This window comes from Streptomyces sp. NPDC004031 (genome assembly GCF_053604375.1).
This window is the reverse complement of record NZ_JBSGHL010000039.1, coordinates 1-56,877: the sequence shown is the minus strand read 5'-3', so window position 1 is coordinate 56,877 and position 56,877 is coordinate 1. Positions and strand designations below refer to the sequence as shown.

At 74.1% G+C, this 56,877-nt stretch carries 48 protein-coding genes, 3 tRNA genes and 1 riboswitch (1 of these 52 only partly in view); of the genes, 21 read left to right on the top strand and 30 right to left on the bottom strand.

What is annotated here, in order from left to right:
• From ACWERV_RS23895 to ACWERV_RS23865, 7 genes are all read left to right on the top strand, one after another.
• A protein-coding gene (locus tag ACWERV_RS23895) for an STM4015 family protein (protein ID WP_452936377.1) crosses the window boundary here: on the top strand, window positions 1-66 show its 3' portion. 903 nt of this gene lie to the left of the window's left edge; only the last 66 of its 969 coding nucleotides appear in the window; its start codon lies off the left edge, out of view; the stop codon is at window positions 64-66.
• A gap of 37 nt (window positions 67-103) precedes the next feature.
• Entirely contained in the window at window positions 104-1,324 is a 1,221-nt protein-coding gene (locus ACWERV_RS23890) for an STM4014 family protein (RefSeq protein ID WP_452936375.1), read from the top strand.
• A 94-nt stretch (window positions 1,325-1,418) separates the two neighbouring features.
• Window positions 1,419-2,234, top strand: coding sequence for an STM4013/SEN3800 family hydrolase (locus ACWERV_RS23885; protein WP_452936420.1), 816 nt, complete (start codon window positions 1,419-1,421; stop codon window positions 2,232-2,234).
• Window positions 2,231-3,625: an STM4012 family radical SAM protein gene (locus ACWERV_RS23880; RefSeq protein WP_452936372.1), complete on the top strand. Its 1,395-nt coding sequence runs from the start codon at window positions 2,231-2,233 to the stop codon at window positions 3,623-3,625. The genes ACWERV_RS23885 and ACWERV_RS23880 overlap by 4 nt, the downstream gene beginning before the upstream one ends.
• Window positions 3,626-3,631: 6 nt before the next feature.
• Complete coding sequence (locus tag ACWERV_RS23875; protein WP_452936370.1) at window positions 3,632-4,474, top strand: STM4011 family radical SAM protein; 843 nt, start codon at window positions 3,632-3,634, stop codon at window positions 4,472-4,474.
• A gap of 72 nt (window positions 4,475-4,546) precedes the next feature.
• Window positions 4,547-5,851: an MFS transporter gene (locus ACWERV_RS23870; RefSeq protein ID WP_452936367.1), complete on the top strand. Its 1,305-nt coding sequence runs from the start codon at window positions 4,547-4,549 to the stop codon at window positions 5,849-5,851.
• A gap of 143 nt (window positions 5,852-5,994) precedes the next feature.
• Window positions 5,995-6,585, top strand: a complete 591-nt coding sequence (locus ACWERV_RS23865; RefSeq protein WP_452936364.1) for a dihydrofolate reductase family protein — start codon at window positions 5,995-5,997, stop codon at window positions 6,583-6,585.
• A 46-nt stretch (window positions 6,586-6,631) separates the two neighbouring features.
• Here ACWERV_RS23865 and ACWERV_RS23860 read toward each other — a convergent pair whose 3' ends face one another.
• From ACWERV_RS23860 to ACWERV_RS23850, 3 genes are all read right to left on the bottom strand, one after another.
• Window positions 6,632-7,258 carry an NADPH-dependent F420 reductase gene (locus ACWERV_RS23860; RefSeq protein WP_452936361.1) on the bottom strand — a complete coding sequence of 209 codons (627 nt, stop codon included), beginning with the start codon at window positions 7,256-7,258 and terminating at the stop codon, window positions 6,632-6,634.
• 36 nt (window positions 7,259-7,294) lie between these two features.
• A complete protein-coding gene (locus tag ACWERV_RS23855; protein ID WP_398189901.1) occupies window positions 7,295-8,464 on the bottom strand; it encodes a Rieske 2Fe-2S domain-containing protein in 1,170 nt (389 codons plus the stop codon).
• A 154-nt stretch (window positions 8,465-8,618) separates the two neighbouring features.
• The gene (locus ACWERV_RS23850) at window positions 8,619-9,185 is read right to left on the bottom strand and encodes a CGNR zinc finger domain-containing protein (protein WP_452936359.1); all 567 of its coding nucleotides are present in this window, start codon (window positions 9,183-9,185) and stop codon (window positions 8,619-8,621) included.
• 73 nt (window positions 9,186-9,258) lie between these two features.
• Between ACWERV_RS23850 and ACWERV_RS23845 the strand changes: the two genes are divergently transcribed.
• Entirely contained in the window at window positions 9,259-10,473 is a 1,215-nt protein-coding gene (locus tag ACWERV_RS23845; protein WP_452936356.1) for an MFS transporter, read from the top strand.
• A 254-nt stretch (window positions 10,474-10,727) separates the two neighbouring features.
• Here ACWERV_RS23845 and ACWERV_RS23840 read toward each other — a convergent pair whose 3' ends face one another.
• Together ACWERV_RS23840 and ACWERV_RS23835 are read right to left on the bottom strand one after the other, a co-directional pair.
• Window positions 10,728-11,216: a YbaK/EbsC family protein gene (locus ACWERV_RS23840; RefSeq protein WP_452936353.1), complete on the bottom strand. Its 489-nt coding sequence runs from the start codon at window positions 11,214-11,216 to the stop codon at window positions 10,728-10,730.
• Between the two features lie 128 nt (window positions 11,217-11,344).
• Window positions 11,345-11,896: a helix-turn-helix domain-containing protein gene (locus ACWERV_RS23835; RefSeq protein WP_452936351.1), complete on the bottom strand. Its 552-nt coding sequence runs from the start codon at window positions 11,894-11,896 to the stop codon at window positions 11,345-11,347.
• 236 nt (window positions 11,897-12,132) lie between these two features.
• Here ACWERV_RS23835 and ACWERV_RS23830 point away from each other — a divergent pair, with 236 nt between their 5' ends.
• Entirely contained in the window at window positions 12,133-13,695 is a 1,563-nt protein-coding gene (locus ACWERV_RS23830) for a pectate lyase family protein (RefSeq protein ID WP_452936348.1), read from the top strand.
• An 81-nt stretch (window positions 13,696-13,776) separates the two neighbouring features.
• Here the strand turns inward: ACWERV_RS23830 and ACWERV_RS23825 are convergent, their stop codons facing one another.
• The 6 genes from ACWERV_RS23825 to ACWERV_RS23800 all read right to left on the bottom strand — a co-directional run bounded on the left by ACWERV_RS23825 (window position 13,777) and on the right by ACWERV_RS23800 (window position 20,946).
• Window positions 13,777-14,877 carry an aldose epimerase family protein gene (locus ACWERV_RS23825; protein ID WP_452936345.1) on the bottom strand — a complete coding sequence of 367 codons (1,101 nt, stop codon included), beginning with the start codon at window positions 14,875-14,877 and terminating at the stop codon, window positions 13,777-13,779.
• Window positions 14,878-14,990: 113 nt separating this feature from the next.
• Entirely contained in the window at window positions 14,991-16,016 is a 1,026-nt protein-coding gene (locus ACWERV_RS23820; protein WP_398189880.1) for a LacI family DNA-binding transcriptional regulator, read from the bottom strand.
• A 94-nt stretch (window positions 16,017-16,110) separates the two neighbouring features.
• The gene (locus ACWERV_RS23815; RefSeq protein ID WP_452936342.1) at window positions 16,111-17,115 is read right to left on the bottom strand and encodes an ABC transporter permease; all 1,005 of its coding nucleotides are present in this window, start codon (window positions 17,113-17,115) and stop codon (window positions 16,111-16,113) included.
• The gene (locus ACWERV_RS23810; protein ID WP_452936339.1) at window positions 17,112-18,080 is read right to left on the bottom strand and encodes an ABC transporter permease; all 969 of its coding nucleotides are present in this window, start codon (window positions 18,078-18,080) and stop codon (window positions 17,112-17,114) included. Before ACWERV_RS23810 ends, ACWERV_RS23815 begins: the two co-directional genes overlap by 4 nt.
• A complete protein-coding gene (locus tag ACWERV_RS23805; protein ID WP_452936336.1) occupies window positions 18,077-19,783 on the bottom strand; it encodes a sugar ABC transporter ATP-binding protein in 1,707 nt (568 codons plus the stop codon). Before ACWERV_RS23805 ends, ACWERV_RS23810 begins: the two co-directional genes overlap by 4 nt.
• A 44-nt stretch (window positions 19,784-19,827) precedes the next feature.
• Entirely contained in the window at window positions 19,828-20,946 is a 1,119-nt protein-coding gene (locus tag ACWERV_RS23800) for an ABC transporter substrate-binding protein (RefSeq protein ID WP_398189868.1), read from the bottom strand.
• A gap of 669 nt (window positions 20,947-21,615) precedes the next feature.
• On the opposite strand from ACWERV_RS23800, the gene ACWERV_RS23795 reads away from it, so the two are divergent.
• From ACWERV_RS23795 to ACWERV_RS23785, 3 genes are all read left to right on the top strand, one after another.
• Window positions 21,616-23,514, top strand: a complete 1,899-nt coding sequence (locus tag ACWERV_RS23795; protein ID WP_452936417.1) for an arabinofuranosidase catalytic domain-containing protein — start codon at window positions 21,616-21,618, stop codon at window positions 23,512-23,514.
• Between the two features lie 126 nt (window positions 23,515-23,640).
• Window positions 23,641-24,198 (top strand): mycothiol transferase, encoded by a 558-nt coding sequence (locus tag ACWERV_RS23790; RefSeq protein ID WP_452936332.1) that lies wholly within the window; start codon window positions 23,641-23,643, stop codon window positions 24,196-24,198.
• Between the two features lie 88 nt (window positions 24,199-24,286).
• Entirely contained in the window at window positions 24,287-25,120 is an 834-nt protein-coding gene (locus tag ACWERV_RS23785) for a hypothetical protein (protein ID WP_452936329.1), read from the top strand.
• A gap of 60 nt (window positions 25,121-25,180) precedes the next feature.
• On the opposite strand, the gene ACWERV_RS23780 is transcribed toward ACWERV_RS23785, so the two are convergent.
• Window positions 25,181-25,255 (bottom strand) — tRNA-Trp (locus tag ACWERV_RS23780).
• A gap of 113 nt (window positions 25,256-25,368) precedes the next feature.
• Between ACWERV_RS23780 and ACWERV_RS23775 the strand changes: the two genes are divergently transcribed.
• Both ACWERV_RS23775 and ACWERV_RS23770 read left to right on the top strand, forming a co-directional pair.
• Complete coding sequence (locus tag ACWERV_RS23775) at window positions 25,369-26,769, top strand: vWA domain-containing protein (RefSeq protein ID WP_452936327.1); 1,401 nt, start codon at window positions 25,369-25,371, stop codon at window positions 26,767-26,769.
• The gene (locus ACWERV_RS23770) at window positions 26,766-28,640 is read left to right on the top strand and encodes an AAA family ATPase (RefSeq protein ID WP_452936325.1); all 1,875 of its coding nucleotides are present in this window, start codon (window positions 26,766-26,768) and stop codon (window positions 28,638-28,640) included. The genes ACWERV_RS23775 and ACWERV_RS23770 overlap by 4 nt, the downstream gene beginning before the upstream one ends.
• 42 nt (window positions 28,641-28,682) lie before the next feature.
• Here ACWERV_RS23770 and ACWERV_RS23765 read toward each other — a convergent pair whose 3' ends face one another.
• From ACWERV_RS23765 to ACWERV_RS23735, 7 genes are all read right to left on the bottom strand, one after another.
• On the bottom strand, window positions 28,683-29,945 hold the full coding sequence (locus tag ACWERV_RS23765; RefSeq protein WP_452936323.1) for a ribonuclease inhibitor: 1,263 nt from the start codon (window positions 29,943-29,945) through the stop codon (window positions 28,683-28,685).
• Window positions 29,939-31,324, bottom strand: a complete 1,386-nt coding sequence (locus tag ACWERV_RS23760) for an SDR family NAD(P)-dependent oxidoreductase (RefSeq protein WP_452936321.1) — start codon at window positions 31,322-31,324, stop codon at window positions 29,939-29,941. Before ACWERV_RS23760 ends, ACWERV_RS23765 begins: the two co-directional genes overlap by 7 nt.
• A gap of 33 nt (window positions 31,325-31,357) precedes the next feature.
• Window positions 31,358-31,429 (bottom strand) — tRNA-Ala (locus ACWERV_RS23755).
• A 13-nt stretch (window positions 31,430-31,442) separates the two neighbouring features.
• Window positions 31,443-31,517, bottom strand: a tRNA-Ser gene (locus tag ACWERV_RS23750).
• Window positions 31,518-31,598: 81 nt separating this feature from the next.
• Window positions 31,599-32,597 (bottom strand): type I glyceraldehyde-3-phosphate dehydrogenase, encoded by a 999-nt coding sequence (gene gap, locus ACWERV_RS23745; RefSeq protein ID WP_452936318.1) that lies wholly within the window; start codon window positions 32,595-32,597, stop codon window positions 31,599-31,601.
• Between the two features lie 129 nt (window positions 32,598-32,726).
• Entirely contained in the window at window positions 32,727-33,683 is a 957-nt protein-coding gene (locus tag ACWERV_RS23740) for a GlxA family transcriptional regulator (RefSeq protein ID WP_398189844.1), read from the bottom strand.
• Window position 33,684: 1 nt separating this feature from the next.
• Window positions 33,685-34,269, bottom strand: coding sequence for a hypothetical protein (locus tag ACWERV_RS23735; protein ID WP_452936315.1), 585 nt, complete (start codon window positions 34,267-34,269; stop codon window positions 33,685-33,687).
• Window positions 34,270-34,436: 167 nt separating this feature from the next.
• Between ACWERV_RS23735 and ACWERV_RS23730 the strand changes: the two genes are divergently transcribed.
• The 4 genes from ACWERV_RS23730 to ACWERV_RS23715 all read left to right on the top strand — a co-directional run bounded on the left by ACWERV_RS23730 (window position 34,437) and on the right by ACWERV_RS23715 (window position 38,270).
• Window positions 34,437-35,423 carry an NAD-dependent epimerase/dehydratase family protein gene (locus ACWERV_RS23730; RefSeq protein WP_452936313.1) on the top strand — a complete coding sequence of 329 codons (987 nt, stop codon included), beginning with the start codon at window positions 34,437-34,439 and terminating at the stop codon, window positions 35,421-35,423.
• A gap of 142 nt (window positions 35,424-35,565) precedes the next feature.
• Window positions 35,566-35,946: an MmcQ/YjbR family DNA-binding protein gene (locus ACWERV_RS23725; RefSeq protein ID WP_452936310.1), complete on the top strand. Its 381-nt coding sequence runs from the start codon at window positions 35,566-35,568 to the stop codon at window positions 35,944-35,946.
• A gap of 174 nt (window positions 35,947-36,120) precedes the next feature.
• Complete coding sequence (locus ACWERV_RS23720) at window positions 36,121-36,948, top strand: alpha/beta fold hydrolase (RefSeq protein WP_452936308.1); 828 nt, start codon at window positions 36,121-36,123, stop codon at window positions 36,946-36,948.
• Window positions 36,949-37,022: 74 nt separating this feature from the next.
• Complete coding sequence (locus tag ACWERV_RS23715) at window positions 37,023-38,270, top strand: NAD(P)/FAD-dependent oxidoreductase (RefSeq protein ID WP_452936305.1); 1,248 nt, start codon at window positions 37,023-37,025, stop codon at window positions 38,268-38,270.
• A gap of 10 nt (window positions 38,271-38,280) precedes the next feature.
• Here the strand turns inward: ACWERV_RS23715 and ACWERV_RS23710 are convergent, their stop codons facing one another.
• Entirely contained in the window at window positions 38,281-39,012 is a 732-nt protein-coding gene (locus tag ACWERV_RS23710; protein WP_452936302.1) for a DUF2470 domain-containing protein, read from the bottom strand.
• A gap of 90 nt (window positions 39,013-39,102) precedes the next feature.
• Window positions 39,103-39,323, top strand: a riboswitch (cobalamin riboswitch).
• Window positions 39,324-39,492: 169 nt separating this feature from the next.
• On the opposite strand from ACWERV_RS23710, the gene metE reads away from it, so the two are divergent.
• Entirely contained in the window at window positions 39,493-41,808 is a 2,316-nt protein-coding gene (gene metE, locus ACWERV_RS23705; protein ID WP_452936300.1) for a 5-methyltetrahydropteroyltriglutamate--homocysteine S-methyltransferase, read from the top strand.
• A gap of 90 nt (window positions 41,809-41,898) precedes the next feature.
• Here metE and yicI read toward each other — a convergent pair whose 3' ends face one another.
• Together yicI and ACWERV_RS23695 are read right to left on the bottom strand one after the other, a co-directional pair.
• Complete coding sequence (gene yicI / locus ACWERV_RS23700) at window positions 41,899-44,202, bottom strand: alpha-xylosidase (protein ID WP_452936297.1); 2,304 nt, start codon at window positions 44,200-44,202, stop codon at window positions 41,899-41,901.
• 217 nt (window positions 44,203-44,419) lie between these two features.
• Window positions 44,420-45,496: a LacI family DNA-binding transcriptional regulator gene (locus tag ACWERV_RS23695; RefSeq protein ID WP_452936294.1), complete on the bottom strand. Its 1,077-nt coding sequence runs from the start codon at window positions 45,494-45,496 to the stop codon at window positions 44,420-44,422.
• A 372-nt stretch (window positions 45,497-45,868) separates the two neighbouring features.
• Between ACWERV_RS23695 and ACWERV_RS23690 the strand changes: the two genes are divergently transcribed.
• Window positions 45,869-46,582: a glycoside hydrolase family 12 protein gene (locus ACWERV_RS23690; protein ID WP_452936292.1), complete on the top strand. Its 714-nt coding sequence runs from the start codon at window positions 45,869-45,871 to the stop codon at window positions 46,580-46,582.
• Window positions 46,583-46,671: 89 nt separating this feature from the next.
• On the opposite strand, the gene ACWERV_RS23685 is transcribed toward ACWERV_RS23690, so the two are convergent.
• The 8 genes from ACWERV_RS23685 to ACWERV_RS23650 all read right to left on the bottom strand — a co-directional run bounded on the left by ACWERV_RS23685 (window position 46,672) and on the right by ACWERV_RS23650 (window position 54,633).
• Window positions 46,672-47,979, bottom strand: a complete 1,308-nt coding sequence (locus ACWERV_RS23685; protein WP_452936289.1) for an aminotransferase family protein — start codon at window positions 47,977-47,979, stop codon at window positions 46,672-46,674.
• 33 nt (window positions 47,980-48,012) lie between these two features.
• The gene (locus tag ACWERV_RS23680; protein ID WP_398189812.1) at window positions 48,013-49,026 is read right to left on the bottom strand and encodes a ketoacyl-ACP synthase III family protein; all 1,014 of its coding nucleotides are present in this window, start codon (window positions 49,024-49,026) and stop codon (window positions 48,013-48,015) included.
• Between the two features lie 82 nt (window positions 49,027-49,108).
• Window positions 49,109-50,677, bottom strand: coding sequence for an amino acid adenylation domain-containing protein (locus ACWERV_RS23675; RefSeq protein ID WP_452936286.1), 1,569 nt, complete (start codon window positions 50,675-50,677; stop codon window positions 49,109-49,111).
• Window positions 50,670-51,428 carry a thioesterase II family protein gene (locus tag ACWERV_RS23670; protein ID WP_452936283.1) on the bottom strand — a complete coding sequence of 253 codons (759 nt, stop codon included), beginning with the start codon at window positions 51,426-51,428 and terminating at the stop codon, window positions 50,670-50,672. Before ACWERV_RS23670 ends, ACWERV_RS23675 begins: the two co-directional genes overlap by 8 nt.
• Before the next feature lie 10 nt (window positions 51,429-51,438).
• Complete coding sequence (locus ACWERV_RS23665) at window positions 51,439-51,714, bottom strand: phosphopantetheine-binding protein (RefSeq protein WP_398189803.1); 276 nt, start codon at window positions 51,712-51,714, stop codon at window positions 51,439-51,441.
• Window positions 51,715-51,725: 11 nt separating this feature from the next.
• On the bottom strand, window positions 51,726-52,670 hold the full coding sequence (locus tag ACWERV_RS23660; protein ID WP_452936280.1) for a chlorinating enzyme: 945 nt from the start codon (window positions 52,668-52,670) through the stop codon (window positions 51,726-51,728).
• 266 nt (window positions 52,671-52,936) lie between these two features.
• A complete protein-coding gene (locus ACWERV_RS23655; RefSeq protein ID WP_452936277.1) occupies window positions 52,937-53,599 on the bottom strand; it encodes an adenosylcobinamide amidohydrolase in 663 nt (220 codons plus the stop codon).
• Window positions 53,596-54,633, bottom strand: coding sequence for a LacI family DNA-binding transcriptional regulator (locus ACWERV_RS23650; protein ID WP_398189794.1), 1,038 nt, complete (start codon window positions 54,631-54,633; stop codon window positions 53,596-53,598). Before ACWERV_RS23650 ends, ACWERV_RS23655 begins: the two co-directional genes overlap by 4 nt.
• A gap of 397 nt (window positions 54,634-55,030) precedes the next feature.
• Here ACWERV_RS23650 and ACWERV_RS23645 point away from each other — a divergent pair, with 397 nt between their 5' ends.
• Window positions 55,031-56,572: a glycoside hydrolase family 30 protein gene (locus ACWERV_RS23645; protein ID WP_452936273.1), complete on the top strand. Its 1,542-nt coding sequence runs from the start codon at window positions 55,031-55,033 to the stop codon at window positions 56,570-56,572.
• Window positions 56,573-56,877 lie beyond the last annotated feature (305 nt).

Genomic DNA, 56,877 nt, shown 5'->3' with positions numbered 1-56,877 from the left:
AACGCCGAGTCGTACACCGAGGGCGACACGGGCACCGTCTGGCGCTACGTCGCCGTCGGCGAGTAGCGGCGCGCGGGCCGGCGGAAGGGACAGGGGGCAGGAGGTGACCGGGGAGGAAGCGGTGCCGGGCGGCGGGCGGGGCCCGCGGCTGGCGGTGGTCGGCAATCCGGACAACCGCCGGGTGCGGCTGTTCGCCGGGGCGGCGGTGGACGCCGGGTTCGCCGCGCCCCGGGTCGTGCCGTGGCTGGACGTGCTGCGCGACGGCAGGGCCGGCTTCGCGCCCGACGAGGTCGTACGGCTGGACTCGCCGGGCGAGCACCCGGAGGTCGACCGGTTGCTGCGCGGGGTGGACGACCCGACCCGGGTGGAGGGCGGCGCGCGCTGGTACGCCGCCTTCACCGCGGCGGTGCGGACACTGCGCGGCGGCGTACGGCTCGACGACCCGGACGAGCTGGCCGTCCTCTTCGACAAGCGGGCCTGCCACCGCCTGCTGGCGCGGGCCGGGGTCCCCGTGCCGGAATCGCCGACGAGCGGCGGCGACACCCCCGTACGCGGCTGGGACGACCTGCGGACGCTCCTGCGCGAGCACCGCATGCCGCGGGTCTTCGTCAAACCGGCGCACGGCTCGTCGGCCTCGGGCGTGCTCGCGCTGGAGACCGCCTCCGGAGGCCGGGTGCGGGCGACGACGTCCGTGGAGGCGGTGGACGGGCGGCTGTTCAACTCGCTGCGGGTGCGCCGTGTCACCGCCGAGCGCGAGGCCGCCGCACTGGTCGACGCGCTCGCGCCGGACGGGCTGCACGTCGAACGCTGGCTGCCGAAGGCGACGGTGGACGGCCGCGCCGCCGACGTACGGGTGCTGGTCGTGGCGGGCAGGGCCACCCACGCCGTGCTGCGCACCAGCCGCTGGCCGATGACCAATCTGCACCTCGGCGGTGCCCGCGGCGACCTCGCGGCCGCCGTGGCAGCGGCCGGTCCGGCCTGGGAGGAGGGCCTGCGCGTCTGCGAACGCGCGGCGGCCTGCTTCCCCGGCACGCTCGCGGTCGGCGTCGATCTGCTGCCCGCGGCGGGCTGGCGGCGCTTCGCCGTCGCCGAGGTCAACGCCTTCGGCGACCTGCTGCCACGGCTGACGGGTCTGCGGGGCACCTTCGCGGAGGGCCTGGACACCTACCGGGCCCAACTCGCCGCGCTGCCCGCCTACGTGGCGGCCCGGACGGGCGGCCCCGCGGGTCCGGCGGCGGCGGAGGGACCGGCCGCTCCCGCGACACCCGCGAGACCCGCACCACCCGCAACACCTGCGAGGGAGCAGCACCGTGCATCGACCTGACCCGGACGCCGTGGGCGGGCCGCCGCACCCCGCCCCCGACGCGCACCAGGCCCCGGCCGCGACGCCCGCGCCGGGCCCGTACGCGAATCCCGACATGAACGAGGTCGTCGGCCGTGACGACCTGCTGCTGGTCACCCTCGACACGCTGCGCCACGACGTCGCCGCCGAACTCGCCGCGGAGGGGCGGCTGCCGAACCTCGCGCCGCACCTGCCCGGCGGCGCCTGGGAGCGGCGGCACGCACCCGGCAGCTTCACCTACGCCTCCCACCAGGCGATGTTCGCCGGTTTCCTGCCCACCCCGGCGGCGCCGGGACCGCATCCGCGGCTGTTCGCCGCCCGTTTCGAGGGCAGCGAGTCCACCGCGGACGGCACCTGGGTCTTCGACGCGCCCGACCTGGTCGGCGGGCTGGCCGCGGCGGGTTACCACACCGTGTGCATCGGCGGTGTCGGCTTCTTCAACCGGCGCGGCGCGCTCGGCGGCGTCCTGCCCGGTCTCTTCGCGGAGAGCCACTGGGAGCCGGAGTTCGGCGTCGCCTCGCCCACCTCGTTCGAGGCGCAGGTGCGGCGGGCCGAGGAGGTGGTGGCCGCGCTGCCCGCCGGGCGCCGGCTCTTCCTCTTCGTCAACGTCTCGGCACTGCACCAGCCCAACTGGTTCCACCTGCCCGGCGCGACGAAGGACGCCGGTGACACACGCGCGACGCACCGGGCCGCCCTCATGTACGTCGACCGGCACATCGGACGGCTCTTCGCCGCCGCCCGCTCCCGCCGGCGCTGCTTCGCCATCGTCTGCTCCGACCACGGCACCGCGTACGGCGACGACGGCTGGAGCGGCCACCGCATCGGCCACCCGTCGGTGTGGACCGTGCCCTACGCCCACTTCTTCCTGGAGCACCGGGAGCCCGCAGCATGACCACCGCCCCGCCCCGTGTCCCGGCTCCCGTGCCGTCCGCCGCGACAGCCGCCGCCGTGCGCCCGTACCAGGACTACGTCTACGCCTACCCGCACAAGACCGCCTACCGGGCGCTCCCCGACCGCCCGGCGCTGCGCGACCTGTGGCGGGACGAGCCCAAGGACGCCCTCGCGCTCTACCTGCACATCCCCTTCTGCGAGGTGCGGTGCGGATTCTGCAACCTGTTCACCCGCGTCGGCGCCCCCGGCGACCTCACCACCCGCTATCTCGGCGCGCTGGAGCGGCAGGCCGACGCGGTCCGCGCCGCGCTCGACGACGGCGGGGCCGCCGGTGCGGTGCGCTTCGCCGCGGCGGCCTTCGGCGGCGGCACCCCGACCTTCCTGGAGGCCGCCGAACTGGAGCGGCTGTGCGACATCGCCGAGCACCGCATGGGCGCCCCGCTCGGCGAAGTGCCGCTCTCCGTCGAGGCGTCGCCCTCGACCGCGACCGCCGACCGGCTCGCCGTGCTGGCCGCGCGCGGCGCCACCCGGATCAGCCTCGGGGTGCAGAGCTTCGCCGACGACGAGGCGCGCGCGGCCGTCCGCCCGCAGCGCCGGGCCGACGTCGAGGCGGCTCTGGGCCGGATACGCGACACCGGCGTGCCGGTGCTCAACATCGACCTCATCTACGGCATCGGCGGCCAGACCCCGGCGAGCTGGCGCTCCTCCCTGGACGCCGCGCTCGCCTGGCGCCCGGAGGAGCTGTACCTCTACCCGCTGTACGTACGCCCCGCCACCGGCCTGCACGGACGCACCGACACCGGCGACCCGGCGTGGGACGCGCAGCGGCTGGACCTCTACCGGCGCGGCCGCGACCACCTGCTGGAGCGCGGCTACCGGCAGGAGTCGATGCGGATGTTCCGGCGCGCCGACGCGCCCGCGCCGCAGGGTCCCGTCGATCACGCGTGCCAGACCGACGGCATGGTCGGCCTGGGCTGCGGCGCCCGCTCGTACACCGCGGGCCTGCACTACTCCTTCGACTACGCGGTGGGCATGCCGCAGATACGCGGCATCGTCGACGACTACACGGCGACCACGACCGCGGACTTCGGGCACGCCGAGCACGGGCGCGCGATCGACGCGGACGAGGCACGCCGCCGCCATCTGCTCCAGTCGCTGCTCCAGGCCGAGGGGCTGGAGGTGGCCGGCTACCGCGCCCGCTTCGGCAGCACCCCGCAGCAGGACTTCCCCGCCGAACTCGCCGCCTTCGCCGCCCGCGGCTGGCTCGACGCGGGCGCGCCGCCCGCCCTGCTGCGGCTGAGCCCCGAGGGCCTCGCGCACTCCGACGCGGCCGGTCCTGCCCTCTTCTCGCCCCGGGTGCGCGCCGCCATGGCCGCCCACCAGGTCCGGTGAGCGCGGATGGACCTCACGCTCCTCTACCGCGGCCCGCTCGCCTCCTGCGACTACGACTGCCCCTACTGCCCGTTCGCCAAGCGCCGCGACACGCCCGCCCAGCTGCGCGCCGACCGGGCGGCGCTGGAGCGCTTCACGGAGTGGGCCGCCGCGCAGGACGACACCCTCGCGGTGCTCCTCACCCCGTGGGGCGAGGGGCTGACCCGGTCCTGGTACCGGGAGGCGATCGTGCGGCTGTCGCACATGCCGCACGTGCGCCGGGTCGCGATCCAGACCAACCTCAGCGGCCGCACCGGGTGGCTCGCCGACGCCGACCGCGCCAAGGCGGCGCTGTGGTGCACGTACCACCCGGGCCAGACCCCGTACGACCGCTTCCTGGCCCGCACCCGGGAACTGGCCGCGCTGGACGTGCGGTTCAGCGTCGGGGTCGTCGGGCTGCCCGAGCACCTCGGCGCGGCCCGGCGGCTGCGGGCCGACCTGCCGGAGCGGCACTACCTGTGGGTCAACGCGGCCGAGGGGCACACCTACACCGACGCCGAGGCCGCGCGGTGGACGGCCCTCGACCCGCTCTTCCCCTACAGCCGGCACCCGCACCGCTCGGCCGGACTCCCCTGCCGCACGGGCGAGTCGGTGATCTCGGTCGACGGCGACGGGACCGTACGCCGCTGCCACTTCGTCCGCGACACCCTCGGCAGTCTCTACGACGGCTCCTTCCGCGCCGCCCTCGCCCCGCGCCCCTGCCCGCTGGCCGTGTGCGACTGCCACATCGGCTACGTCCACCTGGAGTCGCTGCCGCTCTACGACGTCTTCGCGGGCGGCGTCCTGGAGCGCGTCCCCGCCGGGCGCTGACACCCGCGGACGGGCCGCGGCGCCGGAAAAGCCTTTGCGTCCGGCCGCCGTGACCAGGGACGATGCACGGCTGTGGAAAAAGACGACGCCCCTCCCCGCACCGGCCGCCTGCGGGCGCTGCTGCCGGACGTGACGCCCTGGCGCACCTCGCGTGACTTCCGGCTGATGTGGCTGGCGGGGGTGATCACCACCTTCGGCAGCTTCCTGACGCTGGTGGCGCTCCCGGTGCAGGTCAAGGACCTGACCGGATCGGCGGCGGCGGTCGGCGCGATCGGCGCGGTGGAGCTGGTGCCGCTGGTCGTCTTCGGGCTGTACGGCGGGGCGCTCGCCGACGCCATGGACCGCAAGCTGCTGATCAACGCGAGCGAGGCGGCGCAGGGCCTGCTGTCGGCGGCGCTGCTGGTCAACACGCTGCTGCCGCACCCGGGGGTGTGGCCGCTGTACGTGGTGGCGGCGCTGTCCAGCGCGCTGACGGGTCTGCAGCGCCCGGCGCTGGACGCGATCGTGCAGCGGATCGTGCCGCGCGACCAGCTCGCGGCGGCGGCCGCGCTGAACGCCCTGCGCTACCAGGTCGGGGCCATCGCCGGGCCGTCGCTGGCCGGGCTGGTGATCGCCTGGGCCGGGCTGGAGTGGGCCTACGCCGCCGACACCGCGACCTTCGCGGTGTCGGTGTGCCTCGGTCTGGGGTTGCGCCGCTCCCCCGCCGCGCACGACGCCGCCCGGCCCTCGCTGCGCGGGATCGCGGAGGGCGCGCGCTACGCGTGGAGCCGCAAGGAACTGCTGGGCACGTACGCGATCGACCTGGCGGCGATGTTCTTCGCCTATCCGGCCGCGATCTACCCCTTCCTCGCCGACGACCTGCACGCCCGCTGGTCGCTGGGCCTGATGTACGCGGCCGGGTCGGTGGGCTCGCTGCTGGTCAGCCTGACGAGCGGCTGGGCCACCCGGGTGCACCGGCACGGCCGGATGGTGGTCCTCGCGGCCGCGGGGTGGGGCGCGGCGATGGCCGGTGCGGGCTGGGTGCGGCAGATCTGGCTCGTGCTGCTCTTCCTCGCGCTGGCCGGAGGAATGGACATGATCAGCGGTATCGGCCGCAGCACGATGTGGAACCAGACGATCCCGGACGCGCTGCGCGGCCGCCTCGCCGGGATCGAGCTGCTGTCGTACTCGGTCGGCCCGCAGCTCGGCCAGGTCCGCTCGGGTGCGGTCGCCGCGATGACCTCGGCCCGTACGTCGGTGTGGTCCGGCGGTCTCGCCGGGGTCGCCGCGGTCGGCCTGCTGGCGGCGTCACTGCCCGCGCTGATGGCCTACGACGCGCGGACCGGCCCGGCGCCGCAGCAGGCGCCGCGCGCGCCGGAGGGCGCGGAGGCCGCCTGAGCGGGCGCGCCGGGGCGCGGCGGCGGCCCGGGTGCGCGCGGCGACGAGGTCCCGGGCGTCCGGCGGTCCACCATGGAGGCGGGCGTCCGGCCCGCAGCCGCGGGAGACCGCCTCCCCCGCAGCGGCCGGGGAGCGGGAGTGCCATGAGGATCGTCGTCATCGACCACATCACCCTGGACGGCGTCGTCCAGGCGCCGGGCCGACCCGACGAGGACACCCGCGGCGGCTTCACCGCCGGGGGCTGGGCCGCCGAGCGCGCGGGCGACGGGACGGTCGCCCGGGTCTGGGCCGAGCGGCTGTCCGCCGGCAGCGGCTTCCTCCTCGGGCGCCGCACCTACCAGGACGTGCTGGGCCACTGGAACGCCGAGGGCGGCCCGTTCCGCGACGCGCTCAACGCCGCCCCGAAGTACGTCGCCTCGCGCACCCTGGCCGAGCCGCTGCCGTGGCCGAACTCCACGCTGCTCGGCGGTGACGTGCCGGCGGCGGTGGCCGCCCTTCGGCGCGCGCCGGGCAGGGATCTGCACGTCATGGGCAGCGGGGCGCTGGTCGCCTCGCTCGCGGCGCACGGCCTCGTCGACGAGTACGTGCTGTGCGTGCACCCGATCGTGCTGGGCTCCGGCCACCGGCTCTTCGCCGACGGCTTCGCACCGGCGGCGTTCGAGACCGTGGAGGTGCGCCCCGCGCCGAGCGGGGTGGTCGTCACCGTCTACGCGCCCGGCGACACGGCGCCGTAGCCCGCTCGGGCGCGGCGGCGTCCTCCGGTGCTCGGGCGCGGCGGCGTCAGGCGGCGTGCAGCGCCGCGGCCAGGTCGGCGGCGGGCAGTTCGGCGGTGTAGACGTCGGTGCCGGGCTGGTGCTTGCGGCCGCCCGCCGCGAGCGGACCCGCGTCCACCGGGTCGAAGCCGATCTCGCGGATGAGGCCGGCCACCACCTTCTTGGCCTTGGCGTCGTCCCCGGAGACCGGGATGGCCAGCCGCTCGGGGTCGCCCTCGGGGCGGCCGCGGTCGCGCAGGTTCTCCCAGAAGATGGCGTTGAAGGCCTTCACCACGTCGCCGCCGGTGGCCGCGCGGACCTTCTCGCTGGAGGTGGTGGCGCCGTCGTCGAGGTCGGCCTCGTGGCCGTCGCGCTGCGGGTAGTAGTTGCAGGTGTCGATGACGATCTTTCCGCTCAGCTCGGCGCGCGGCAGCTCGTCGATCCGCCCGTAGGGGATGCTCACGACGGCCACCTCCCCGAAGCCCGCGGCCTCCGCGGCGGTGACGGCCCGTACCCCGCCGCCGATGTCGGCGGTCAGGCCCGCGAGCGTCTCGGGACCGCGGGAGTTGGCGAGCGCGACCTGGTGACCGGCCGCGGCGAAGTGGCGGGCGAGCGTGGAGCCGATGTGGCCTGCTCCGATGATTCCGATACGCATGCGTCGTGCTCCTTGCGGTGAGGGGGTACGGGCCGTTCAGGACGTGCAGGGCGCGCAGGCCGGGGCGCCCGCGGGGCGCGGTTCCAGCGGGACGCCGTTGCGGCGCAGCACCTCGCGGACGTCCAGGATCAGCGGGAAGACCTCGTGGTTGCGGTCCTCGCCCTGCTCGTCCCAGGCGCGCTGCTCGGCCTCGACGGCCATCCGGTCCTCGGCGAAGACGCGTTCGGTGAAGCGCCGGATGAGCGGCCAGGCCAGCTGGAGCACGCCCGGGACGCGCGGCTTCTCGATCATGAGCAGCCCGTAGACGTGGCAGGTGCGCTGCTCGGCGTCCTCCGGGACGTAGGCCGCCCACAGCCGGAAGGCCGGGCGCTCGGCGCCCTCGGGGACCAGGTCGAGGGTCTGGTAGGGGTATTCGGTGCGGATGGTCATGACGTCGCTGGAGTCGGATCCGCCGAGGCCCTCCCGGGCGAGCAGCCCGGCGCCGCGGTTGCGTTTGCCGCCCTCGTGCCGGAAGAGGTAGCGGGCCTCGACCGACCGCGGGCCGGTGCGCGTGTCCAGCAGCCGCGGGCGCAGCCTGCCGACGACACCGCGGTGCAGGAACTGGTGGTTCATGTCGAGCAGGTTCTCGTGCATGAAGGAGTAGTGGCAGCGCACGGTGCGCGAGTACGTCATGGTCCGGTAGCCCGCCGGGCCGTACGCGGGCAGCTGCGGCAGCGTCGCGGTCTGCGCCAGGGCCGGGTCGCCGGGAAAGACGAAGACCATGCCGTAAGCCTCGCGGACGGGGTAGCCGCGCACCCCGCGCGGCGGCCGGGCGTCGCCCTTGGACAGGTACGGGATCTGCGAGATCCGCCCGTCCCCGCGGTAGGCCCAGGCGTGGTAGCAGCAGCGCAGCGTGTCGCCGTCCACCACACCCATGCTCAGCGGCACCTGGCGGTGGGCGCAGCGGTCCTCCAGCGCGTGCACGGAGCCGCTGCGGCCGCGGTAGAGGGCGATGCGCTCCCCGGCGAAGGCGGTCGCGACGGCCTTGCCGATGCGCACCTCGCGGGAGAGCGCGACGGGATACCAGTGGTCGGGGTGCAGGCCGACGCGCCGCAGGTCGGCCGGTGCGGGACGGCCCGGCTCGCGCTCCCCGGCCCGCCGGGCGGGCGCGGCGCCGTCGTCGTGCGGCTCGATCGTCGCGGTGGCCTCGGTGTCGTTGTCGGTCATGCCTCTCCCTCGCACGCGGGACGGCGGGGCGCACGGGCGCGCCGCCGCGGGCGCGCCGGGAAGCCCCCGGGCACTCCTCATCCTGGGCCGCCCCGGGCGGACCCGCCGGGTCTGCGCGCCCGGACAGGCGACACGGGCCCCGCGCGGGGCGCGGTCAGCCGGTCTGCCGGGCGCGGAAGGCGGCCGCCTTCGTGCGGTTCTGGCAGGCGGTGGAGCAGAACTGGCGGGCCGAGTTGCGGGAGGTGTCGACGTAGACGCGGTCGCAGGCGGTGGCCGCGCACACCCCGAGGCGTCCGGCGAGGCCGCCGCCGAGGAGGACGGCGAGGCCGGTGGCGCAGCCCGCGCCCCAGCCGACCGCGAGCGAGTCGTCGCGGCCGTGGAAGTGCAGCTGCCAGCCGCGGTCGGGGTCACGGTCGAGCTGCGGCCGGGCGCCGCGGGCCAGCAGCAGCGCGTTGAGGGTCTCGGCCGCGTCGTCCAGCCGCCCGCCGCCCGCGGCCTCGAAGACCTCCCGCAGCCGCTGCGCGGTACCGGCCAGTTCGTCGGCCTCGGCCTGCGTGACGGTGTGCCGCGCCGGTACGGACAGCGCCGTTCGAACGGCCCGGCAGCGTTCCGGACCGCGTGGCGCGGTGTAGTCGCGGCCGCGCGCGCGGCCGTCCGTGAGGTCGTTGACCAGCGCCACGGACGCTTCCAGCAGCCTCTGCATGTGACTGTCGAACAGCACTTGACCAGTTACTCCCCTCGCACGTAACGTCGTCACTGACAATACCCGTTTCGCCAGTCACGGAGGTACTCCGGTGGGTCTGCCGCGCGCGGTCCGCGTCCTGCTCCTGGCCCGCGTCGTGAACCGGCTCGGCGCCTTCTCCGTCCCCTTCCTCGCCGCCCTGCTCACCACCGACTTCCACACCGGACTCGCCTCCGCCGGAGCGGTCACGGCGGCCTTCGGGCTGGCCTCCATCCCCTCCCGGCTGATCGGTGGGCGGCTCGCCGACTCGCTGGGCGCCCGCCGCACCGTCGTCCTCGGCCTCACCGGCTGCGCCCTCGCCCAACTGGGCCTGGCCGCCGCCCGGTCCCTCGGCACGGCCGCGCTCGCCGCCGTCGCCCTGGGGCTGGCATTCGAACTGTACGAACCGCCCAGCCAGGCACTGCTGGCCGACCTCGCGGGAGCGGCCGGGAGGGTGCGGGCGTTCAGCCTCTTCAACGCCGCGCTCGCGCTCGGCGGCATCGGCGCCGGGCTGCTCGCCGCACTCCTGGGCCGCTGGGACCTGCGCTGGCTGTTCGTCGCCGACGCCGTGAGCTGCCTGCTGTGCGCGGCCCTGGTGCGCTTCGCCGTCCCGCCCGGCCGGAGGACGGGCCGCACCGGCGGCCCGGCGGCGGCCGCCGTGACGCCGTGGCGGGACCGCCGACTGCTGGTCATGCTGGCCCTCGGCACCGGCTACGCCCTGCTCTACCTCCAGATCCTCACCGTGCTGCCGCTGTCCCTCGCCGCCCGCGGACTGCGCACCGCCGACGCCGGAGTGCTCTTCACCGTCTCCGCCGTCACGGTGGTCTGCGGGCAGCCGCTGCTGCGCCTGCGCCGGGTGGCCGCGCTCCCCGCGCACACCGCGCTCGTCGCGGGCCACCTGCTGCTCGCGGCCGGGCTGCTCGGTTACGCGGCCGCCCACGGCCTGCCCGGCGCGGCCGCCGCCACGGTGCCCTGCGGGCTGGGCGAACTGCTCGTCATGGGCCGGGCGTACGCGCTCGTGGCCGACCTCGCCCCGGCCGCCGCGACCGGCCGCTACCTCGCCGTCTTCGGCACCTGCTGGGGCTTCGCCGGAGTGGCCGCCCCGCTGCTGGGCACGCAACTGCTCGCCCGTACGGGGCCGGGCCCGCTGTGGTCCGCGATGGCGGCCCTGGCCCTCGCCCTCGCCGCCGCCCAGTTCCTCACCCCGCGCCCGCACCCGGCCAAGGACCCGGCACCCGGCGCGACATCCCCGGCCGGCGGACGGATCGCGGGCGAACCGGCGGGGTGAGCGGAGGCCGCGACGTACGCGGGTCCGGTCCCGGCGGCGACCGCGCCCTCGGCCCTCGGGGTGAGCGGGGGGCGGGGCGGCGCGAGACTCTTGGCCCGGCCCGCGACCGGATCCCGGGGCCGAGGGCAACCGCGCCCCGCCTGGTGCCAGGGCGGCAGGCGGACGTAACCGCCCCGTCCGCGCGGTCGCGGCACGAAAGCCGGTGCCGACCGGCCCGGGAGCGCGCGTCCGCCCCTCGGGCGAGGGCGGCGTGCTCAGTCCGCGGCGACCTTGACGGGCTGACCGCCGGTCAGGCTCACCAGCTGGTCGAAGGTCAGCGGCATCACGGTGTGCGGGGTGCCCGCGGCGGTCCAGACCACCGCGTGCTCGCGCAGCGCCTCGTCGATCACCGTGCGCACGGGTGCGGGGTGGCCGATCGGGGCCACTCCGCCGATCGCCTGGCCGGTGATCCGGCGGACCTCGTTCGCCGAGGCCATCGCGGCCTCCAGCACCCCGGCGCTCGCCGCGAGCAGCGCGGTGTCGACGCGGTGCCGCCCGCTCGTCATGACGAGCAGCGGTTCGCCGTCGGCGAGGAAGAGCAGGCTGCTGGCGATGGCCCCGACCGGGCAGCCGAGCGCCGCCGCGGCCTGCGCGGCGGTACGGGCGGAGTCCGGCAGCTCGTGCACGCGGACGTTCAGCCCCGCGTCCTCGAGCTGCTGCTGAACGATGCGGCTGCGGGCGGGCAGTTGCCGGTCGTCGGTCATGGTGGAGCGTCCCTTCCGCGCGGGCCGGTCGGTCGGCCCGCGCCGTGTCGGTGTGCGGTGGTTCGGTGCTCGGGTACGCGAGTACGCGGGTCTGCAGGTACGTGCGGGACCCGCGCGGGGTCCGGCGTTCATCCGGCGGCGTCCTCCGGGCCGCCGTCCGGGTAGTGCATGAGGAGGACGATCTCGGCGGGGCCGCCGAGCGCGCGGAAGCGGTGCGCCCGGTCGCCCGGGTAGCGCAGGCTCTCCCCGGGACCGAGGTCGCGCCCGGCGCCCGCGGGTCCGACGCGGACCCGGCCGCGTACCACGGTCACGGTCTCCTCGACGCCCGTCGCGTGCGGCGCCGAGTCCTGCCGGGTCTCGGCCAGTTCGGCCCGGTAGACCTCGACGAGCTGCGGTCCGGCCGGCCAGCGGCCGAGCAGCACCGCCGCGACGGAGTCGCCCCGGACGGCACCCGTACCCGGGGGGCCCGCGGCGGACGGTCCGTCCGGCAGCAGCGCTCCGAGCGGGGCGTCCAGCGCGGTGGTGAGCGCGAAGAGGGTGTCGAGCCGGGCGCCGCGCCGGTCGTTCTCCAGCTCCGAGATCGTGCCCTTGCCGATCCCGCTGCGCCGCGCCAGCTCGGAGAGCGTGCATCCGCGCTCGTCCCGCAGCCGCCGCAGCCGCGCGCCCAGCGTCTCGTCCATCGCACCCCCACCACCGTTCTGTTAACAGAACGCTAGCACGCCGTGCGGGAGTTCTCGTACCGCCCGGCACGGCGGAACCGCCCGGACGCGGCCGCCGTCCGGTAATTCCCCTTCCCCGTTTCCCTTTTCGGTTTCCGGCAGAACCCTTGCCAGTCCATCAGAGGCCGCCCTATCCTCACCGCAAACAGAAAGCGCTTTCTAAATCGGGGGCTTATTCCGGAAGGAGAAACACCACGATGAGACGAGCAGCAGCCCTCCGGCTCGGCGCGGTCAGCGCGACACTGGCCCTCGCGGTCGCGAGCGGCTCGGTCCTGTTAGGCCGCCAGGCGGCGACCGCGGCGACGGCGACCGGCGCCACCGGCTACGCGAGCCAGAACGGCGGCACGACGGGCGGCGCGGGCGGGCAGACCGTGCGGGCCACCACCGGCGCGGAGATCAACGCGGCCCTGTGCAACCGGGCGAGCACCAGCACCCCGATCGTCATCCAGGTCGAGGGCACCATCAACCACGGCAACACCGCCAAGGCGTCCGGCAGTTGCAGCACCGCCGACGACGTCATCGAGCTCAAGCAGATCAGCAACGTCACGATCGAGGGCGTCGGCGCCGGCGCGGTCTTCGACCAGCTGGGCATCCACGTACGGCAGGCCAGCAACATCGTCATCCAGAACGTGACCGTCCAGAACGTCAAGAAGTCCGGCTCGCCCACCTCCAACGGCGGTGACGCCATCGGCATGGAGAGCGACGTCCACAACGTCTGGGTCGACCACGTGAGCCTGCTGGCCTCCGGCGGCGAGGACCAGGGCTACGACAGCCTCTTCGACCTCAAGGACAACACCCGGTACGTGACGCTGTCCTACAGCACGCTGCGCGACTCCGGCCGCGGCGGCCTGGTCGGGCACAGCGACTCCGACCTGTCGAGCAGCTTCATCACCTACCACCACGACCTGTACGAGAACATCGACTCGCGCGCCCCGCTGCTGCGCGGCGGCACCGCCCACATGTACGACAACTACTACGTGAGCCTCAACAAGTCGGGCATCAACCCTCGGGCCGGCGGCCACGCGAAGATCGACAACAACTACTTCAAGGACTCCAAGGACGTCATCGGGACCTTCTACACCGACCTGATGGGCTACTGGCAGGTCAGCGGCAACATCTACGACAACGTGACGTGGACCGCCGACGGCACCGAGAACCACCCCGCCGGGCCGGACCCGCAGTCGAACACGACGGTGAGCATCCCGTACTCCTACCCCATGGACCCGGCCAGCTGCGTGCCGTCGGTCGTCACCCAGACGGCGGGCGCGGGCAAGGGCCTGCGGGTGTCGGACGGCAACTGCGCGACGCAGTCGCCGACCGCGCCGCCCACCACCCCCACCCCGAGCACGTCCACCACGTCCTCCCCCACCACGCCGCCGACCCCGCCCGGCGGCGCCAACCTCAGCCTCGCCGCCGGGGCCGGCGCCGACGGCTCCAGCAAGGCCTCGGGCACCAGCTACGGCAACGTCCGCGACGGCGACCCGGCCACCTACTGGTCGCCGGACGGCACGACCGGTTCGGTCTCGGTCAAGTGGGGCTCCGCGACCGCGGTGTCCTCGGCCGTGATCCGCGAGTCCGCCGGGGCGACCGGCCGCATCGGCTCCTGGAACCTGGTGGACGCCGACACCGGCGCGGTCCTGAGGTCCGGCAGCGGCGCTGGCACCGTCACCTTCCCGCAGACCTCGCTGAAGAAGATCACCTTCCAGATCACCGCGTCGTCCGGCACTCCCCAGGTGGCCGAGTTCGAGACGTACGCCTGATCCGCATCCGCGTTTTCCGAGCAAGCGCTTTCCCTCACATGCCCGGCGGGAATCCCTTTTCCCGCCGGGCATGTGCCTCGGCTAACTCCCCGCCGCCGCGGCGGCCAGGTGCGGGAAGCGGAATTCGGTGCGGGTGTGGTGGGCGGTCGCGGGGCGCAGGACGGTGGAGGGGTAGCCGGGGCGGTTCGGGGAGTCGGGGAAGTGCTGGGTCTCGAAGCAGACACCGGTGTGGCGGGTGTACGGGGTGCCCTGCGGGCCGTGGTGGGTGCCGTCGAGGTTGTTGCCGGTGTAGAGCTGGAGGCCGGGTTCGGTGGTCCAGACCGTCATGCGGCGGCCGCTCGCCGGGTCGTCGACGCGGGCGGCGCGGCGCAGGGCGCCGGGGGCGGGCGCGGGGTCGAGGACGTAGCAGTGGTCGTAGCCGCCCGCGGCGGTGAGCTGCGGGTGGTCCTCGGCGATGCGCGCGCCGATCGGGCGCGGGTCGGTGAAGTCGAAGGGGGTGCCGGCCGCGGGCTCCTCGGGGCCGAGCGGGATGGCCTCCGGGTCGACGGGCAGGTAGGAGGCCGCGTCGAGCGCGAGGACGTGGCCGAGGACGTCCCCGGCGCCGGCTCCGGCGAGGTTGAAGTAGGCGTGGTGGGTGAGGTTGACGACCGTGGGGCGGTCGGTGCCGGCCCGGTAGTCCAGGGCGAGGGTGCCGTCGGCGTCCAGAGTGTAGGTGACGCTGACGTCGAGGGCGCCGGGGAAGCCCATGTCGCCGTCCGGGCTGTGCAGGTCGAGGACGAGGGAGACCGTGCCGTCGTCGGCGCGCGGGCCCGGCCGGGCCTGCCACAGCCGGCGGTGGAAGCCGTCCGGGCCGCCGTGCAGGGCGTGTCCGCGGTCGTTGGCGGGGACGCGGTGCACCGCGCCGTCCAGGGTGAAGCGGCCGCGCGCGATGCGGTTGGCGTAGCGGCCGACGACCGCGCCCAGGAAGGGCTGTTCGGCGGCGTACTCCGTCATCCCCGGCAGACCGAGGACGATGTCGGCGGACCGCCCCTCGGCGTCGGGCACCCGCAGGCTGTGCAGGGTGGCGCCGTAGGTGAGCACCTCCGCGCTGACCCCGCTCGGGGAGCGGAGCGTCCAGCGGTGCACGGTCTCGCCACCGGGGGCGGTGCCGAAGGGCGCGCTGACGAGGGAGGCACGGGGCATGGTCGTCCTCGGGTACGGGCGGCCGGTACCGGCCGCGGTCGACTGGGGAGGGGGCCAGCATGTCAGGGCCTGGCAGGCGCCTGATCAGCGGGTTCCCGGTTGCCGGGGCGGGTTCAGCTTCTGCGCACGGCGGTGGACTCGCGGGCGATGAGCCGGTAGCCGGGCTCGATACGACGCGGGGCGGGGGGTTCCGCGCCGTCCCGCCGGTCGATGCGCTCGACGAGGCAGTCCACGGCGAGCCGGGCGAGGGCCGCCTTGTCCGGGGAGACGGTGCTGAGCGACACGTTCCCGTAGCGGCCCTCCTCGATGTCGTCGAAGCCGACGACGGCGACGTCGTCGGGCACCCGCAGGCCGCGTTCGACCAGGGTGCGCATCGCGCCGATGGCCATCAGGTCGTTGTACGCGAAGACCGCGTCGGGGCGCTCCTCGCGGTCGAGCAGCGCGGCCATCGCGGCGGCGCCGTCCCGCCGGTCGAAGCCCTCGGTGGCCACGACCATCGACTCGTCGGGTTCCAGCCCGGCGGCCAGGATGGCCTGGCGCCAGCCGCGCAGCCGCAGATGGGCGGGCTGCCGGGTGCTCTCCCGGCGGGCGCCGAGGTAGGCGATCCGGGTGCGGCCGATGTCGAGCAGGTGGCGTACGGCGGCGCGGGCCGCCCCGACGTTGTCGACCATGATGTGGTCGTACGGGGCGTCGTACTCGCGCTCGCCCAACAGCACCATCGGCGGGCCGTCGCCGCGCTCGGCGAGGTCCTCGTTCTCCAGCCGGATCGGGCTGAGGATCAGCCCGTCGATGACATGGGCGCCGAAGCCCCGGGTGACGAGCACCTCCTTCTCCCGCGATCCCGCGGTGTGGTCGAGCAGCACGGTCAGGCTGTGCCGGGCGGCGGCGTCGATGACGGCGCCCGCGACCTCCGCGAAGTACGGGTTGCCCAGTTCCGGGATGGCCAGCGCGATGATGCCGGTGCGGCCCTTGCGCAGATGGCGGGCGGTCAGGTTGGGGCGGTAGCCGAGGTCGTCGATCGCGCGCTGGACCCGCGCCCGGGTGGTGGGTGTGACGTGCGGGTAGTCGTTGACGACGTTGGAGACGGTCTTCACCGACACGCCGGCGCGCAGTGCGACATCTTTGAGGCTGACGCCCACGGCTTTCCTTTCTTGCGGGCTCTGGGTGGCGGGACGGGCCCGGCCGTGCGGTCACGGCCGGGCCCGGCACGCCGGGCACGGGCGTCCGGAGCGGTCACTCCAGTTGCTGGGTGCGGCTGAGCAGGGTCTGGAGCAGCACTACCACAGCGAGGAATCCGCCGTTGACGGCGTCGGTGAACGCCGATCCGTACTGCGAGAAGTAGTGGTCGATCAGATTGTGGATGACGGCGAGCAGCAGCACGCCGCAGGCCGTGCCGCCGACCGATCCGCTGCCGCCGGTGAGCAGGGTGCCGCCGATGACGACGGCGGCGATGGCGGTCAGTTCGTAGCCGACGCCGATCGTGGTGACGCCGGAGCCGAGCCGGGCGCCGCCGAGCGCCCCGGCCGCGGCGGCGAGGGTGCCGGACAGCGCGTAGACCAGCGTCTTGGCGCGGGCGACGGGCAGGCCGAGCAGCCCGGCGGCGTTCTCGTTGCCGCCGATCGCGGTGAGGGTGGCGCCGAAGCGGGTACGGGTGAGCAGCAGCGCCCCGAGCAGGAACAGGCCCGCGACGATGAGCACCGGCGTCCACACGCCCTCGCCCAGCGAGCGGAAGGCGGAGTGCTGCGGGACCAGGTAGGTGGTGGAGCCCTCGTCGGTGACGGCCTGCATCAGCCCGCGCAGGCCGAGCAGCCCGGCGAGGGTGACGATGAAGGGCGCCATCCGGCCGCGGGCGATGAGCAGTCCCTGGAGCGAGCCCCAGGCCGCGCCGACGGCGAGCGGCAGCACGATCGCCAGGGCGGTGCCGTGCCGGGAGCCGTAGGCGCCGAGCACACCGCCGAGGGCGTACATCGAGCCGACCGACAGGTCGATGCCGCCGGTCATGATGACGAAGGTCATGCCGAGGGCGAGCAGCCACACGAAGGCGTTGTTGCCGAGGATGCCGCTGATGTTGGACCAGGTCGGGAAGGTGGACGAGGTCGCCGAGGCGATGGCCACGACCAGCGCGAGGACGGCGAGCGCGCCGAGTCTCTGCACCCGGGCGGCGATCCGCTCGCCGGAGGTGGCGCGGGGTGCGGTGGCGGCGGCCGTGGTGGTGGGCGGCGCTGCGGTGGAGGTCATCGGGCACCCCGTTCCTGCGAGGCGTAGACGGCGAGGGCGATGATCGCGGCCTCGACCATCTGGGTGTAGGACGTGTGCACGTTGTGCTGGGTCAGCACGGCGGTGATGAGCTGCATGAACAGCGCGCCCGCGACGGTGCCGAGGACGCGCACCCGGCCGCCGCTGAGCGGTGTGCCGCCCACGACGACGGCGGTGATGGCGCTCAGCTCCATGTTGAGGCCCTGGTTGGCGGGGTCGGCCTCGGCGCCGTGCCCGACGATGAGCACCCCGGCGAGCGCGGCGAGCACCCCGGAGATCACGTAGACGGTGACGAGCACGCGCCGCACCGGGAGGCCCGCGAGCCGGGCGGCGGGGCGGTTGTCGCCGATGGCGACGAGTTGCCGGCCGAAGGTGGTGCGCCGCACCAGCAGGCCGGTGAGCAGCGCGCAGACCGCGGCGATCCAGGCCATCTCGGGGATACCGGCGACGTTGCTCGTGCCCAGGTCCAGCAGGGCGCCGTCGGTGACGGGCTTGGCGGAGGCGCCGTTGACGATCTCGGCCAGGCCCCGTACGCCGATCATCAGCGACAGCGTCGCCACGATCGGCTGGACGCGGGCGAAGGCGACCATGGCGCCGCCGACCGCGCCGGAGGCGGCACCCATCAGCAGCGAGACGGCCAGCACGCCCGGCAGGCCGTAACCGGCGTAGAGCGGGACGGCGGAGGCGGCCAGCGCGATGACGGCGCCGACCGACAGGTCGATGCCCTCGGTGCCGATCACCAGTGCCATGCCGAGCGCGACCAGCAGGGTGGGGGCGACCTGGAAGAGCTGGACGCGGATGTTGCTCATCTCGACGAACGAGCTGTCGAGCCCCACGGCCACCAGGAAGAGCACGACGAGGGCCGCGTAGACGCCGTAGTCCTGCATCATGCGCAGCAGCCGGGCGCGGTCCGGGACCGCCCGGCCGCTCCAGGTGAGGGAGGTCATCGCCGGTTCTCCTTGGCGGGTGCGGGCCCGGCGGCCGGGGCGGCGGCCCCTGCTCCGGGGTCCGGGTGTTCGGGGTCCGGGTCGTCAGGGCCGTCGGGGCCGTCGGGGCCGTCAAGGCCGGAGTCGTCGGGGCCGGTGTCGGGGTCCGGGTCGTCGGGGGACAGTGCGGGGGCGGCGGCGAGGGCGTCGAGCAGCCGCTCCTCGGTGACGTCCTCGCCCGCCAGGTGGCCGACGACATGGCCGTCCTTGAGGACGACGACGCGGTCCGAGCCTTCGATCAGCTCCTCCAGGTCGGAGGAGATGAGCAGCACGCCCAGGCCGTCGGCGGCCAGTTCGTCGATCAGGGCCTGGACCTCGGCCTTGGCGCCGACGTCGATGCCGCGGGTCGGCTCGTCGAGCAGCAGGGCCTTGGGGTTCAGGCACAGCCAGCGGGCCAGCAGCACCTTCTGCTGGTTGCCGCCGGACAGGTCGCCGACCCTCTGGTCCGGCCCCGACGCCTTGATGCGCAGCCGCTTCATGAAGAAGTCGACGACCTCGTCCTGCCGTTCCCGGGAGACCAGGCCCGCCCGGGACAGCCGCGGCAGCGCGGCGAGCGAGATGTTCTCCCGCACCGACAGGCTGGGGATGACGCCCTCGGCCTTGCGGTCCTCGGGCAGCATCACGACCCCGGCCCGGATCGAGGCGGCGGGGCTGCGGCGGCGCAGTTCCTTCCCCTCGATCTCGACGGTGCCGCTCTCGGTGCCCAGGGCCCCGACGATCGCCTTGGCCGTCTCGCTGCGGCCCGCGCCCAGCAGGCCGCCGAGCCCGACGACCTCGCCGGGCCGGACGTCCACCGAGACGCCGTGCACCCGGTGGCGCACGGTCAGGTCGCGGGCCCGCAGCACCGGTTCGGCCTCGGCGCCGTCGCGGCGGGCGGCGTCGAAGGCGGTGGTGCCCTTCTCCCGGACGGCGCCCATCTCCCGGCCGAGCATGAGGGAGATGAGCCGGAGCCGGTCCAGGCCCGCCATGTCGCCGGTGTGGACGACGGCGCCGTCCCGCATCACCGTCACCCGGTCGCACACCGCGTACAGCTCGTCGAGCCGGTGGCTGACGTAGACCACCGCGATGCCCTGCCGCTTGAGGCCGCGGATGACGGAGAAGAGGGTGTCCACCTCGCGGGGTTCGAGCGAGGAGGTCGGCTCGTCCATGATGACGACCCGGGCGTCGATCTGGACCGCGCGGGCCAGCGCGACCATCTGCTGCGCCCCCAGGCCCAGGGAGCGCAGCGGGCGGGTGACGTCGACGTCCACGCCGTAGCGGCCGAGGATCTCGGCGGCCCGCCGGTTCATCCCCGCGACGTCCACCAGGCCGAAGCGGCGCGGCTCGCGGCCGAGGAAGAGGTTGCGGGCCACCGACATCAGCGGGATGAGGTTGACCTCCTGGTAGATCGTGGAGATGCCCGCGGCCTGCGCCTCCAGGGGGTTGCGGAAGTCGCGGTCCCGCCCGTCCAGCCGTACCGTGCCGCGGTCCGGGCGGTGGACGCCGGTCATCACCTTGATGAGGGTGGACTTGCCCGCGCCGTTCTCGCCGATGAGGGCGTGCACCTCGGCGGGCCGCAGCGTGAAGCCCACGTCCCGCAGCGCGTGCACCCCGGCGAAGGCCTTGTCCACCCCCGCGACCTCCAGTACGGGGCCCGCGCCGGCCGCCTTCTGCTGCTGGACCAACTCTTCCTCCTGGTAGGGGTACGGACCGACGGGCGGGCCCGGCGTCAGTACACGAGGCCCTGGTCGAGAGCCTGCTGGGCGTTGGCGGTGGTGAAGTGGCCGTCCTTGATGATCACCTTGTCCGGCACGCCCTTGGTCCCGTAGAAGTCCTGGAGGGACTGGAAGGCGAGCGGCCCGAAGCGCGGGTTGGTCTCGATGTCGGCGGCCAGCTGGCCCGCGGCGACGTCCTGGACGGCCTGCTGGATGCCGTCGATGGAGACGATCTTGACGTCCTTGCCGGGCGTCTTGCCGGCGGCGCGGATGGCCTGGACGGCGCCGAGCGCCATCTCGTCGTTCTCGGCGTAGACGGCGTTGATGTCGGAGTGCGCCTGGAGCAGCTGCTCCATCACCTTCTGGCCGTCGGTCTGGGCGAAGTTGCCGGTCTGCGAGGCGACGACCTTGATGTTCGGGTACTTCGCCTTGACCTGGTCCTGGAAGCCCTTGGTGCGGTCGGTGGTGACGTTGTTGCCGGGGGTGCCGGTCAGGATCGCCACATGGGCGTTGCCGCCGGTGGCCTGGGCGAGGTCGTCGGCGGCGATCTGCGCCTGGCCGTAGAAGTTCGAGCCGATGAAGGCGACGAAGTCGGTGCAGGCCGTGCCGGTGACGGTCCGGTCGATGGTGAGGACCGGGATCTTCTTGGCCTTGGCCTGGGCGAGGGCCGGGCCGAGGCCGTCGGAGTTCTCCGGCGCCACGATCAGGACCTTGGCGCCCTGCGCGATCATGTCCTCGATCTGCGAGTTCTGCGTGTTGACGTCGGCGTTGGCGTTGCGCTCGATGAGCTTGACGCCGAGCTTCTTGGCCTCGTTCTCGATGCTCTTGGTCTCGGTCGCGCGGAACGGGTTGCTCGTGGACTCCGACTGGGAGAAGCCGACCACCGTGCTGCCGTCGGTGATGTCCAGCTTGGGGACGCCGCCGCCGTACTGCTGGAAGCCGCAGCCCGCGCCCGACGCGGAGTCGGTGGGGGTGACGACCTGCTGGGCGGCCGCCGTGTTGTCGGCCGCGGAGGACGAGGGGTCCGACGCCTTGGAGTCGTTGCCCGAGTTGGTGCAGGCGGAGGCGGCCAGGCACAGGCCGGCGGCGAGCACGGCGGCGGCGACGGACCGGGCCGGCGGACGGGTGGTCATACGACGGATCACATCCTCATCGAGGTGGTCGTGACGAGCGGTCGGGAACGGGCGGAGCCGGCGACCGGGGGAACGGGCGGAACCGGGTTCCGACCGGTCGTGCGGGGAGGGCGGACCGGGCGGGAGCGGAGCCGTACAACGATGTAGAGGGACGATCGAGTATCGGACAGGGAGGTGTCAAGACGCGGTACGAAAAGCGTCCCCGGAAGGGCCCCGGAAGAGGGCTCGCGAGGGCCGTCCGCAGGCCCTGCCGCACCCCCGCAGACCCGCTCCGAGCAGCCACAGTTCACCAACGGAGCGTTAAATGGCCTGTTCAAGCGGTTGGGTTGAGAGAGCGTCACCCAGCCTGCGGCCCCTCGTGGCGGCGAACACGATTGCCGCTGCGAAAGGTCTGGACAGGCCGCGCGAGGCATGCTGTCATCGTGCTGCCCAACGCTTTACATCGTTGAACGGCATGATCGAACGAGCGCAGTGCACGACCCTCTGACGGGTGGCGGCGGTGGTGGTGCCTCCGCCGCCGCCACCTGCACGGCGCCCAGCGGGTCGGCAACCGCCGCCCGCCGCTCGGTGGCCGGGCGGCAGCTCCCTTCCCCCACTCCACAGGAGCGCGTCATGCGACAGACACCACGTGCCACGTCCGCACCACCCGGCACGGCAACCCCCCGCACCATGTCCCCGCACACCCCGCAGGGCCGCACGGCGTCGTCCCGTGCGGCGGCCCTCCTCACGGCGGTGCTGCGCCGCCCGGCCCACGCCCTCGGGTCGGCCGTGGCCGTCCTGGCACTGGTGCTGGGCACCCTCCTCGCGCTGCCGGCCACCTCCCAGGCGGCCGGCTCGCTGCCGTGCGACATCTACGCGTCCGCGGGCACCCCCTGCGTGGCCGCGCACAGCACGGTGCGGGCCCTCTTCTCCGGCTACAACGGCCCGCTCTACCAGGTCACCCGCGCCTCGGACGGCGCGACCGCCGACATCGGGCTGCTGGCCCAGGGCGGTTACGCCGACGCCGAGCACCAGGACACCTTCTGCGGCGGCACCACCTGCCGCATCAGCAAGGTCTACGACCAGACGAGCCGGCACAACGACCTGCTGCCCGGCCCGGCCGGAGGCGCGGGCGGCGTGGACCGCGGCGCGGACGCGAGCGAGATCGCCGTCCACGCGGGCGGCCACAAGGTCTACGGCATCTGGGTCTCGCCGGGGGTCGGCTACCGCTACACCGGAGTCGCCTCGGGTGTCGCCGTCAACGGCCAGCCCGAGGGCGTCTACATGGTCGCCAGCGGCACGCACGTGGGATCGGACTGCTGCTTCGACTACGGCAACGCCGAGAGCACCCCGTACGACACCGGCAACGGCCACATGGACGCCGTCAGCATCGCCACCACCTGCTACTTCTCCCCCTGTACCGGCTCGGGCCCCTGGGTCGAGGCGGACATGGAGAACGGCATGTTCCAGGGCGACAACGGCTCCAACACCGCCAACCTCGGCAACAGCAGCCCGTACGTCACCGCCGTGCTGAAGAACAACGGCCAGACCACGTACGCGATCAAGGGCGGCAACGCGCAGAGCGGCGGGCTCTCCACCTGGTGGAGCGGCGGGCTGCCGACCCGCAGCGGATACCGGCCCATGCAGCAGGAGGGCGGCATCATCCTGGGCACCGGCGGTGACAACAGCAACCGCAACATGGGCACCTTCTTCGAGGGCGCGATGGTCGCCGGTTACCCGACCGACGCGGCGGAGAGCGCCGTGCAGGCGAACGTCGTGGCGGCGGGCTACAGCGGGCAGACCAACGTGCCCAACGGCCCGCAGGGGACGATCACCGGTCCCGGCGGCAAGTGCGTGGACGTCGCCGCGGACGACACCGGTACCAACGGCACCGGGGTCCAGCTGTGGGACTGCCAGACCTACGCCGAGGACCAGCACTGGGCGCACAACGCCAACGGCTCGCTGAGCACGATCGGCCGCTGCCTGGACATCAACGGCAACGGCACGGCCAACGGCACCGAGGTCGAGCTGTGGGACTGCAACGGGGTGGGCGGCCAGAAGTTCGTGCAGCGCGCGGACGGCTCGCTGTTCAACCCGCAGTCCGGCCGCTGCCTCGACTCGCCGAACGGCGCCACTGCCAACGGCACCCGGCTGCGCATCTGGGACTGCAACGGCTCCGCCGCCCAGCGCTTCACCGTCAACGGCGGCGCCCCGGTGGCCGCCCCCGGCGGCAAGTGCGTGGACGTCGCGTCCGACGACACCGGCACCAACGGCACCGCGGTACAGCTGTGGGACTGCCAGTCCTGGGCGGTCGACCAGCACTGGTTCCACAACGCCAACGGCTCGCTCGGCACGCTCGGCCGCTGCCTGGACATCAACGGCAACGGCACCGCGAACGGCACCCAGGTCGAGCTGTGGGACTGCAACGGCGCCGGCGGGCAGGTCTGGAACCAGCGCTCGGACGGGACGCTCTTCAACCCGCAGTCCGGCCGCTGCCTGGACTCCCCGAGCGGGGCCACCGCCAACGGCACCCGGCTCCAGATCTGGGACTGCAACGCCTCCGCGGCCCAGCAGTTCGCCCTGAGCTGACCCCTCGGGGCCCGATCGGGACGGCCCGGGGCACGGGGGTGCGGCTCCCCCTGTGTCCCGGGCCGTCCGCGCGTCCCGGCGAAACCCACTGGCGCGGGGACGCGGTGACGGTCGAGCATGCGGGTCATGAGCGATCGACCCGAGCGATGGACGCAGGCCACCGTCTACCCCGACATGTGGACCGACCCCGACGACGACCCGCGCGAGAGCGGCAGCAGCCCGGAGGGCGAGGTGGCCACGCTGCACGACTACCTGACGCACTACCGGATGACCGTGCGGATGAAGTGCGAGGGCCTGGACGCGGAGCAGCTGGCCCGGCGTTCCGTACCGCCCTCGACCATGTCGCTGCTCGGCCTGCTCCGGCACCTCGCCGAGGCGGAGCGGGACTGGCGCAACTGGCTCGGCGAGGGCGAACCGGAGCCGAAGCTCTACGGCCCGAAGGACACCGACTTCCTCGGCGCCGTCGCCGACCCGGCCGTGGTCGAGGCCGCCTACGCCCACCTGGAGCGCGAGCAGGCCGCGACCGACGCGGCGCTGGCCGCCCACCCGGACCCCGGCGAGCGGGTCGGCGCGGAGGGGATCGCGATCCGGGAGATACTGGTGCACCGGGTCGAGGAGTACGCCCGGCACAGCGGCCACGCCGACCTGCTACGCGAGTGCGTCGACGGCCGGGTCGGGCAGTGACCCCGGGCCGCAAGCCGCGAACTCCCCGCCGCCGGGCGGCGGGAGACCGGGACGCCGCACTGTCGGTGGCGGGCCGTACCCTGTGCGGGTGACGGACGCACGACTGGACGCGCTGCTGTCGGCGGCCGAGCCCGGCGACGAGCAGCGGATACGGGAACGGCTCGGCCTGCCCGGCGCCGAGGGCGATCCCCAGGACGTCCGGCCGCCCGCGCTGTGGAGCGCCGTGCGGTGGGTCGCGTCGGCCAGGGTGCCCGCCGCTGTGGCGCTGTGGATGCTGGAGTGCGACCGGCCGGAGATCAACGAGATCGTCTACATGGGCGCACGGGTGAGCCCGGCCGTCCGCCGGGACATCCGGCTGGGCCTGCCGTTCGGCGACCCGGGCGGCGAACTGCTCCAGGTCCCCCGGCAGGTCCGCACCGCGCGTTCCGAACTCGCCGACGTCGGCGCCGACGAGGCCGTCGCCGCGCTGCGCGCGGTGACGACGATGAAGGCCGGACGGGCGGCCGCAGCGCTCGTCCGGCGCGAGCACTGGGACACGGTGGACACCGCGGACCGCTCCCGCCCGCTGCCGGGCTACGCGCGCTGGGCGCTGGCGATCCGGATCGACTGCCCGCACGCGCTGCGGGAGCGGCTCGGCGCCGGGCACCCGTCGTTCGCGCACCGGATGCGGCAGGCCGGGATCATCTCCCGGCCGGGCACGTACGTCCGCGAATGGGGCCCCGCGCGCGATGTGCTGGAGGTGCTCGCCGCCGGGCGGTGGGCCTTCCCGGCCCGGCTGCGGGAGGCGCGGGACGAGCTGCGCCCGCTGGTCCGCGACCGGCTCGGCGGGAACACCGAGGCGTGGGCGGTGGCGGCCCAGTTGCTGCCGACGTTCGCCGGGACGGTGCCGGAACTGGTCGTGACGGCCGGCGCCGTCGCCTGAACCGCCGTACCGGCGCGGCGCGTCGCGTCGGTCCGCCGGTGCGGACCGGACGGCGGAGGGTGCGGGGCGGCTGGATTCGAACCAGCGTGATCCGGTTTTGGAGACCGAGCGTCTGCCTCTGCGCTACGACCCCGCGTGGCGATCCTAGGACGCGGCAGCCCTGTGGAAAACCCGGCGGCGCTGTCGCGGCCGGCTGGTACCAATGGATGCGTCGGATCGGAGCAGGGCAAGCACGGGGGGCGGGGCACATGGGGTACGGGGAGCGGGTGCGGCACCGCCGTGTCGTCGACCTGGCGGACCGCCGGGCACTGGAGCGGTGGCGGCCGGCCGACGCCGAGGTCACGGCCGAGGCGCGGCGGCTGAAGGAGGCGGCGCTGCTGGACTTCGGGCTGCGCGAGTCGGCGGTGGCGTCCTGGCTGTACGCGAAGTGCCGGCACCAGATCGCGACCACAGCGGTCGGCACCGCCGCGGTGGTGGCGAGCGGCGACGGCAGCTGCCTGCTGCTGTACAACCCGGAGTTCTTCGTGGCCCTGGGCCTGGACGGGGTGAAGTTCGTGCTCTTCCACGAGGCGCGGCATCTGGTGCACCGCCACCTGTTCGCCGAACCGGAGCTGCGGGCCGACCCGGTCTTCACCCTCGCGGCGGAGGTGTCCATCAACCATGTCGCCATGGTGCGGCTCGGCCGCGACACCCTGCCCCTGGTCGACGGCGAGCCCACGGGGATCGACCCGGCGGGCGTCCACCGCGCCTACACCGAGGATCTGCTGGCCCACGGCCGGGATCCGGTGGACTACGCGGCGTTCACCGCCACCGACATGTCCGTCTTCCGCGAGCTGAAGCGGATGCGGCATCCGCCGGTGCCCGAGCCGCTCTGTCTGCACCTGACCGACGCGTCGGTGCCCGCCGACGAGGAGACCGTGGCCGGGACGGCCGATTCGGTACTGCTCAACGCGCTGCTGGCGGCGCGCCGCGGGCACGCCGGGGCCGAGCGCGAACTGCTGGACCTGATGAACCGCACGGAGGGGGCCGGCGAGCGGGTCTCCCGGCTGTGGGGGCGGCTCGGGGCGGGCGTGCTGCGCGGCACGGCCGCCGCCACCGGCCGGGTGGACTGGTGGCAGCGCTGGCTGGTGGACGTCCTCGCGTCCAGGCTGCGGGAGGGCGAGCGGCTGGTCTACCCCAAGAAGCGCGGGGCGCTGCTGGCCGCGCTCGGCGCCGACCCGATGCTGTCGCGCCGCGGCCCGGTCCGGGACAAGGTGCTGGTCGTCGCGTACGACACCTCCGGCTCGATGCCCGGCCACGTGGTGCACTGGCTGACGCAGCTGGTCGGCGGGATCGACGGGGTGCAGGCGCACTGGCTGTCCTTCGACGGCATGGTGATGCCCTTCCGCCCCGGCGAGCGGGTCCACGGCGGGGGCGGCACGAGCTTCGCCGCGGTCGCCGACTACGTGGAGGGCCGCACACCCGTGGACGGGCGGCTCTTCGAAGAACGGCCGGACGCGGTGGTGGTCCTCACCGACGGCTACGCACCGCACATCACCCCCGCCGAACCGGACAAGTGGATCTGGCTCATCACCGAGGGCGGCGACGACTGGCCCGACGCCCACCACCCGCCGATGGCCTGCCATCGCGTCACGACAGGATCGACATGACCACCACCGTCACCCCGCCCCCGCCGCCGGGCCCGCCCCCGGTGCCGCGCGCGTGGCGGCCGAACGCCACCTACCCCCGGCCGCCGGAGGGCGCGGCGGCCGTCTCCCGGCTGGAGTCGTTCATCGACGCGATGATCGACATGGGCCAGACCGGACAGGTCTTCGGCGAGCACGGCATCGGCAAGACCGCGACCTTCTTCTCGCACATCGCCGAGGCCTACCCGCAGGCCGCGCTGGTCTTCGTCCCGGCGGCGAACCTGACCCCCGACGACCTGCTGGTCAACGCGCCCGTGCGGGACCCGGAGACCGGCGAACTGGTGCTGCGCCAGCTGGTGATGAGCCAGCTGAAGCCGGGCAGGCCCTTCGTGCTGCTCATCGACGACTCGCTGCAGGCGGGCGAGACGATCCAGAGCCAGCTGATGCAGGTCGCGTGCAACTGGACGCTGGGCGAGTACGACCTGCGCGCGCTGGGCTGCGTGGGCGTCTTCCTGACCGACAACGAGTCGCTCGCCGAGACCGCGGCCCGGCGCAGCGACCTCGCGATCCTGGACCGTATGGTGACCGTCCGGATCACCGCCAACGACACGGCGTGGCGCGTCAAACTCGCCCAGAAGTACCGGGACTGGGATCTGACCGGGGTGTTCGCGGTGTGGGCGTCCCTGTCCCCGGCGCTGCGCGAGGCGCTGTCGCCGCGGACGGTGGACCATGTGCTGGCCAACGCCCGCGAGGGCTTCCCGCTGCGCTGGGGGCTGCCGCTGGTCAACGGCGAGCGGCTGCGGCTCACCGAGCCGCAGCCCGACGGCAGACCGGGCCCGGACCGCACGGCCGAGGTGCTCGACCGGCTCGCGGCCGCGCTCGGCGTGCCGAACCCGGCGACCGTCTCCGACCCGGTGCGCAAGGTGCTGCGGGCCGCGCTGCGCAACCGCTGGTCGGTCCTGCTCCAGGGCCCGCCCGGCTGCGGGAAGACGGAGCTGGTGCGGCAGACGGTGCGCGACGAGCTGGGCGGCCGGGAGGCGCTGTACTTCTCGCTGCCGGTCACCAACGTCGAGGATCTGTGCGCCCCGGTGCCGACCGCCGACGGGTCGCTGGACAACCTGCTGGCCCGGGGCTTCACCGGGCCGGAGCCGAAGGTGATCGTCTGGGACGAGTACAACCGCCCCAAGGACAAGGCGGCGTTCGCCAAGCTCATGGAGATCACCCAGGAGTGGTCCCTCGCGGGCCGCCCGATACCGGGGCTGCGGGCGCAGATAGCCCTGCAGAACCCGCCGTACCACCTGGGCCGCAAGCTCCAGGTGGCGCGCAACAACATCGCCCAGGCCACCCGCTTCACCGCCTCGCTCACGGTGGAGCCGCAGGACATCCCGGCGAACGAGTGGCTGATCGCGAAGTACGGCGCCGTGGCCGAGACGGTGCTGGAGTGGTGGAAGCACGACATCGACGAGGAGGGGCGCGCCTGGATCACCAAGCGCACGATGGAGCGGCTGGTCAAACTGCACCAGCGGGGGCTGCCGCTGGAGATGGGCACGGTCTACCTCGGTGACGGCGAGTACGCGCCCGTCCCGCTGACCGCGCTGGCCGAGCGGCTCAGCAACCGGCCGGTGACCGGCCTGCGGGAGCTTGCCGCCGACGTCGGCCGCTGGGAGGAGCGGCTGCGGCGGGCGGCCGAGGGCTCCAGCGAGGGCGGCGCGGACAGCGACGTGGTGCACCAGGTCATCGCCAACGCCGAGCTGTCGCAACTGCGGCGGCACCGCAAGGCGGTCACGCGGCTGGTGGCGCTGCTGCCGCCCAAGCTCCGGGCGACGTACCTGGTGGGCGCGTCGGACGCGCACCAGCGCTTCTGGATCGAGGTGTTCGCCGCGCTGCCGCGCTGAGCCCCCGCGTCCCGCGCCGGTCCGCGGCCGGTCAGCCGCCGGTCAGCCCGGCGTGGGCGGCGCGGTGCGGTGGACGCTGCGGACGGCCGCGACGTCGGGCGGTGTGGCGGGCATCGGCACATGGGCACTGAGCGCGTCGAGGCGGCGGCGCACGCTGGTGGCGATGCCCTTGCCGAGGACGAAGCGGGTCGCGCTCGCCGCCGCCGGGGCCGCGTCGAGCAGCCGGTGCGCCTCCCGGCTGCGCATGCCGGTGTGGGAGAGCACGAGGTAGGTCAGCCGGTGCGGGGCGGCGGCCAGGGCCCGCCCGATGGCGGTGGCGGCCTCGGTGTCGACGCGGTTGTCGGGGGCGCCGAGGGTGCCCGCGGCCCTGACCCGGCCGAAGTCGAGCAGTTCCACACCGGCCGCGGCGGCGGCCATGGCCAGCCGGGCGGTGGCGCGCGGCCCGATGCCGTTGCTGGCGACCGACAGCCGGGTCAGCCGCCCGTGGGGAGCGCGTTCGAGCGTCTCGGCCAGCAGCAGGGCGCCCTTGTCGCCGAGCCCGCACGCGGAGGCGTACAGCTCGCCGAGCGCCCCGGCCGCGACCAGGGCGGCCAGCGGCGCGGCCCCGGGGGCGCCCAGCGGATTGCCGCCGACGTAGAGCCGCTCGATGCGGCGGCCGCCCGCGGCCGCGGTGAGCAGCGCCTCGGCCAGCACCACCGCGCCCAGCGCGTCCAGGCCGGTCTGGACGAGGTCGAGGGTGCGCAGCGCGGCCGCCGCGGCGACGAGTTCGGCGGCCGCCCGCCCGCCGCCGGTGCCCAGCGGGTTGCGCTTGAGCCACACGCCGGTCACGACGTGCTGCGAGGCCCGGACGCTGTCGGCGATCCGGCAGGCCCCGGCGGCGGTGATGCCGTTGCAGCCGAGGTAGAGCGTCTCCACGGAACTGCCCGCGGTGCGCTCGGCGATGTCCGCCGCCCCCTCGTCGCCGAGCCCGTCGGTGCCGAGCAGCAGGTGCCGCACGCCGCCCGCCGCCGTCCCCGCCGCTGTTCCCGCCGCCGTCCCGGCCGCGTCCGCCGTGGGCCGCAGCGCCTCCGCGACGAGCCGGGCGCCTTCGGGCCCGAGGGCCTGTTTGCACAGGTCGAGCCGCCCGTCGGGCAGCGCGGTCCCGGCGGGGAAGTCGAGCCGTCCGTCGGCCGGGCCGCCGGTGCGCAGCCAGGCCAGCAGCGGCGCGAGGTCCCGTACGGAACGCGGGACCACGGGCGGCACCCCGGCGTACTCCCCCGCGCCCGGGAACCCCCCGCCCGCGTCCTCCTGGCCCGGCGTCACCATTCCGCCTCCCGGTAGTCCTTGAGGAACACCCCCGACACCGGGTCCCCGGCCTCCCCGCGCACGATCGGGTCGTAGACGCGGGCGGCGCCGTCCACGACGTCCAGCGGGGTGCGGAAGCCGTGGGCGGCGATCCGTGACTTCTTCGGCGCCGGGTTCTCGTCGGTGATCCACCCGGTGTCGACGCTGCACATGTGGACGCCCCGGGCGGCGAGTTCGGGCCCACTGGTGCGGGTGAGCATGTTGAGGGCGGCCTTGGCCATGTTGGTGTGCGGGTGGCCGGAGGTCTTGTTGCGCACCGCGAAGCGGCCCTCGACGGCGGTGACGTTGACGATGTAGCGCCGCGGGCGGGGCGAGGCGAGCAGCAGCGGCAGCAGCCGGTCGGCGAGCAGGGCGGGGGCGAGGGCGTTGACGAGCTGTGTCTCCAGCAGTTCCGCCGGGTCGAGGTCGCCGATCCTGGCCGACCAGGAGTTCGCGGGTGCGAGGTCGGGCAGCAGCCCCGCCTCGTCCGTCAGGGCGCCCGCCCCGCCCTGCGGTGCGAGGCCGAGCACCGCCCGGACACCGGCCGTGCCCTGCGTGCGCGCGCCCGGCAGGGCGGACACCGGGCGGTACCCGGGGGCGTACAGCACCCCGGCGGGCGGCGGCCCGCTCTCCCCGGCGGCGAGCGCCGCGTACGACTCCGGCGGGCGGCGCACGGTCTGGGCGGCGTTGTTGACCAGGATGTCCAGCGGTTCGCCGGCCGCCGTCAGGTCCGCGCACAGCCCGATGACCTGGCGCGGGTCGCGCAGGTCGACGGCGACGACGGTGAGCCGGTCGAGCCAGTGCCGGCTTCCCTCGGCGGCCCGGAAGCGGCGCAGCGTGTCGTGCGGGAAGCGGCTGGTGACCAGGACGTCGGCGCCGTCCCTGAGCATCATCAGCGCGAGCTGGAAGCCGATCTTCACCCGGCCGCCGGTGAGCAGCACCCGCCGGCCGCGCAGGTCGGTGCCGAGGGAGCGGCGCGCGGTGTTGTCGGCGGCGCAGTGCGGGCACAGCGCGTGGTAGAAGGAATCGGCCTGCCGGTAGGCCGACTTGCAGACGTAGCAGCGCCGCGACCGCGGGTAGTCGCCGGGCCCGCCGGTGCCGGGGGCGGGCAGTGCGAGCGGCGCGTCCTCGCGCCGCTCCCGGGCCCCGGTCGCGGTGGCCCCCACGACGGCGGCCGCGCTGTCGGCCCGCTCCTGTACGCGGACCCGCTTGCGCTGCCGGCGGCCGTCGCGCACGAAGGACGCGGCGACCTGTTCGGCGCGCAGCCGTACCGGGTCGTCGGCGGGCAGCGCGCGCAGCCGGCCGACCGTGCGGTGGAAGGCCGCCAGTTCGTCGTCCGGGACGTGTCCCTCCCCCGTCACGCCCCGCTCCCCTCGTCCGAGACCGTGGGACCGTGACCCCGACCGGATTCGAACCGGCGTGTCCGTCCTGCCAAGACGGCGCGCCTGCCTCTGCGCTACGGGGTCCCGCCCGCTTGCCTGCCCGGCGGCCGGATTCGAACCGGCGTCCTCCCCTGAGCAAGGGGATGCGCCTGCCTCTGCGCTACGACCGGGCATTGCCGATCATCGTACGGGCCGCCCGGCGGGTCCGGCGAGCGGGTCCGGACCGGGGCCCGGACCCGCGGCGGCCCGGCGGTCAGCCGGCGGCGAGGAGTTCCAGCGTGTCCACGACGCGGTGGGAGAAGCCCCACTCGTTGTCGTACCAGGCGACCACCTTGACGTGCCGCCCGTCGACGCGGGTGAGGGCCGAGTCGAAGATCGACGACGCCGGGTTGCCGACGATGTCGGACGACACCAGCGGGTCGTCGGCGTATTCGAGGATCCCGGCGAGCGGGCCGTCGGCGGCCGCCCGGTAGGCGGCCAGCACCTCGTCGCGGGTCACGTCGCGCGCCACCGTGGTGTTGAGCTCCACGATCGAGCCGACCGGCACGGGCACCCGGATCGAGTCGCCCGAGAGCTTGCCGTCCAGACGCGGCAGCACGAGGCCGATCGCCTTGGCGGCGCCCGTGGTGGTGGGCACGATGTTGACGGCGGCGGCGCGGGCCCGGCGGGGGTCGCGGTGCGGGCCGTCCTGGAGGTTCTGCTCCTGGGTGTAGGCGTGCACGGTGGTCATGAAGCCGTGCTCGATGCCCGCCAGTTCGTCGAGGACGGCGGCGAGCGGCGCCAGCGCGTTGGTCGTGCAGGAGGCGTTCGAGACGATCGTGTGCGCGGCCGGGTCGTAGACCTCGGTGTTGACGCCGTACGCGACCGTGGCGTCGGCCCCGTCGGAGGGGGCGCTGACGAGGACCTTGCCGGCTCCGGCGTCCAGGTGGGCGCGGGCGGCCTTCGCCGAGGTGAAGCGGCCGGTCGACTCCAGCACGACGTCGACGGCCAGCTCCGCCCACGGCAGTTGCGCGGGGTCGCGCTCGGCGAGCACCCGGATGCGGCGGCCGTCGACGACGAGGGTGTCGCCCTCCGCCGTGACCGGGCGGCCGAGCCGTCCCGCGGTGGAGTCGTAGGCCAGCAGTCGGGCGAGGGCGACCGGCTCGGTGAGGTCGTTGACGGCGACGACCTCCAGGTCGCTCTCGCGCTCCAGCAGGGCGCGCAGCACGTTGCGGCCGATGCGGCCGAATCCGTTGATGGCGATGCGAGTCATGAGTGTGGTGTCCCTTCGTCCCTTCGGTGCACCACCAGACTCGCGCGGCAGGTCGGGGCATGGCCGTGGCCCGAGCGCCATGGTTCGCAAGGATCGCGCCAGCGGTGTTCCGGGCCGCGGACGGGCCCGCTACTCGCCCCGGGCGAAGGTCCGCCGGTATTCGGTCGGGGTGGTGCCGAGGATGCGCTGGAAGTGCAGCCGCAGGTTCGCGCCGGTGCCGAGCCCGACGTCGTTGGCGATCTGCTCGACGCCGCGCTTGGAGCGTTCCAGCAGCTCGCGGGCCAGGTCGATACGGGCGCGCATCACCCACTGCATCGGGGTGTAGCCGGTGTCCTCGGCGAAGCGCCGGGAGAAGGTGCGCGGGGAGACCGCCGCGTGCCGGGCCAGGGCCTCCAGGGTGAGCGGCTCGCCGAGCCGGTGCAGGGCCCACTCGCGGGTGGCCGCGAAGCGCTCGCCGAGCGGCTCGGGCACGCTGCGCGGCACGTACTGCGCCTGGCCGCCGCTGCGGTAGGGGGCGGCGACCAGCCGCCGGGCCGCGTGGTTGGAGGCGGCGATGCCGAGGTCGCCGCGCAGGACGTGCAGGCACAGGTCGATGCCGGAGGCGGCGCCGGCCGAGGTGAGCACGCTGCCCTCGTCGACGAACAGCACGTTCTCGTCGACCCGGACGAGCGGGTGCCGGCGCGCGAGGGCGCGCGTGTAGTGCCAGTGCGTCGTGGCCCGGCGGCCGTCCAGCAGCCCGGTGGCGGCGAGCGCGAACGCCCCCGTCGAGATGGCGGCCAGCCGCGCGCCCCTGTCGTGCGCGGCGACCAGCGCCGCGACGACCTCGCGGGGCGGGTCCTCCCGGTCGGGGAAGCGGTAGCCGGGCACGAAGACGGTGTCGGCCCAGGCGAGCGCGTCGAGGCCGTGCGCGACGTGGTAGGCCAGCCCGTCGCCGCCGGTCACCAGCCCCGGGGCCGCGCCGCACACCCGTACCTCGTACGGCATGCTCTCCCGGGTCGTGAACACCTGCGCGGGGATGCCGACGTCGAGCGGCTTCGCCCCCTCCAGGACCAGCACGGCGACACGGCGCAGGCGCGAGGAGGGCACGTCACCAGGGTACGGGCCCGCAGGCGGCGTGCCGGACGCGCGGCGGCGCCCGGCGGGTCGGGAACGTGCCGGCCAGGCTGATCCCGCGGTGCCGGCCGCGGCTGCCGCGCCACAGCGCGTCCCAGGAGGGCACCGTGGCACGGGTGTTGCCGTCCTTGCCGACGGGCAGGAAGGGGCGGTCGAGCCCGTTCGCGGCCACCGGCGAGAGGTGGCCGTGGTCGGGGTCGTCCTGGACGTACGCGGTCACGCCGTCGAGGTTCGCGCCCGCCGCGATGCGCGGGTCGTCGTCCATGGCCTGCAACGCGGTGAAACCGCCTCCCGAGTGCCCGAACATCCCGGTCCGCCCGAAGTCCGGCACACCGCGCAGCGCCCGCGGCAGCGCGCCGGGCAGCAGGTCCGGCACCGACCGCACATCGGCGACGCGTACCTCCACGACCTTGCGCAGCAGCGCCGCGGCACGTTCCGGGTCCATGTGCGCGGGGTCGGGCACGGCGCGGGCGAACTCGGCCGGAAGCACGGTGCGTTCGGCCCGGCCGCCGGGGAATTCGACGGCCGCCGCGTCGTAGGTGTGGTCGACGGCCAGCACGGTGCAGCCGCGGGAGGCCAGGTCGTCGCACAGGGTGCTGTTCAGCGAGCGGGGGTCGCCCGGGGGAGAACCCGAAGCCGTAGGGGTCCCGTGCCCTACGCCCTGCGCGAATCCGCCGACGGCGAACCGGCCTGGGCGGGCGGCGGGCGCGGTGCTTGGGTGAGGGGATGGAGATCTTGGTGCTGGGCGGAACGGCGTGGCTCGGGCGCGAGCTGTCGCGGCAGGCGGTGGAGCGGGGGCACGCGGTGACGTGCCTGGCCCGCGGGGAGAGCGGGGAGGTCGCCGGGGGCGCCCGGCTGGTGGCGGCCGACCGGCGGGAGGCGGGCGCCTACGGTCCGCTGCTCGACCGGGAGTGGGACGCGGTCGTCGAGGTGTCCTGGCAGCCCGGCTTCGTGCGCGAGGCGCTCGAAGCGCTCGGCGGCCGGGCCCGGCACTGGACGTACGTCTCCTCCGTGAGTGCCTACGCCTCGCACGCCGTGCCGGGCGCCGACGAGTCCACCCCGCTGCTGGCCCCGACCGAGCGGGACGAGGTGGACAGCGCGCTGTACGGCGAGGCGAAGTCCGCCTGCGAGCGGGCGTCGGCGGCCGCGGTGGGCGACCGGCTGCTGATCGCCCGCGCCGGGCTCATCGGCGGCCCCGGCGACCGCAGCGGCCGCTCCGGCTACTGGGTGGCGCGCGCCGCCCGCGACCCGCGGGGCGCGATGCTGGTGCCCGACACGCCGGACCGGCCGACCCAGGTGGTCGACGTGCGGGATCTCGCCGCGTGGCTGCTCGACGCCGCGCAGGCCCGTACCACCGGCACCTTCGACGCGGTCGGGCCGGTCGTCCCGTTCGGCGAGTGGCTGGAGCTGTCGCGCACCGTCGGCGGGCACACCGGGCCGGTGGCCGCCGCCGGTTCGCCGTGGCTGCTGGCGAACGGCGTGGCCGAGTACATGGGGCCCGAGTCGCTGCCGATGTGGGTGGCCGAGCCGGGCTGGGAGGGGTGGTCGGCCCGCACCGGGGCCGCGGCGCGGGCCGCCGGGCTGCACCACCGCCCGCGCGCGCACCTGCTCGCCGACACGCTGGACTGGGAGCGCGCGGAGGGGCTCGACCGGCCGCGCCGCGCGGGCCTGAGCGCGGAGCGCGAGCGCGAGCTGCTGGCGGCGCTGGGCTGAGGCGAGGAAGGGGCGGCGCCGCGGGCGGGAACCGGCGGTCGCAAGCCCCCGGCCCCGGCGGCGACCACCGTACGGGCACGCGGGACTACCCTCCGCGCACCCGGCGCGGCCGTTGTCGGTGCCGCACGGCACACTGGCCCCCATGACACCGGACGCGCTCAAAGCCTTCTGCCTGGGACTGAACGGGGCCGCGGAGACCTTCCCCTTCACCCTGGAGACCTCGGTCTTCAAGGTCGGCGACAAGATCTTCGCGATCACCGCCCTCGACGCCGAGCCGCTGAGCGTGAGTCTGAAGTGCGATCCGGAGGTGGCGCTGCAACTGCGCGCGGCCCACCCGGAGATCACCGGCGGCTGGCATCTGAACAAGCGTCACTGGAACACGGTGCGCCTGGACGGGGCGCTGCCCGACGGCCTGGTCCGCGAGATGATCGAGGACTCCTACGACCTGATCGTGTCCAAGCTCCCCCGCTCCCAGCAGCTGCGGCTGGACTGGCCCGGCGTGCGCGGGCCCGGCGGGCGCTGAAGGGATGCCCGCGGGCCCCTGTCCACCGCTCGCGTTGCGGGAGCGGCGGACAGGCGGAGCATGGGAAGGGCGGCGACCGGCGGCGGCAAGGAGGGGCGGGGCGCGTCCGGCCCGCGAGGCGCCCGTGACGTACGCGGCGCGCGGGGGTACGCGAGCAAGCGAGAGGACATCTTCATGCCCTACGTGACGACACGTGACGGGGTCGAGATCTTCTACAAGGACTGGGGCAAGGGCCGGCCCGTCGTCTTCATCCATGGCTGGCCGCTGAGCGGCGACGCGTGGCAGGACCAGCTCAAGGCGGTGGCCGACGCGGGCTTCCGCGGCATCGCCCACGACCGGCGCGGCCACGGTCGCTCCACCCCGGTGTTCGACGGCTACGACTTCGACACCTTCGCCGACGACCTGGACGACCTGATCACCTCCCTGGACCTGCGCGACGTCACGCTCGTCGCGCACTCCATGGGCGGTGGCGAGCTGGCCCGCTACATCGGGCGGCACGGCACCGGGCGGGTCCGCTCCGCGGTCCTGCTCTCGGCCATCCCGCCGCTGATGCTCCAGGGGCCCGACAACCCCGAGGGCGTGCCGCAGAAGGTCTTCGACGAGATCAAGGCCGGCATCATCGAGGAGCGCTCGCAGTTCTGGAAGGACACCTCGGAGGGGTTCTTCGGCGCGAACCGCGAGGGCAACAAGGTCACCCAGGGCAACCGCGACGCCTTCTGGCTGATGGCGATGGACGAGACGATCGAGGGCAGTGTGGCCTGCGTCGACGCCTTCGCGTCGACCGACTTCCACGCGGACCTCGCGAAGTTCGACGTCCCGACGCTCGTCGTGCACGGCGACGACGACCAGGTCGTGCCCTTCGCGGCGACCGGCGCCAAGACGGCGAAGCTCGTCAAGGACGCCGAGCTGAAGGTCTACGAGGGCGGCTCGCACGGCATCGCCCTGGTGCCCGGCGACAAGGAGCGCTTCAACAAGGACCTGCTGGAGTTCCTGGCGAAGTGATCCCTCCCGTCCCCCGGCGCCGCGGTCCGCCCGCGCCGCCGGGGGACGGCCCGGTCCGGCGGACGGAGAGCGCGGTGACGGCGAAGGCAGCGGTGGACGTGGTGGTGGTCGGCGCCGGGCTCGCGGGGCTGGCGTGCGCGCAGGACCTGGTGGCCGCGGGGCTGCGGGTGCGGGTGCTGGAGGCGTCGGACGGCGTCGGCGGCCGGATGCGCACCGACGTGCGGGACGGCTTCCGCCTCGACCGCGGCTTCCAGGTGGTCAACCCGTCCTACCCGCAGCTGCGCCGGCGGCTGCGGGTGCGCGAGCTGGACCCGCGGCCGTTCGGCCCCGGCTTCCTGGTGCACACCCCGCGCGGCACGCTGCGCTTCGCCGATCCGACCCGCGCCCCGCGGCAGGCCGCCGACCTGCTGCCGGGCCGGCTCGGCTCGCTGCGGGACGTGTCCGCGCTGGTGATGCTGTGCGCGCGCGATCTGCTCACCCCGCCGCGGGTGCTCCGGCGGGCGCCGGACCGTACGACCAGGACCGCGCTCGCCGACGCCGCGATCGGCGAGGAGATGGTGGAGCGGCTGCTGCGGCCGTTCCTGTCGGGCGTGTTCCTGGAGGACGACCTTGAGACCTCCAGCCGCTACTTCCACCTGGTGTGGCGCTCGATGATGCGCGGCAGGCCGTGCCTGCCCGCGCGCGGCGTCGCCGCGGTGCCCGAGCGGCTCGCCGCGGACCTGCCCGACGGCACGGTGGAGCTGGGCGTCCCGGTGGAGCGGCTGACCGGTACGGGGGTGCTGACCGCGTACGGCAGCGAGCAGCCGGCCCGCACGGTGGTCGTCGCGACCGGGCCGGGGGCCGCGGCGGAGCTGCTGCCGGGACTCGCCGTGCCGCAGGTCCGCGCGGTCACCACGTACTACCACGCCGTCCCGCGGCCGCCGCTGGCCGAGCCCACGCTGGTCGTGGACAGCGCGCGGCGGGTGCTCAACACGGTGGTGATCAGCGAGGTCGCGCCGTCGTACGCGCCGCGCGGGCGGGCGCTGGTGGCCACCTCGGCGCTGGGCGCGGACGCCCCCGAGGAGCGGGAGGCGCGGGTGCGCGGCGTGCTGGCCGAGCTGTACGGGACGGACACCGGCGGCTGGGAGCCGGTGGCCGTCTACCCGGTGCAGGAGGCGCTGCCGGCGATGCCGCCGCCCTGGCCGCTCTCCCGGAGCACCCGGCACTCCCCCGGTGTGCACGTCTGCGGCGACCACCGCGCCACCGGCTCCGTGCAGGGCGCCCTCGCCTCCGGCGCCCGTGCGGCCCGCGAGATCCTCGCCGACCGCGCGGCCGGCGGGTAACGGCGTCCGGTCACCGGCGCCGGCGGCCGTGCCGGGTGTGGTGCCGCTCGTGGAAGGCGCGGGTGAGCAGGGCGTGGATGTGGTGGCCCAGTTCGTCGGGCCCGGTCAGCGGGTGCGGGAAGGGCAGCCGGGCGTCGCGGTGGCCGTGCGGGCGCTCCAGGCGCAGCACGATGCCGTACCGGTCGAGGGAGTGGGGGACGACACGGGTGACGTCGAGCAACTGGGGGACCGTCAGCAGCCGGGCCAGTTCGTCGAGGTGCTCCTGGTGGTCCTCGGCCAGGTGCAGCAGCAGCCGTGCCTCGGCGGAGGCGACCGGGTCGGGGCGGGCGGCGGCCAGGTCGGCCGGGGCGACCAGGTGGCAGGCTCCGTCGGCGGCGAGGCAGACGCTGCGGACGTCGGTCCGCAGCCGTACCGAGCCGGCCGGTCCGGGTTCGGGCGCGTGCAGCCGGGCGGTGATCCGTACCTGGGCGCGGACCCGGTCGCGTACCGGAACGGGCGCGAGGTCCGTCCACTCCAGCACCGCGGGGATGCCGACCGCCGGGCCGCGGGAGGCCTCGGCGGCGGCGCCGCTGTCCACGGGGACGGTCAGCAGCAGGGTCCCGCCGTCGAGGTCGGCGGCCACCCCGGTCAGGAAGTCCTCGTGCGCGCCGTTGGCCGTGACGGCGGCGGAGCCCGCGGCCGTCAGGATGCTGCGTACGCGCTCCGCGGCGGTGGGCTCGCACGGGTCGGCGGTCCTGGTCACACGTCCTCCTCGTTACTTAGGTAAGCCTAACCTTAATATGACATCGCTCCGGGATGTGGACAACGGCAGCCGGAAGTCGTCCGGCGTTCTAGGCTGGGAGGTGCAACTGGTTCGCCCTGCCCGCCAGGCAGGCGCGTCGCAAGAGGGAACCCGGTGGGAATCCGGGACTGCCCCGCAGCGGTGAGTGGGAACGACCGCCGTCATACGCACTGGGTCCGGGCCGCGGACCCGGGAAGCGACGGCCAGTAGGACAACTGCCCCCCGGCAGAGTGCCCGCGAGTCCGAAGACCTGCCCGTTGCCCGTACGCGACCGATCGCGTACGGACATCCCGGTGACCTCGAGGGCGGGTCGGCGACAGACAAACGGCGGGCGGACGTACCCCTTTCGGGGGATGCTCCGGGACCGTCCGGCTGCGCCACCCTTCACGCCCCCGTCCCGTCGCCGGGATCTCAGGGATCCATCTCGTGAAGGAGATCTCCGTGACAACCAAGCCCGCAGCCGCGGCAGCACGGGCCACCGTGTACGGCTATCCCCGCCAGGGTGCCGACCGGGAACTGAAGAAGGCCGTCGAGGGGTACTGGAAGGGCCGCGTCACCGCCGACGCGCTCCGCGGTACCGCGGCGGAACTGCGCCGGGCGAACTGGCGGCAGCTGTCCGAGGCCGGCGTCGACGAGGTGCCCACCGGCGACTTCTCGCTCTACGACCACGTCCTGGACACCAGCGTCATGGTCGGTGCGATCCCCGCGCGGCACCGCTCCGCGGTCGACGCCGACCCGCTCGACGGCTACTTCGCCATGGCCCGCGGCACGCAGGACGTCGCGCCGCTGGAGATGACGAAGTGGTTCGACACGAATTACCACTACCTGGTGCCCGAACTCGGGCCCGACACCGTCTTCACCGCCGCCCCGGCCAAGCAGCTCGCCGAGTTCGGCGAGGCGCTGGCCCTGGGCCTGACCCCGCGGCCGGTGCTCGTCGGCCCCGTCACCTACCTGCTGCTGGCCAAGCCCGCGCCCGGCGCGCCCGCGGACTTCGAGCCGCTGAGCCTGCTGGACCGGCTGCTGCCCGTCTACGCCACCGTGCTCGCCGACCTGCGCGCGGCGGGCGCCGCATGGGTCCAGCTCGACGAGCCCGCCCTCGTCCAGGACCGGGACGCCGCCGAACTGGACGCCGCCGCCCGCGCCTACCGCGCGCTGGGCTCCCTCACCGACCGCCCCCAACTGCTGGTCGCCTCCTACTTCGACCGGCTCGGCGACGCCCTGCCGGTACTGGCCGAGGCCCCCGTCGAGGGCCTGGCCCTGGACTTCACCGGCCCGGCGGCCGCCAACCTGGACGGCCTCGCGGCCGTCGGCGGCCTGCCCGGCAAGCGCCTGGTCGCGGGCGTCGTGGACGGCCGCAACATCTGGACCTGCGACCTGCGCAAGGCGCTCGCCACCCTCGGCACCCTGCTGGGCCTGGCCGACCGGGTCGACGTGGCCGCGTCCTGCTCGCTGCTGCACGTGCCGCTCGACGCCGCCGCCGAGACCGACCTCGACCCGCAGGTGCTGCCCTGGCTCGCCTTCGCCCGGCAGAAGACCGCCGAGATCGCCACCCTCGCCGCGGGCCTGTCGCGCGGCACGGACGCCGTCGCCGCCGAACTGGCCGCCAACCGCGCCGCGCTCGACTCGCGCGCGCGGTCCCCGCTCACCCGCGACCCGGCCGTCCGGGCGCGGGCCGCGGCCGTCACCGAGGCCGACACCCGGCGGACCCAGCCGTACGACGAGCGCACCGCCGCCCAGCGGGCCCGGCTGCGGCTGCCGCTGCTGCCGACCACGACCATCGGCTCCTTCCCGCAGACCGGCGACCTGCGCGCCGCCCGCGCCGACCTGCGCGGCAAGCGGATCGACACCGCCGGGTACGAGGAGCGGATGCGCGACGCGGTCCGCGAGGTCATCACCTTCCAGGAGAAGACCGGCCTGGACGTCCTGGTGCACGGCGAGCCCGAGCGCAACGACATGGTGCAGTACTTCGCCGAGCAGCTCACCGGCTACCTGGCCACCCGGCACGGCTGGGTCCAGTCCTACGGCACCCGCTACGTGCGGCCGCCGATCCTCGCCGGTGACATCTCCCGCCCCGAGCCCATGACCGTCCGCTGGACGTCCTACGCCCAGTCGCTCACCGACCGGCCGGTCAAGGGCATGCTCACCGGCCCCGTCACGATGCTCGCCTGGTCCTTCGTGCGCGACGACCAGCCGCTCGCCGACACCGCCCGGCAGGTGGCCCTGGCCCTGCGCGACGAGGTCGCCGACCTGGAGACCGCGGGCACCGCCGTCATCCAGGTGGACGAGCCCGCGCTGCGCGAGACGCTGCCGCTGCGGTCCGCCGACCGCCCGGCGTACCTGGCCTGGGCCACCGAGGCCTTCCGGCTCACCACCGCCGGGGTGCGCGCGGACACCCAGGTCCACACGCACATGTGCTACGCGGAGTTCGGGGACATCGTCCAGGCCATCGACGACCTCGACGCGGACGTCATCAGCCTGGAGGCGGCCCGCTCCCACATGCAGGTGGCCCGGGAACTGGCCGCGCACGGGTACCCGCGCGAGGCCGGACCCGGTGTCTACGACATCCACTCGCCGCGCGTCCCCGGCGCCGACGAGGCCGCCCGGATGCTGCGCACCGGGCTGAAGGCCATCCCCGCCGAGCGCCTGTGGGTCAACCCGGACTGCGGTCTGAAGACCCGCGGCTGGCCCGAGACCCGCGCGTCGCTGGAGAACCTGGTGGCCGCCGCCCGCACGGTCCGCGCCGAACTGGACGGCTGACCCCGGCCCCGACGTGCCCGGCCCGTGCGGGCCGGGCACCGCGGGGTGCACGTCGAAGCGCTTCACCGAGCGGTGCCCGGCGCGCGTCCCTCAGCCGAGCGGCGCCGCCAGCCGCGCCGTCCCGGCCGCGCACCGGTGCAGCGTGCCGAGCGGGTGCGGCTCGCCGTGCCCGGGGGTCGAGGCGCCGGCCAGCAGCACGTTCCAGGGCAGGGCGCTGCCGGTCTCCACGACGATCCCGTCCCCGTCGCGGGTGACGGTGAAGGCGACCGGGGCCGAGCCGTCGGGCGCGGGCACCCGCGTCACGGTGGTGGCGCCGTCCGCGGGGGCGTACACCCGCAGCGTCACCCCGTCCGCCCAGTCGGACACCGGCCCGTCCGAGGAGGCCCCGAAGGGGATCACCGCGCCGGGCCGGGCGAGCAGCGGCAGCGTGTCGACCGGGTGGGTCTCGCGCCGCCAGCCAGGACCCTCGATCCGCTCGCCGGTCAGCACGCTGGTCCAACTGCCCGCGGGGACGTAGTACTCCACCGTGCCGTCCGCGCTGAAGACCGGGGCGACCAGCAGGTCGTCGCCCAGCATGTACTGCCGGTCCAGGGTGGCGCAGGCCGGGTCGGCGGGGAACTCCAGCACCATCGCCCGCATCACCGGGGTGCCCGCGTCCCGGGCCTGCCCGGCGGCGCGGTAGAGGTACGGCATGAGCTGGTGCTTGAGGCGGGTGAACGCGGCGGTGACCGGCACCGCCTGCTCGCCGTACTCCCACGGCACCCGGTAGGACCGGCTCCCGTGCAGCCGGCTGTGCGAGGACAGCAGGCCGAATTGAACCCAGCGGGCGAAGAGTTCGGGGGTCGGGGTGCCCTCGAAGCCGCCGATGTCGTGGCTCCAGAAGCCGAAGCCGCACAGGCCCAGCGACAGCCCGCCGCGCAGCGACTCGGCCATCGCCTCGAAGGTCGACTCGCAGTCGCCGCCCCAGTGCACGGGCATCTGCTGGCCGCCGGTGGTCGCCGAGCGGGCGAAGAGCACCGCCTCGTCCTCGCCGCGCTCCTCGCGCAGCAGGTCGAAGACCGTCTCGTTGTAGAGCTGGGTGTAGTAGTTGTGCATCCGCTGCGGGTCGGAGCCGTCGGACCACACGACGTCGACAGGGATCCGCTCGCCGAAGTCGGTCTTGAAGCAGTCCACGCCCTGGTCCAGCAGGACACGCAGCTTGTCGGCGTACCAGGCGCGGGCGTCGGGGTTGGTGAAGTCCACCAGGGCCATCCCGGCCTGCCACTGGTCCCACTGCCACACGCTGCCGTCCGCCCGCCGGAGCAGGTAGCCGTGCGCGGCGCCCTCGGCGAACAGCGGGGACTTCTGCGCGATGTACGGGTTGATCCACACGCAGATCCGCAGGCCCCGCTCCTTCAGCCGGGCCAGCATGCCCTCGGGGTCGGGGAAGACCGCGGGGTCCCAGGTGAAGTCGCACCACTGGTAGGGGCGCATCCAGAAGCAGTCGAAGTGGAAGACGCTCAGCGGGATCCCGGCGTCCTCCATGCCCTGGACGAAGCCGGTGACCGTGTCCTCGTCGTAGTCGGTGGTGAAGGACGTGGACAGCCACAGGCCGAAGGACCAGGCGGGCGGCAGCGCGGGGCGGCCGGTCAGCGCGGTGTAGCGGGCGAGGATCTCCTTCGGGCCGGGGCCGTGGACGACGTAGAACTCCACGGACTGGTCCTCGACGCTGAACTGGGCCCGCCCGGCGAACTCCGAGCCGATCTCGTACGACACCTTGCCGGGGTGGTTGACGAAGACGCCGTAGCCGCGGTTGGTGAGGTAGAAGGGGACGTTCTTGTAGGCCTGCTCGCTGCTGGTGCCGCCGTCCTCCTGCCAGATGTCGACGCTCTGGCCGTTCCTGGTGAACGCGGTGAAGCGCTCGCCGAGACCGTAGACGTACTCGCCGACGCCCAGCGCCGCCCGGCCGACCATGTGGTGGCGGCCCTCGGCGTCGGTCACGAAGCCGAGGCTCTTCTCGCCGAACGAGGTGAGCGGGGTGCCCCCGGCGCTGAAGCCGAGGTGCCAGGGCTGCTCGGTGTCGATCCGCAGCGTCAGCTCGCCCGAGGTCAGCTCGACCACGGAGTCCTTGCGCACCGCGCTCCCCCACCGCCCCTCGCCGGGCAGCGCGAACTGCGGCAGCCCGCGCACCGCGCCGGCGTGGTGGGTCGACCGCACACCGATCACGCCCTCGGCCGGGGACCAGCACTCCACCGTGAGCAGCGGGCTGTTGAGGGTGTCGCCGCGGTGGCCGACCGCGCGGACCGCCGCGGACAGCGTGACGCGGTCCTCGGTGACGCTCGCGTCGGCGACCTCAGCCGCGAAGCGGGCGGTGACTCCCGGCCGCAGCAGCCAGTAGCCGTCGGTGAACTTCATGGAGGTCTCCTGCTCTGTCGCTGTGTCGCTGTGTCGCCGTATTGCTGGGTCGCCGTATCGCTGTGTCGATCCGCGGCCCGCGGGCCCGGCCGGGCGAACCTGTCGAATCGATTTCCTGACCGTCCCGGCAAGGTTAGGCACTGCCGGGCGGGCCGACAAGGGCGTTCCGGGCAGCAGCTGTTGCGCGGCCCGGCCGTCGCCGGGGGGACGGGCGGGGTCAGGCGGGCGGCGGGCGCAGCGCCCCGGCGTCCAGCAGCTCCGGTGCGAGCAGCACCCGCCGGGCGGCGCCGTCCGGCGCCGCCGCCTGCTCGCGGGAACGCCCGCGTCCCCTGGCCGGGCGGCGCGCGTCGGCGTCCTCAACAGCCAGCTCCACCGCGGTGGCGCTCATCGCGGGCACCGGCAGCTCGATCCGCGGCAGCCGCGCGCCCGCGGAATCACCGGGCAGCGCGCCGACGACCACGACGGCCAGGTCCTCCGGCACCCGGCGGCCGAGCGCGGCCGCCGACGCCAGGACCTGGCCGCCCGCGGTCGGGTGCTGGACCACCAGCGCAGTGGGCGTCCCGGCGGGCCCGGCCAGCAGCGCCTGGAGCAGGGCGGCCGTCCCGGCCGGGTCGTCGGCGGTGTGCGCGACGCGGACCGCGGCGCCGGTCTCCCGGCCGCCGCGCCGGGCACCGGCGATCCCGTACAGCGCGGCGCTGCGCCGGGCCCGCACCTCCTCCTCGGCGGGGCCGAGGTAGACGATCTCGCGGTGGCCGGCGGCCGCGAGCTCGCGGACGGCGAGCACGGCGGCCCCCTCCCAGTCGAGGTCGATCCACGGCAGCGCGGCCTCGTCCGCCGGGCGCCCGATCAGGGCGGCGGGGAAGTCCAGTTCCCCGACCACCTCGATACGCGGGTCCTCCAGGTCGACGGCCATGATCACGGCGGCGTCCGCGAGGCCGCTCACCGCCACCCTCCGCAGGCCCGAGGCCTTGTCGCCCGAGGTGGCCAGCAGCAGGTCGTAGCCCAGGCGGTGGGCGGCGTCGGCGGTCTCGATCGCGAACCGCCCGTCCACGGCGTGCCGCCCGCCCGCCGGGACGCCCGCCCCGCCGCCACGGGGCAGCGCCAGCGCCACCACATGGGTGCGGCCGCTGCGCAGCATGCGGGCCCCGGCCCGCGGGTGGTAGTCGAGCGCCTCGACGGCCTCGCGCACCCGCTGCCGGGTCTCCTCGGTGGTGCTGCGGTCGCCGTTCAGCACGTACGACACAGTGCTGGGGGCGACGCCCGCGCGCCGCGCGACGTCTCTGATGCTGGCCATCGTCGACCCTCCGGTCCGCCCTGGCAGGCGGTGCCGGGGAGAGCCGTCATCGTAACCACGGCGGGACCCCCCGCCCCTGGCGCACCGGGGGCGGGGGGCCGGGCGGGACGGGAGGGGCGGGAATTTCCGGTGCAGCGAGTGTTGCGCTTCGATTATTCGACTGTCATCGTAAGCCGCATCCCCCCAACGGCAGCAGCGGACCTGACACATCATCCGTCGAAGCGCTTCGAACACGGCGCCGGAGCAGGCCGATCCCTGCCCTGCTCGCGCTCTCCGCCCCACGCTCTCCCGCATCCCCGGATGTGCGCACGCGCCGCCCCGCGCCGCCCTCCGACAGTCGCGGCTGCCCCGGAGTTCAGATTGGAGCCCCCCATGCGCACAGCCCTGCGCAAGAAGCCCCGCACGCTCCTGCTCGGCCTGGTCGCCTCCGCGGCGGCCGCGGTCGGGCTGGCCGCCGCCCCCGCGTACGCGGCGACCTGGTCCTCCAGCGACCAGTGGGCCACCTGGTCGAACGGCGGCTACACCCTCTACAACGACATCTGGGGCAGCGGCGCGGGCCCGCAGACGATCTGGGCCAACTCGTACAGCAACTGGGGTGTCTGGGCGAACCACCCGAACACCGGCGGTGTGAAGTCCTACCCCAACGCCACCCGCTCCGTGGGCAAGAAGCTGAGCGCGCTGCACTCGGTCAGCTCCAGCTTCGACGTGACCGTGCCGTCGAGCGGCGCGTACGAGACGGCGTACGACATCTGGGACACGGACAACGCCTACGAGATCATGCTCTGGATGAACAAGACCGGCGCGGTCGGCCCGCTCGGCACCTCGCAGGGCAACGTCACCGTCGGCGGCAGCACCTGGACGGTCTACCAGGGCAGCAACGGCGCCAACGCCGTCTACTCCTTCGTCCGCACGTCCAACACCAGCTCCTCGACCGTCGATGTGCTCGCGGTGCTGAACTGGATCAAGAACACCAAGAAGTGGTTCGGCGACATCACGCTGGGCAACGTCCAGTTCGGCTACGAGATCACGTCCTCCTCGGGCGGCCTGGACTTCACGACGAACTCCTTCTCGGTGTCCTCCTCCTGACCGGCCCGCCACGCGGCGCGGCGGCCCCACCGGACCGGGTCCGGTGGGGCCGCCGTGTTCTCCCGCGGGGAGCGGTCCCGGAAGAGCCGTCAGCCGGCCGCCGGACGCAGGGCCGAGACGATGCCGGCGAAGCGCTCGGCCGCGAACTCCGCCTCCTGCGTCTCCATCGTCAGCGGGGGCATGAGCACGACGGTGTCGGGCGTGTAGTGCACCAGCAGGCCCTGCTCCCGGCACGCCCGCTCCAGGTCGCGCCGGTCCGGCATCGACAGCGGGCTGCCGTTACCGTCGACCAGGTCCAGGCCCACGTACGCGCCGACGGTCCGGATGCCGGCGACGGCCGGTGCCCCCTTGAGCAGGTCGCCGAGCCGGTCGCCGAGGTAGCTGCCGAGTTCCCGGCCGCGCGCCACCAGGTCCTCGGCGGTGTACGCGCGGATCGCCGCGAGGGCCGCGGCGCACGCGACGGGGTGGCCGTCGGTGGTCGAGGCGTGCGCGAAGACCGTGCTGCCGGTGTCGAACGCGGCCTGGACGGCGCTGGTGGTGAGCACCGCGCCCAGCGCCGCGTAGCCCGCGGTGATGCCCTTGGCCAGGCACATCACGTCCGGCGACACCCCGGAGATGCCGGCCGCGAACATCTCGCCCATCCGCCCGAAGCCCGTGAAGGCCTCGTCGAAGACGAGCAGGATCCCGTGCTTCGTGCAGTAGTCGCGCGCGGCCCGCAGATAGGCGCTGGGCAGCGGCTGCCCGTTGCGCCCCTTGACCGGCTCGACGACGAACGCGGCGATGTTCTCCGCGCCCAGCGCGTCGAGCTGCCCGGCCAGCGCGCTGCCGTCGTCGTCGGCGGCCGGTTCGGGGATGTGCCGGTAGCCCTCCGGCATCGGCCCGAACGTCCAGTGCATGATGCGCTGCCCGCTCGCCGCCATGGCCGCCGTGGGGCTGCCGTGGTAGCTGTCGCGCAGGCCGACGATCAGCCGGCGGTCCCGGTGGCCGGTGTTGCGCTGGTAGGAGCGGGCCATCAGGATCGCGCTCTCGACGGCGGCGCCGCCGGTGTGGCAGAAGCGCACCCGGTCCAGTCCCGCGGGGGCGATCCGGGTGAGCTCCCGGGCCAGCTCCACGACCACCGGCGCCGGCAGCTCCCACCGCACCATGCAGACGTACGGCAGCTCGCGGGCCTGCCGGCACATCGCGTCCACCACGTCCGCCCGGCCGTAGCCGAGCATCATGTTGCCCACCCCCGCGCGGGCGTCGAGGGCGCGGCTGCCGGCCGCGTCGATCAGCCAGCTGCCCTCTCCCCGGACCCACAGGTCCTGCGGGGTGTTCCGCTCCAGGATCGTGGACGTGGGGATCGTCCCGTGCCAGAGGGGGTAGTCGTCGCGGTCCCATGTGCTCGGCGTCGTCATGGCCGTCTCTTCCGGGGTCGGCGGTGCCTGGCGTTACTTGACGGGGGCCTGGACCACGGCGCAGGTGAAGGTGTAACCGCCCGAACCCTGGACGAGCATGCCGTACTCGCCGGGAGCCAGCTCGGCCTCGATGTCCACCAGGTTCGCCAGGAAGTCGCCGGCGCCCAGGCAGCCGGTGGTGCACTCCAGCTGGCGCGGGTGGTCGCCGATGAACTCCTTGACGGCGGGCTTGAACATGCCCTCGCGCATGTTCCGGGTCAGCCGCGGCAGCGCGACCACGCTGATGTCCTCGGGCTTGACGCCCGCCGTGGACAGCGCGCCCATGACCAGCTCGTACATCTTCGGCACCGAGAGCTTGACCATCCGCGCGGCCGAACCGGACTCGCGGAAGACCTTGTTGGCGGCCCGCATGTCGATGGGCGTGCCGTGGCCGAGCGGGACGGAGGTGAAGTCGGCCTCGCCGCGCATCTGGATCTCCCACTGGGAGTCCGTGACCATGTTCAGCGACAGCAGGTGCAGGGCGTCCTCGCCCTCCCCGGTGCGGCCGAGCACGACCGCGGTGCCCGAGTCGGAGTACGTCGCGTCGTCGTCGCTGCCCCAGCGGTCGAAGCCGGGCAGCGCGAACCGGTCGGCGGCGGTGACCAGGGCGGCGCTCGCGTCGGGGTTGGCGACCAGCCAGTTGGACGCGACCTGGAGCGCCACCGCGCCGCCGTTGCACAGCTGCTGGACGTTGATGGGCAGCGCGTCGTCGATCCCGGCGTGGTGGGCGACGTAGTGCGCCGGCGACCACATGTCGAAGCCCTGGTGGTAGCTGTGCGAGTGCACCACGCAGCCGATGGAGGCGGGCGCGACGCCGCTGCGCTCCAGCGCGCTGCCCGCCGCCGTGACGGCCATCTGCGGCGGCGCCAGGTCCTCCGGGGCGACATGCAGTTCCGAGATGCCGATCCGCTCGATGTCCGCCGCGCTGAGCGCACCCTCGGCCGGGCTCTCCTTGCCTTCCGGAAGCCAGAGGGACGCCGCCTTGATGCTCAGCCCCGTCGCAGTCACTGTGTCCTCACCCTTCGTTCGTGTTCTCTCAGGTGTTTCGTTCGGGCGCCCGGTCCGGGCGTCCCGTCGGGGCGTGTCCCGGTCAGGCCTGCGCGTGCCGCTGCGCCAGCAGCGCACGCTTGTCGACCTTGCCGGAGCCCGTCAGGGGGAAGCTCTCGCGCACGTGGATCTCGCCGGGCAGCATGTAGCCGGGGACCTTCGCGGCCAGGTGGTCGGTGCACGCCTTGGGCGTGAAGTCCTCGCCCGTCGGCACGACGAACGCCACCACGACCTTCTCCCCGTCGTCCTTCTCGGCGACGGTGACGAAGGCCTGCTTGACGCCGGGCGCCTCGTTCATGAAGTGCGCGATCTCGCCCAGCTCGATACGGAAGCCGTTGACCTTGACCTGGTCGTCGAGCCGCCCCTGGAAGACGACGTTGCCGTCCTCCCGTACGTAGGCGCGGTCGCCGGTGTGGTAGAGCCGCACCTTCTCACCGTCGATGTCGTACTCGACGTACTTCTTCGCCGTCAGCTCCGGCATCCCCAGGTATCCCGGCGACAGGCCGGGACCGGCCAGGCACACCTCGCCGGGCTCGCCGGGCGCGCACAGCACCCCGTCGCGGATGACATAGAGCGCCGTGTTCTGGATGGGCAGCCCGATGGGCAGCGCGGACTCTCCCAGCACGGACTCCCGGACGGGGTAGTAGGTGGCGAACACCGAGCATTCGGTGGGCCCGTAGACGCTGACGACCCGGCCGTCGCCGTAGTACGCGCGGCCCTTCTCGATGTGCCGCAGCGAGTGCGCCTCGCCGCCGGTGAGGATGGTTGCGACCCCGTCGAAGACGGCCGGGGCCTCGTCCACGATCACGTTGAAGAGCGCCGTCGTCACGAAGACCGCGGTGACGCCGTTGTCCTGGACGATCCGCTTCAGCTCCGACAGCCGGACGTAGTCCGACGGGTAGAGCACGCACGTCCCGCCGTGCAGCAGCGTGCCCCAGATCTCGAACTCGGCGGCGTCGAAGGCGACCGCGGCGAGCTGCGGGACCACGGCGTTCTCGTCGAGCTCGACGAAGCGGGAGTTGAACACCAGCCGGACGATGCCCTCGTGGCGGATCGGCACGCCCTTGGGGGATCCGGTCGAGCCCGAGGTGAAGACGATGTAGACGACGGCGTCCTGCGCGACCCGCAGTTCCGGGTCGGGCGCGGCGGTGTCCAGTCCGGCCGGGTCGGCGGAGATCACCGCGGCCTGCGGGAAGCGGACCTTCATATCGCCTCGGGCGTCGGTCAGCAGCGTGGCGCAGTCGGCCTGCCCGAAGATGCCGCTCAGCCGGTCGTCCGGCCACTTGCGGTCGAACGGCAGGTAGGTGGCACCGCACTTGATGATCGCCAGCATCGCCGCGAGCATCTCCGGCGAGCGCTTGACGCACATGCCCACGACCTGGCCGGGCGTCACCCCGGCCGCGCGCAGCCGTACGGCCAGGCCGTTGGCCAGGCCGTTGAGCTCGCGGTAGGTGACCTTGCGCTCCTTGTGGACGACCGCGACGGCGTCCGGCCGGCGGGCGGCGGCGGCCTCGAACAGCTCCTTGAGGCTCTCCGCCGGGTAGTCGGCGTCCGTCCCGTTGATCTTCCCGTGAACGGCGAGAGCCTCATCCGAAAGGGCGATCTTATCCATTCGAATTCCCCAGACGTGTGTTGACTACTTGTGTGACGTGCTCTGGGTGGCTGTCCACGAAGAAATGTCCGCCAGGAATCTCGACCAGCTCGCAGTCCCGCCGGGTGAACCCTTTCCAGCCGCGCATGCTCGGCAGGCTGTCAATGGGGTCGTCCAGGCTGTAGAGCGCGGTGATGGGAACGTCCACACCCTCGGTGTGGCGGTCCTCCCATATCTCGGCGAGCCGGATCTCGCTGCGCACCGTCGGCAGGAGCAGGCGCAGCAGCCGCTCCTTCTCGAACAGCTCCGCCGGTGTGCCGCCCATTCCCGCGACGGCACCACGGAAGTCACTTTCCGTCATTTCGTGCATGAAAGGCCGCGCCTGCGGCGAATCCGGGCTCCGGCAGCCGGAGACGAACAGCCTGCGCGTCATTCCCGGATACGCGGCCGCGGCCCGGTGGGACAGCTCGTACGCGAGCCGCCCCCCGAAGCTGTGGCCGTAGAAAGCGTGGCGGCGGTCCAGCCGCGGTGACAGCGCCTCGAAGACGTCGTCGACCAGCGGCTCCCAGCTCTCGTAGCGCGGCTCCTTCAGGCGCCGCCCCCGGCCGGGCAGGATCACGCACACCAGCTCGACGTCGTCCGCGATCCCGTCGCACCAGCCGCGGAAGGTCTCCGGACTCCCGCCGGCGTAGGGGAAGCAGAACAGCGTGCTGGCGGGTTCCGCCGCCGCGGCCCTGAGGGTCGTCACCCACCTGTCGTCGGTCGCCGCCACGCCCGGCCTGCTAGTCCGCTACCGCGTCGGCCGGCTTGGCGTTGCGCTGGATGCTGGCCACGATCTCCGTGAGCCGGCTCTCGGTGAACAGCTCGTCCGGCGGCAGCGAGTCGTCGCCGAACTCGCGCTCCGCGCGCTCCATGAGCTTCACCGCGCTCAGCGAGGTGCCGCCGGACTCGAAGAAGTCGTCGTCACCGGCCGACACCCGCAGGCCCAGCTGCTTGCACTCGTCGATGACCCACGCCAGCAGCGCGTCCGGTGCCATGCGGTCGTCCGTCTCGCTCATTTTCATCTCTCCTAGTGCACCGGGAAGCGGAATCCGTTGACGTTGCTGTCGACGAAGCGGTTGTGGCCGTACTTGTCCTCGCCGGACGTCAGCACGCAGCCGAACTTGTCCAGGCTGGCGCGCGCGCCGAACTCCATCAGCTCGTCGGAGTACGGGTAGACGCGGACCTGCGTCGGCAGGTAGCGGGAGGCGAAGCCCAGGCGCATCTTTGTGTCGCTGCTGTTGGGGTGCGACGCGTGCATGAGCGTGGACCAGAAGAGGATGAACTGGCCCTGGCGCATGACCTGGGAGACGGCCTTGGACTCGTCGGGAGCCCAGTCGGGGTCCTTCTGCAGCTGCCGGTAGTCGTAACCGAACAGGCCGCGCTTGACGCCGTCCTTGTCCATCTGGTTGATGATCTCCGGGTTGTACTCCATGATCTTCGACTCGTCGTAGTTCATGGACGTGTGGGTGCCCGGGATGAACTGCAGGCAGCCGTTCTCGACGGACGCCTCGGTGAAGGCGGTCCAGGCGGTGATCGTGCCGCCGAACTCCGCGTCCTCCGGCCACACGATGTGCGGGTGCTTCGCGCCGTCGACGCTGGAGAAGTTGTCGGCCTGGTGCCAGTCCGTGCCCTCGTCGCCCGGGTACTTCGGGAACAGCTCGGTGCGCCAGCACAGCGTGTCGGGGCCCAGCAGGCTCGACACCCGGTCGACGATCTCCGGCCGGGTGATGTGCTCGGCCAGGAAGTCGACGTCCAGGTGCCGGTCGTAGCTGGCCGCCAGGTTGGTGTTGCCGGACACGGTCTGGCCGTCGGCGTACACGGAGTTCTTGGTCTTCAGCAGCTTCGGCCTGGTCTGCCGGAGATACCCTTCCATTTCCTCTTCGGTGTAGAGGTCAAATGGACCGATATAACCGTCGCGGGCGAACTGCTCAAGCTCTTCGGCGCTCAGCGCGAACGTTTTCGTACGAGCCATGTTTTCTCCCCGATCCCATATCGCACCCCAAGCTGCACCTGGAGCGGCATAAAGGCTGGATAATTCGGCCGCCGGCAACCCGCGGAGCAGCGCCGGAAAACTGGACGAAGAACTGAATGCGACATTAGCTGCGGAATACGCCGAGCGACAACCCCTATCCGGAGCGCGGCAACCCCTATCCGGCCAGGTGAACCGGGCAGGGGTATGCGGTGCGGCGAAGCGCCACGGGGGCGGTGAACCCCGCCCCGGGCCTTATCCGGAAGGCCTTACGGCACGGGCGCGGCGGCCGACACGGCGGTGTGCACCGCGCGCGCCAGCCGGGCGCCCCACAGCGAGCGCGGTCCCGCGAAGGCGTGCGGCTCGCCCGGGGCGGAGCCGGGGGTGCGGGCGGCGACGCACACCGCGTCGGTCGGGGTGCCGGAGCAGTCGTACCCGGCGTCCAGCAGGGCCTGCACCTTGGCCTCGGTGGCGGTGGCCACCGCGTTGACCAGAGCGCCGTCGGTGAGCGGCGCCGGGACGACGACGAGGATGTTGACCGTTCCCGGCGCGGCCGGAGCCGGTACCCGCCCGGCGGGCGCCGCGGCCCAACCGCGCACACCGAGCCCGGCAGTGGCGAACGCGGCGACCCCGCCGTCCCGCCCCCGGCCGTACGAGCCCACGTCGGCGGCCGTCATGAGCCCGACCCCGGGCCCGTGCTCCCCCGCACCGGCGGCGAGCAGGGCCAGGTGCCGGTCCGGGTCCGTACGCCGGTAGCCGTGCGCCACCTGGGCGTTGAGCACCCACTCCCGCTCCCCGATACCGCCGCCGAGGACCGCGCTGCTGACCATCCGCCACCCCGGCCCGGCCCGCCACAGCAGGGCCCGCAGGTGCTCGCCGTCCTCGCGCCGGAGCAGCAGCTCCACCCCGGGCCCGGCGTCCGGGCGGCTCACGCGGGCTGCGGGACGGGGCCCGTGGACTCGCGGACGACGAGGGGGGTGGCGAGTTCGACGTGCAGGGTGTCGACGGCGTGGCCGGCCACCAGGCGCATCAGCAGGGAGACGGCCATCCGCCCCATCTCCTCCAGCGGCTGGCGGGCGGTGGTGAGGGTCGGGGTGGTGCTGTCGCTCAGTTCGCTGTCGTCGAAGCCGGTCACCGAGAGGTCCTCGGGGACCCGCAGACCCAGGCCCCGGGCGGCGCGCAGCGCACCCGCGGCGGTCTTGTCGTTGAAGGCGACGATCGCGGTGGGCGGCTGCGGGTGGGCGAGCAGCGAGAGCGCGGCCCGGCGGCCCTCGTCGGCGGTCGGCTCGGTGACGTGCCGGATCAGCTCGTGGTCGGGCAGGACGCCGATCTCGGCGAGCGCGGAGGCGTACCCGACCAGCCGGTTGCGGCTGGCGAGCCAGTCGCGGGGGCCGCCGACGAAGCCGATCCGGCGGTGGCCGAGCCCGGTGAGGTGGCCGGTGAGCCGGCGGGCGCCGGCGGCGTGCGCGGCCGACACCGAGGCGACGTCCTCCGGGAGTTCGGCGCGCGGGTCGATCACCACCAGCGGGTAGTGCTGGGCGTGCAGGGCCCGCAGGTCCTCGGTGGAGCTGGGCGGCAGGACCAGGACGGCGCCCGCGAAGCCGGGGCGGCGGGGCAGCTCCAGCAGTGAGCCGCGGCTGCCCTGCGCGCTGCCGCCCGCCTGGACGACCGCCTTGCGGCCGTGCAGGTCGAGCGTCTCGATGACGGACGTGACGATCGTGCCGAAGTAGTCGGTGAGCTTGTACGGGCAGGACACGAAGACGGGGAGCACGGCCGCCTCCGGAGTGCCGGGGTCACCGGGAACGGCCACCCCGCCCAGCCGCCGGGCGGCCTGCCGGACCATCTCCTGCGTGGCGGGCGCCACCGCGTCCCGCCCGTTGATCACCCGGGAGACGGTGGCGATCGAGACACCGGCCTCGTCGGCGATGGCCCGGATGGTGACCCGCGACCCCGGCCGCCTACCCAACCGGGACAGAGCTCCGCTTCATGACGCGGCAGTCTATAGCAGCCCCTGACGCGCCGCGGTGCCTGCCGTCCCGCCCGGGTACGGGACACCCGCCGCTGGCCAACGGCGGTGCCCGGGGCGACGGACGGTACGGCACCGGGGACCGGAGGACGTCAGCGACTGCCGCGTTTGCCGCAGGCATTGACTTGTTATGCGTCACCTGGTCTGATCCATCGGCGGCGGGGCAGCGGCCGGAGGACACCGGACGCGAGGTCACCATCCCTTCGCGGCACGGCTTTTGGCGCGGTGCGCACCGCACCCGGGCTCCCGGGCCGCCGGCCGCCGCACCGCCGCCGCACGTCATCCGCACGCAACCCGGGCCCCCGCCCACGCCGGGCCCGGCGAACGAGGAGGCACCATGAGGCGTTCCGTCCTGGCCGCGGGCATCGCGGCATGCAGCACGCTGCTGGTGGTCACGGGGACCGCCGACGCCCAGCCCGGCGGGAGCGGGGGCGGGGGCTCGCCGGTGACCGGCACGTACTCGACCGGCCCCGACCACGCCTGGCAGCCGCTGCCGGTGGTCCGCACCACCCGCGGCGGCACCGGCCCGGCGGACGCCACCGTCGTCGCCGACCCGGACGCCGTCCGCCAGCAGTACACCGGCATCGGCTTCTCCCTCGACGAGACCAGCGTCTCCAACCTGTGGAAGCTCACCCCCGCCAAGCGCCGCGAGACGATCCGGGCGCTCGTCGACCCCAGGACCGGCGCGGGCCTGAGCCGCTTCCGGGTCACCATCGGCAGCCCCGACGTCATCGAGCACCTGCCGTTCTGGTCCGAGGACGACGTCCCCGCGGGCCAGGAGGACTTCGGCCTGCGGCACTTCTCCATCCAGCGCGACATCGACCTGCACATCGTCGACACCATCAAGCTGATCCAGCACTACAACCCGCACGCCACCTTCTTCGCCTCGGCGTGGAGCGCCCCGGCGTGGATGAAGACCGACGACCGGTTCACCGGCGAGGTGGCGCTCAAGCCGGGCAGCAGCACGGACTACTACCAGGTCGGCAAGCTCCGCGACGACTGCATCGGCGTCTTCGCGCGCTACTACGCCGCGTTCGTCCGGGCCTACGCCCGGCAGGGCATCCGCATCGACGCGCTCACGCTGCTCAACGAGCCCGGCATGGACGTCGTCTACCCCGCGATGGACATCAGCGTCCCGCAGCAGCAGAAACTGGCCCTCGCGATCAAGAGCACCTTCCGCTCCCAGGGCCTGCGCACCCAGCTGTACGTGCACGACTTCAACTTCTGGGACTGGCACGACCCCAACAGCACCGCCACCAAGAACTACTACCGGATCTTCCAGGACTCCGCCGACGGCACGGTGTCCGGCAAGGACGTGCTGAACGCCGCCGACGCGGTCGCCTTCCACCCGTACTGGGGCGACCCCTCCGTCATGAAGGACACCTACGAGCAGACCGGCAAGCCCGTCCAGCTCACCGAGACCAGCGACCTCGACCCCGGCACGATCCTGGACGACCTGCGGCTCGACGCGGGCTCGTACATCCTGTGGGCGCAGACCACCGACCAGGACGGCGGCACCCTGCACTGGACCGGCGAGCGGAACAACGACGTCGACTGGGACCAGGTCGCGGCGACGAACAAGTGGCCCGACCGGCTGGTGACGGTCGACACCACCACCGGCGGCGTCAGCTTCCGCGACGAGCTGTACGGCATCGGGCAGTTCGCGAAGTACCTGACACCGGCCGACACCCGGGTGGAGTCCAGCGCCGCGCAGAACGGCGTGAGCAACGTCGTCTTCCGCCGGGCGGGCGGCCACTGGACCGCGGTGCTCGGCAACTCGGCCGACACCGCGAAGCGGGTGACGGTCCGGGTGGGCCGCACGTCCTTCACCACGAGCGTGCCCGCGCACGCGTACGCCACCTACCGCTGGACGGCCTGACCGCACACGGCACGGCAGCGCTGCGGCAGCGGTGCGGCGTTTCCGCGCCCGCTGCTGCCGCGACCACGTCAGGCCGCCACCCGCTCCGGGCCGCCCGCGCCGCGCGCCCTCCCAGGTGTGCGGCCGCCCGCGGCCGGGGCGGTGCCGACGGGTCCGAACGGCCCGCCCGCCCCGGGACGAGACTTCAACTCCTGTACGGGCAAAGGCGTCCCGCACCGTTCTCCGGCGTTGATGACCGCTCAACCTGAACGCACAGGTCAGCGCATCCGGCGCGGTGGATGCGAGTGGTGACGGCACCAACTGCC

What these genes read in the sequence shown, in the direction of transcription:
- ACWERV_RS23675 (WP_452936286.1), bottom strand. Translation starts at nt 50,677, where the DNA reads ATGGATAAGATCGCCCTTTCGGATGAGGCTCTCGCCGTTCACGGGAAG.
- ACWERV_RS23695 (WP_452936294.1), bottom strand. Translation starts at nt 45,496, where the DNA reads ATGGCCAGCATCAGAGACGTCGCGCGGCGCGCGGGCGTCGCCCCCAGC.
- ACWERV_RS23690 (WP_452936292.1), top strand. Translation starts at nt 45,869, where the DNA reads ATGCGCACAGCCCTGCGCAAGAAGCCCCGCACGCTCCTGCTCGGCCTG.
- ACWERV_RS23875 (WP_452936370.1), top strand. Translation starts at nt 3,632, where the DNA reads ATGGACCTCACGCTCCTCTACCGCGGCCCGCTCGCCTCCTGCGACTAC.
- ACWERV_RS23765 (WP_452936323.1), bottom strand. Translation starts at nt 29,945, where the DNA reads ATGGTGACGCCGGGCCAGGAGGACGCGGGCGGGGGGTTCCCGGGCGCG.
- yicI (WP_452936297.1), bottom strand. Translation starts at nt 44,202, where the DNA reads ATGAAGTTCACCGACGGCTACTGGCTGCTGCGGCCGGGAGTCACCGCC.
- ACWERV_RS23885 (WP_452936420.1), top strand. Translation starts at nt 1,419, where the DNA reads ATGAACGAGGTCGTCGGCCGTGACGACCTGCTGCTGGTCACCCTCGAC.
- ACWERV_RS23835 (WP_452936351.1), bottom strand. Translation starts at nt 11,896, where the DNA reads ATGGACGAGACGCTGGGCGCGCGGCTGCGGCGGCTGCGGGACGAGCGC.
- ACWERV_RS23685 (WP_452936289.1), bottom strand. Translation starts at nt 47,979, where the DNA reads ATGACGACGCCGAGCACATGGGACCGCGACGACTACCCCCTCTGGCAC.
- gap (WP_452936318.1), bottom strand. Translation starts at nt 32,597, where the DNA reads ATGACTCGCATCGCCATCAACGGATTCGGCCGCATCGGCCGCAACGTG.
- ACWERV_RS23815 (WP_452936342.1), bottom strand. Translation starts at nt 17,115, where the DNA reads ATGACCTCCACCGCAGCGCCGCCCACCACCACGGCCGCCGCCACCGCA.
- ACWERV_RS23645 (WP_452936273.1), top strand. Translation starts at nt 55,031, where the DNA reads ATGAGGCGTTCCGTCCTGGCCGCGGGCATCGCGGCATGCAGCACGCTG.
- ACWERV_RS23730 (WP_452936313.1), top strand. Translation starts at nt 34,437, where the DNA reads ATGGAGATCTTGGTGCTGGGCGGAACGGCGTGGCTCGGGCGCGAGCTG.
- ACWERV_RS23795 (WP_452936417.1), top strand. Translation starts at nt 21,616, where the DNA reads ATGTCCCCGCACACCCCGCAGGGCCGCACGGCGTCGTCCCGTGCGGCG.
- ACWERV_RS23860 (WP_452936361.1), bottom strand. Translation starts at nt 7,258, where the DNA reads ATGCGTATCGGAATCATCGGAGCAGGCCACATCGGCTCCACGCTCGCC.
- ACWERV_RS23790 (WP_452936332.1), top strand. Translation starts at nt 23,641, where the DNA reads ATGAGCGATCGACCCGAGCGATGGACGCAGGCCACCGTCTACCCCGAC.
- ACWERV_RS23660 (WP_452936280.1), bottom strand. Translation starts at nt 52,670, where the DNA reads ATGGCTCGTACGAAAACGTTCGCGCTGAGCGCCGAAGAGCTTGAGCAG.
- ACWERV_RS23665 (WP_398189803.1), bottom strand. Translation starts at nt 51,714, where the DNA reads ATGAGCGAGACGGACGACCGCATGGCACCGGACGCGCTGCTGGCGTGG.
- ACWERV_RS23880 (WP_452936372.1), top strand. Translation starts at nt 2,231, where the DNA reads ATGACCACCGCCCCGCCCCGTGTCCCGGCTCCCGTGCCGTCCGCCGCG.
- ACWERV_RS23770 (WP_452936325.1), top strand. Translation starts at nt 26,766, where the DNA reads ATGACCACCACCGTCACCCCGCCCCCGCCGCCGGGCCCGCCCCCGGTG.
- ACWERV_RS23720 (WP_452936308.1), top strand. Translation starts at nt 36,121, where the DNA reads ATGCCCTACGTGACGACACGTGACGGGGTCGAGATCTTCTACAAGGAC.
- ACWERV_RS23810 (WP_452936339.1), bottom strand. Translation starts at nt 18,080, where the DNA reads ATGACCTCCCTCACCTGGAGCGGCCGGGCGGTCCCGGACCGCGCCCGG.
- ACWERV_RS23725 (WP_452936310.1), top strand. Translation starts at nt 35,566, where the DNA reads ATGACACCGGACGCGCTCAAAGCCTTCTGCCTGGGACTGAACGGGGCC.
- ACWERV_RS23855 (WP_398189901.1), bottom strand. Translation starts at nt 8,464, where the DNA reads ATGACCGACAACGACACCGAGGCCACCGCGACGATCGAGCCGCACGAC.
- ACWERV_RS23830 (WP_452936348.1), top strand. Translation starts at nt 12,133, where the DNA reads ATGAGACGAGCAGCAGCCCTCCGGCTCGGCGCGGTCAGCGCGACACTG.
- ACWERV_RS23840 (WP_452936353.1), bottom strand. Translation starts at nt 11,216, where the DNA reads ATGACCGACGACCGGCAACTGCCCGCCCGCAGCCGCATCGTTCAGCAG.
- ACWERV_RS23865 (WP_452936364.1), top strand. Translation starts at nt 5,995, where the DNA reads ATGAGGATCGTCGTCATCGACCACATCACCCTGGACGGCGTCGTCCAG.
- ACWERV_RS23800 (WP_398189868.1), bottom strand. Translation starts at nt 20,946, where the DNA reads ATGACCACCCGTCCGCCGGCCCGGTCCGTCGCCGCCGCCGTGCTCGCC.
- ACWERV_RS23825 (WP_452936345.1), bottom strand. Translation starts at nt 14,877, where the DNA reads ATGCCCCGTGCCTCCCTCGTCAGCGCGCCCTTCGGCACCGCCCCCGGT.
- ACWERV_RS23775 (WP_452936327.1), top strand. Translation starts at nt 25,369, where the DNA reads ATGGGGTACGGGGAGCGGGTGCGGCACCGCCGTGTCGTCGACCTGGCG.